This window comes from Micromonospora arborensis, from assembly GCF_003205615.1.
GTDB classification, from domain to species: domain Bacteria; phylum Actinomycetota; class Actinomycetes; order Mycobacteriales; family Micromonosporaceae; genus Micromonospora; species Micromonospora arborensis.
The window spans coordinates 186,903-244,573 of record NZ_PYBV01000003.1; the positions used below are offsets into that span (position 1 = coordinate 186,903).

General features: G+C 71.5%; 47 protein-coding genes and 1 pseudogene (2 of these 48 cut by a window edge). 21 read left to right on the forward strand and 27 right to left on the reverse strand.

Annotated elements, in window-relative coordinates; all coding sequences use genetic code 11:
* Positions 1-764 carry the 3' portion of a glycosyltransferase family 4 protein gene (locus C7C45_RS02545; RefSeq protein ID WP_110561991.1) on the forward strand. 337 nt of this gene lie to the left of the window's left edge, so 764 of the gene's 1,101 nt are visible here — the last part of the coding sequence; its start codon lies off the left edge, out of view; the stop codon is at positions 762-764.
* Positions 765-845: 81 nt separating this feature from the next.
* Positions 846-1,886 (forward strand): NAD-dependent epimerase/dehydratase family protein, encoded by a 1,041-nt coding sequence (locus C7C45_RS02550; RefSeq protein ID WP_244200205.1) that lies wholly within the window; start codon positions 846-848, stop codon positions 1,884-1,886.
* A gap of 22 nt (positions 1,887-1,908) precedes the next feature.
* Here the strand turns inward: C7C45_RS02550 and C7C45_RS02555 are convergent, their stop codons facing one another.
* Entirely contained in the window at positions 1,909-3,123 is a 1,215-nt protein-coding gene (locus C7C45_RS02555; protein ID WP_110561992.1) for an O-antigen ligase family protein, read from the reverse strand.
* Positions 3,124-3,509: 386 nt separating this feature from the next.
* Here C7C45_RS02555 and C7C45_RS02560 point away from each other — a divergent pair, with 386 nt between their 5' ends.
* The 4 genes from C7C45_RS02560 (at position 3,510) to wecB (ending at position 8,251) form a co-directional block, all read left to right on the forward strand.
* Entirely contained in the window at positions 3,510-4,808 is a 1,299-nt protein-coding gene (locus tag C7C45_RS02560; protein ID WP_110561993.1) for a glycosyltransferase, read from the forward strand.
* A gap of 138 nt (positions 4,809-4,946) precedes the next feature.
* Positions 4,947-5,978, forward strand: a complete 1,032-nt coding sequence (locus C7C45_RS02565; RefSeq protein WP_280101364.1) for a polysaccharide biosynthesis protein — start codon at positions 4,947-4,949, stop codon at positions 5,976-5,978.
* Complete coding sequence (locus C7C45_RS02570) at positions 5,972-7,096, forward strand: polysaccharide biosynthesis C-terminal domain-containing protein (protein WP_110561995.1); 1,125 nt, start codon at positions 5,972-5,974, stop codon at positions 7,094-7,096. Before C7C45_RS02565 ends, C7C45_RS02570 begins: the two co-directional genes overlap by 7 nt.
* A gap of 30 nt (positions 7,097-7,126) precedes the next feature.
* Positions 7,127-8,251 carry a non-hydrolyzing UDP-N-acetylglucosamine 2-epimerase gene (wecB, locus tag C7C45_RS02575; RefSeq protein ID WP_110561996.1) on the forward strand — a complete coding sequence of 375 codons (1,125 nt, stop codon included), beginning with the start codon at positions 7,127-7,129 and terminating at the stop codon, positions 8,249-8,251.
* Between the two features lie 69 nt (positions 8,252-8,320).
* Here wecB and C7C45_RS02580 read toward each other — a convergent pair whose 3' ends face one another.
* From C7C45_RS02580 to C7C45_RS02605, 6 genes are all read right to left on the reverse strand, one after another.
* A complete protein-coding gene (locus C7C45_RS02580; RefSeq protein ID WP_110561997.1) occupies positions 8,321-9,700 on the reverse strand; it encodes a hypothetical protein in 1,380 nt (459 codons plus the stop codon).
* Between the two features lie 16 nt (positions 9,701-9,716).
* Positions 9,717-11,000: a glycosyltransferase family 4 protein gene (locus C7C45_RS02585; protein WP_167454614.1), complete on the reverse strand. Its 1,284-nt coding sequence runs from the start codon at positions 10,998-11,000 to the stop codon at positions 9,717-9,719.
* 234 nt (positions 11,001-11,234) lie between these two features.
* Positions 11,235-12,374, reverse strand: coding sequence for a DegT/DnrJ/EryC1/StrS family aminotransferase (locus C7C45_RS02590; protein WP_341866465.1), 1,140 nt, complete (start codon positions 12,372-12,374; stop codon positions 11,235-11,237).
* A 38-nt stretch (positions 12,375-12,412) separates the two neighbouring features.
* A complete protein-coding gene (locus C7C45_RS02595; RefSeq protein WP_110562000.1) occupies positions 12,413-13,276 on the reverse strand; it encodes a GNAT family N-acetyltransferase in 864 nt (287 codons plus the stop codon).
* Complete coding sequence (locus tag C7C45_RS02600) at positions 13,261-13,890, reverse strand: sugar transferase (protein WP_110562001.1); 630 nt, start codon at positions 13,888-13,890, stop codon at positions 13,261-13,263. Before C7C45_RS02600 ends, C7C45_RS02595 begins: the two co-directional genes overlap by 16 nt.
* A 55-nt stretch (positions 13,891-13,945) precedes the next feature.
* Positions 13,946-14,974, reverse strand: coding sequence for a lipid II:glycine glycyltransferase FemX (locus tag C7C45_RS02605; protein WP_167454615.1), 1,029 nt, complete (start codon positions 14,972-14,974; stop codon positions 13,946-13,948).
* 217 nt (positions 14,975-15,191) lie between these two features.
* On the opposite strand from C7C45_RS02605, the gene C7C45_RS02610 reads away from it, so the two are divergent.
* Positions 15,192-16,139, forward strand: a complete 948-nt coding sequence (locus C7C45_RS02610; RefSeq protein WP_110562003.1) for a DUF389 domain-containing protein — start codon at positions 15,192-15,194, stop codon at positions 16,137-16,139.
* Here C7C45_RS02610 and C7C45_RS02615 read toward each other — a convergent pair.
* From C7C45_RS02615 to C7C45_RS02625, 3 genes are all read right to left on the reverse strand, one after another.
* Positions 16,069-16,536 carry a hypothetical protein gene (locus C7C45_RS02615; protein WP_110562004.1) on the reverse strand — a complete coding sequence of 156 codons (468 nt, stop codon included), beginning with the start codon at positions 16,534-16,536 and terminating at the stop codon, positions 16,069-16,071. The genes C7C45_RS02610 and C7C45_RS02615 overlap by 71 nt on opposite strands.
* Positions 16,537-16,560: 24 nt before the next feature.
* Positions 16,561-17,445 carry an aminoglycoside phosphotransferase family protein gene (locus C7C45_RS02620; protein WP_110562066.1) on the reverse strand — a complete coding sequence of 295 codons (885 nt, stop codon included), beginning with the start codon at positions 17,443-17,445 and terminating at the stop codon, positions 16,561-16,563.
* 521 nt (positions 17,446-17,966) lie between these two features.
* The gene (locus C7C45_RS02625) at positions 17,967-20,480 is read right to left on the reverse strand and encodes a Tex family protein (RefSeq protein WP_244200207.1); all 2,514 of its coding nucleotides are present in this window, start codon (positions 20,478-20,480) and stop codon (positions 17,967-17,969) included.
* Between the two features lie 188 nt (positions 20,481-20,668).
* Here C7C45_RS02625 and C7C45_RS02630 point away from each other — a divergent pair, with 188 nt between their 5' ends.
* On the forward strand, positions 20,669-22,180 hold the full coding sequence (locus C7C45_RS02630; RefSeq protein WP_110562067.1) for a deoxyguanosinetriphosphate triphosphohydrolase family protein: 1,512 nt from the start codon (positions 20,669-20,671) through the stop codon (positions 22,178-22,180).
* A gap of 43 nt (positions 22,181-22,223) precedes the next feature.
* On the opposite strand, the gene C7C45_RS02635 is transcribed toward C7C45_RS02630, so the two are convergent.
* The 6 genes from C7C45_RS02635 to C7C45_RS02660 form a co-directional block, all read right to left on the reverse strand.
* On the reverse strand, positions 22,224-23,318 hold the full coding sequence (locus tag C7C45_RS02635; protein ID WP_110562068.1) for an MBL fold metallo-hydrolase: 1,095 nt from the start codon (positions 23,316-23,318) through the stop codon (positions 22,224-22,226).
* Between the two features lie 162 nt (positions 23,319-23,480).
* The gene (locus tag C7C45_RS02640) at positions 23,481-24,485 is read right to left on the reverse strand and encodes a serine hydrolase (RefSeq protein ID WP_110562006.1); all 1,005 of its coding nucleotides are present in this window, start codon (positions 24,483-24,485) and stop codon (positions 23,481-23,483) included.
* Positions 24,486-24,656: 171 nt separating this feature from the next.
* The gene (locus C7C45_RS02645) at positions 24,657-25,841 is read right to left on the reverse strand and encodes a zinc-dependent alcohol dehydrogenase (RefSeq protein WP_110562007.1); all 1,185 of its coding nucleotides are present in this window, start codon (positions 25,839-25,841) and stop codon (positions 24,657-24,659) included.
* 1,456 nt (positions 25,842-27,297) lie between these two features.
* Positions 27,298-28,062: a succinate dehydrogenase/fumarate reductase iron-sulfur subunit gene (locus tag C7C45_RS02650; protein ID WP_110562008.1), complete on the reverse strand. Its 765-nt coding sequence runs from the start codon at positions 28,060-28,062 to the stop codon at positions 27,298-27,300.
* A complete protein-coding gene (locus C7C45_RS02655) occupies positions 28,059-29,996 on the reverse strand; it encodes a fumarate reductase/succinate dehydrogenase flavoprotein subunit (RefSeq protein WP_110562009.1) in 1,938 nt (645 codons plus the stop codon). The genes C7C45_RS02650 and C7C45_RS02655 overlap by 4 nt, the downstream gene beginning before the upstream one ends.
* A 1-nt stretch (position 29,997) precedes the next feature.
* Positions 29,998-30,681, reverse strand: coding sequence for a succinate dehydrogenase cytochrome b subunit (locus tag C7C45_RS02660; protein ID WP_110562069.1), 684 nt, complete (start codon positions 30,679-30,681; stop codon positions 29,998-30,000).
* An 83-nt stretch (positions 30,682-30,764) separates the two neighbouring features.
* On the opposite strand from C7C45_RS02660, the gene C7C45_RS02665 reads away from it, so the two are divergent.
* On the forward strand, positions 30,765-31,694 hold the full coding sequence (locus C7C45_RS02665; protein ID WP_110562010.1) for a LysR family transcriptional regulator: 930 nt from the start codon (positions 30,765-30,767) through the stop codon (positions 31,692-31,694).
* Between the two features lie 165 nt (positions 31,695-31,859).
* Entirely contained in the window at positions 31,860-32,900 is a 1,041-nt protein-coding gene (gene rfbB, locus C7C45_RS02670) for a dTDP-glucose 4,6-dehydratase (RefSeq protein ID WP_110562011.1), read from the forward strand.
* Between the two features lie 61 nt (positions 32,901-32,961).
* On the opposite strand, the gene hrpA is transcribed toward rfbB, so the two are convergent.
* The gene (hrpA, locus tag C7C45_RS02675; protein ID WP_110562012.1) at positions 32,962-37,038 is read right to left on the reverse strand and encodes an ATP-dependent RNA helicase HrpA; all 4,077 of its coding nucleotides are present in this window, start codon (positions 37,036-37,038) and stop codon (positions 32,962-32,964) included.
* 148 nt (positions 37,039-37,186) lie between these two features.
* On the opposite strand from hrpA, the gene C7C45_RS02680 reads away from it, so the two are divergent.
* A complete protein-coding gene (locus tag C7C45_RS02680; protein ID WP_110562013.1) occupies positions 37,187-37,555 on the forward strand; it encodes a cytidine/deoxycytidylate deaminase family protein in 369 nt (122 codons plus the stop codon).
* 2 nt (positions 37,556-37,557) lie between these two features.
* Here the strand turns inward: C7C45_RS02680 and C7C45_RS02685 are convergent, their stop codons facing one another.
* The gene (locus C7C45_RS02685) at positions 37,558-37,917 is read right to left on the reverse strand and encodes a YciI family protein (protein ID WP_110562070.1); all 360 of its coding nucleotides are present in this window, start codon (positions 37,915-37,917) and stop codon (positions 37,558-37,560) included.
* Between the two features lie 120 nt (positions 37,918-38,037).
* Here C7C45_RS02685 and C7C45_RS02690 point away from each other — a divergent pair, with 120 nt between their 5' ends.
* From C7C45_RS02690 to C7C45_RS02710, 5 genes and pseudogenes are all read left to right on the forward strand, one after another.
* Positions 38,038-39,972, forward strand: coding sequence for a multicopper oxidase family protein (locus C7C45_RS02690; protein WP_110562014.1), 1,935 nt, complete (start codon positions 38,038-38,040; stop codon positions 39,970-39,972).
* 60 nt (positions 39,973-40,032) lie between these two features.
* Positions 40,033-41,073, forward strand: a complete 1,041-nt coding sequence (locus tag C7C45_RS02695) for a FecCD family ABC transporter permease (protein ID WP_110562015.1) — start codon at positions 40,033-40,035, stop codon at positions 41,071-41,073.
* Positions 41,070-42,323, forward strand: coding sequence for a FecCD family ABC transporter permease (locus C7C45_RS02700; protein ID WP_244200208.1), 1,254 nt, complete (start codon positions 41,070-41,072; stop codon positions 42,321-42,323). Before C7C45_RS02695 ends, C7C45_RS02700 begins: the two co-directional genes overlap by 4 nt.
* 20 nt (positions 42,324-42,343) lie before the next feature.
* A pseudogene (locus C7C45_RS02705) lies at positions 42,344-43,138 on the forward strand (ABC transporter ATP-binding protein); the annotation flags it as partial.
* A 200-nt stretch (positions 43,139-43,338) separates the two neighbouring features.
* Complete coding sequence (locus C7C45_RS02710) at positions 43,339-44,286, forward strand: ABC transporter substrate-binding protein (protein WP_110562016.1); 948 nt, start codon at positions 43,339-43,341, stop codon at positions 44,284-44,286.
* A gap of 163 nt (positions 44,287-44,449) precedes the next feature.
* Here C7C45_RS02710 and C7C45_RS02715 read toward each other — a convergent pair whose 3' ends face one another.
* The 4 genes from C7C45_RS02715 to trmB all read right to left on the reverse strand — a co-directional run bounded on the left by C7C45_RS02715 (position 44,450) and on the right by trmB (position 49,811).
* The gene (locus tag C7C45_RS02715; RefSeq protein WP_110562017.1) at positions 44,450-45,352 is read right to left on the reverse strand and encodes an endonuclease domain-containing protein; all 903 of its coding nucleotides are present in this window, start codon (positions 45,350-45,352) and stop codon (positions 44,450-44,452) included.
* A 309-nt stretch (positions 45,353-45,661) separates the two neighbouring features.
* A complete protein-coding gene (locus tag C7C45_RS02720; protein WP_110562018.1) occupies positions 45,662-46,306 on the reverse strand; it encodes a hypothetical protein in 645 nt (214 codons plus the stop codon).
* A gap of 141 nt (positions 46,307-46,447) precedes the next feature.
* A complete protein-coding gene (locus tag C7C45_RS02725; RefSeq protein WP_110562019.1) occupies positions 46,448-48,961 on the reverse strand; it encodes a DEAD/DEAH box helicase in 2,514 nt (837 codons plus the stop codon).
* Between the two features lie 220 nt (positions 48,962-49,181).
* Positions 49,182-49,811: a tRNA (guanosine(46)-N7)-methyltransferase TrmB gene (trmB, locus tag C7C45_RS02730; RefSeq protein WP_244200214.1), complete on the reverse strand. Its 630-nt coding sequence runs from the start codon at positions 49,809-49,811 to the stop codon at positions 49,182-49,184.
* 208 nt (positions 49,812-50,019) lie between these two features.
* Between trmB and C7C45_RS02735 the strand changes: the two genes are divergently transcribed.
* Positions 50,020-50,691: a hypothetical protein gene (locus C7C45_RS02735; RefSeq protein ID WP_110562021.1), complete on the forward strand. Its 672-nt coding sequence runs from the start codon at positions 50,020-50,022 to the stop codon at positions 50,689-50,691.
* 487 nt (positions 50,692-51,178) lie between these two features.
* A complete protein-coding gene (locus tag C7C45_RS34735; protein WP_244200215.1) occupies positions 51,179-51,820 on the forward strand; it encodes a class F sortase in 642 nt (213 codons plus the stop codon).
* Positions 51,821-51,956: 136 nt separating this feature from the next.
* Here the strand turns inward: C7C45_RS34735 and C7C45_RS02745 are convergent, their stop codons facing one another.
* The 4 genes from C7C45_RS02745 to C7C45_RS02760 all read right to left on the reverse strand — a co-directional run bounded on the left by C7C45_RS02745 (position 51,957) and on the right by C7C45_RS02760 (position 55,288).
* Positions 51,957-52,832 (reverse strand): alpha/beta fold hydrolase, encoded by an 876-nt coding sequence (locus tag C7C45_RS02745; RefSeq protein WP_110562022.1) that lies wholly within the window; start codon positions 52,830-52,832, stop codon positions 51,957-51,959.
* Positions 52,833-53,147: 315 nt separating this feature from the next.
* Positions 53,148-53,465 carry an antibiotic biosynthesis monooxygenase family protein gene (locus C7C45_RS02750; protein WP_110562023.1) on the reverse strand — a complete coding sequence of 106 codons (318 nt, stop codon included), beginning with the start codon at positions 53,463-53,465 and terminating at the stop codon, positions 53,148-53,150.
* Positions 53,466-53,532: 67 nt separating this feature from the next.
* Positions 53,533-54,330, reverse strand: a complete 798-nt coding sequence (locus C7C45_RS02755; protein WP_110562024.1) for an exodeoxyribonuclease III — start codon at positions 54,328-54,330, stop codon at positions 53,533-53,535.
* Between the two features lie 37 nt (positions 54,331-54,367).
* Positions 54,368-55,288, reverse strand: coding sequence for a proteasome assembly chaperone family protein (locus C7C45_RS02760; protein WP_110562025.1), 921 nt, complete (start codon positions 55,286-55,288; stop codon positions 54,368-54,370).
* Between the two features lie 420 nt (positions 55,289-55,708).
* Here C7C45_RS02760 and C7C45_RS02765 point away from each other — a divergent pair, with 420 nt between their 5' ends.
* The 3 genes from C7C45_RS02765 to C7C45_RS02770 all read left to right on the forward strand — a co-directional run bounded on the left by C7C45_RS02765 (position 55,709) and on the right by C7C45_RS02770 (position 57,630).
* Positions 55,709-56,572, forward strand: a complete 864-nt coding sequence (locus C7C45_RS02765) for a peptidase M23 (RefSeq protein WP_110562026.1) — start codon at positions 55,709-55,711, stop codon at positions 56,570-56,572.
* 106 nt (positions 56,573-56,678) lie between these two features.
* Positions 56,679-56,825 carry a hypothetical protein gene (locus tag C7C45_RS33865; protein WP_167454616.1) on the forward strand — a complete coding sequence of 49 codons (147 nt, stop codon included), beginning with the start codon at positions 56,679-56,681 and terminating at the stop codon, positions 56,823-56,825.
* 49 nt (positions 56,826-56,874) lie between these two features.
* Positions 56,875-57,630: an EcsC family protein gene (locus C7C45_RS02770; RefSeq protein WP_110562027.1), complete on the forward strand. Its 756-nt coding sequence runs from the start codon at positions 56,875-56,877 to the stop codon at positions 57,628-57,630.
* Between the two features lie 18 nt (positions 57,631-57,648).
* Here the strand turns inward: C7C45_RS02770 and C7C45_RS02775 are convergent, their stop codons facing one another.
* A protein-coding gene (locus C7C45_RS02775) for a GDSL-type esterase/lipase family protein (RefSeq protein ID WP_110562028.1) crosses the window boundary here: on the reverse strand, positions 57,649-57,671 show its 3' portion. Its footprint extends 829 nt past the window's final position; the window shows 23 of its 852 coding nt (coding positions 830-852); its start codon lies beyond the right edge, outside the window — the gene reads right to left on this strand; its stop codon occupies positions 57,649-57,651.

A 57,671-nucleotide genomic window follows, 5' to 3' on the forward strand; every position in this document is an offset into this window, starting at 1 on the left:
GTCGGCTGCTGGTGCACGGCGCGGAGCCCGCGACGTTGCGGCTGGCCAGCCACGTCGGCACCGTCTGCGAGTACGCCGCCGGCCGGGACTTCCTCGGCGGCCTGGGTGGGAAGTTCGTCGGGGTGATCCCCAACGGGGTGCCGCTGCCGACGCACCCCCGTGCGCCCCGGGATCGGGTCCGTGCCGAACTGGACCTGCGCCCCGACGACGTGGCGATGATCGCGGTGTCCCGGCTGACCTGGGAGAAAGGGTACGCCGTCCTCGCCGACGCGCTGCGCCGACTGCCACCGTCCACCGACCGCCGGCAGCACCGCTCCGCCGCCCGCCGGGTGCTGCTGGTCGCCGGCGACGGACCCGACCGGGACACGATTGCCGCCCTCCTGGCCGGGGTCGACGGGGTCGAGGTGCGGCTGCTCGGCAACCGGCTCGACGTGCCCGACCTGCTCGCCGCGGCGGACGTCTTCGTCTTCCCGACCCTGCACGAGAACCTCTCCAACGCGCTGCTGGAGGCGATGGCGCACGGGCTGCCGGTCGTCGCGTCGGCGGTCGGCGGCAACATCGAGGTGCTGCGCTCGGGCGGCGGACGGCTGGTGCCGGCGGGTGATCCGGACGCCCTGGCCGGGGCGCTGTCGCCGCTGCTCGACGACCCCGCCGAGCGGCGTCACGTGGGCGAGCTGGGCCGCAAGGTGGTAGCCGAGAGCTACAGCCTCGACGTCATGCTCGGCGCCCTCGACCGGGTCTACCAGCGGATCATCCAGGAGTGAGGGCGGCGCGGCCACGCGGTCCACGGCTCGTCCGGGCGCGGGCGTACGAGCGGCACGTGACCTGAGGGAGCGGCGCTCGTTGTGTCACTGGCGGCCGCCGCGGTCGCTGCCGCCGTGCCGTCGGGTGGGCTCCACGCCGCCCGCCCGCTCGGCGGCCGAACCGAGCAGGGAGACGCGTTGAAGGTAGTGGTGACCGGGGGTGCCGGATTCATCGGCGCCAACCTGGTGCGGGCGCTGGACCAGACCCCACAGGTGAGCGAGGTCGTGGTCGTCGACGACCTGTCCACGGGCCTGCTGGACAACCTGCACGGCCAGCCGGCCCGGCTGCACCAGGGCACCGTGCTCGACCCGGACCTGCTGGACGAGGCGTTCGTCGGTGCGACAAGCGTGGTGCACCTGGGTGCCCTCGGCTCGGTGCCGCGCTCCATCGACCGGCCACTGCCCACCCACCACGCCAACGCCACCGGGACGCTGATGGTGCTGGAGGCGGCCCGCCGACACGGCGTACAGCAGGTGATTCTGTCGTCGTCCTCGTCGGTCTACGGTGCCAACCCGGTGCTGCCCCGACAGGAGGGGTTGCGCCCCATGCCGGTGTCCCCGTACGCGGTCTCCAAGCTGGCCGCCGAGGCGTACGCGGTCGCCTACGCCTCCTGCTACGACATGGGCGTGTTGCCGTTCCGCTTCTTCAACGTCTTCGGCCCACGGCAGGCGGCGCACCACGCGTACGCCGCGGTGTTGCCCCGGTTCATCACCGCCGCGCTCGCGGGTGAGCCGCTGCGGGTGCACGGCGACGGCCGACAGACCCGCGACTTCACCTTCGTCGGCAGCGTCACCTCGGTGATCGTCGACGCCATCGTCCGCCGGGTGTCCACCACCGACGTGGTCAACCTGGCCTTCGGCGCGCGGATCTCGCTGCTCGATCTGATCGCCGAGATGGAACGCATCCTGGGTCGCTCGTTGCCGGTGCGGCACGACCCGCCACGCGCCGGCGACGTACGGGACTCGCAGGCCGACTGCACCCGGCTGCGGGAGTTGTTTCCCTCGGTGCGGCCGGTGCCGCTGCGCACCGGTCTCGAGCAGACCGTGGCCTGGATGTCCGGTCGCGTGCTCGCGGGTCAGTAGGTCGCCGAGCGTCGCACCCCGCTCAGGGACGCCCGACCGGGTGTGGCCAGGCGCCGACCCGTCCCACCGTCCGGGCGGCGTGCGGCGGCGCTGTCTTCGGGTCGTTCTCGGCCACCGGAGAGCGCAACGCCAGTGGTGTGACGGACACGAGCGCGAGGGCCACGAAACACACCGGCGAGACCTCCCAGTGGCCGGTCAACCAGATCGGCGTCTGGCTGACCAGGAAGACGCCCGCCACGCGGAAGCAGGTGGGAGTGGGATGCCGGAAGGGACCGACCAGCGCGAACGTGAGCACCCCGGCGTAGAGGAGTACCCCGATCAACCCCAGGTCGTTGCCCACGCTCAACAGGAGGTTGTGCGCTCCCACCTGCAGGTCGCCGGTGGCGGTCAACATGCCGGGGCCGATGCCGAGCAGTGGTGACTCGCCCCAGGACGACAACGCGTACGGCCAGATGTACAGCCGTCCGGACAGGTCCCCGGTGGCCCGGCCCGCGAAGTAGCCGTCGAGCCAGAGCATCTCGGAGCCGAGCAGCCGGTAGAGACCGAGCGGCACCCCGATGAGGACGATGGGCACCACGACGACAGCCAACGCCCGGGCCAGCCGCGCCGCCACCGTACTCAACAGCAGGTAGCCGAGACCGACCACGATCGCGATCAGCGCGCCTCTCGTCCCGGTGAGGATCACTCCCCAGAACAGGACGGCCGCCGCCGCGGCGATGCCGAGCATCTCGATCTTCGTCGAGGGACGTAGCAGCAGCAGTATGCCGGCGAGTGCGACGCCGGCCGCGAGACTGTACGCGGTGTAGTTGTAGTTGACTCCCTCGATGCCGTACCGGATCGAGAAGTCCAGCACCGAGTCGCGGGCCTTCAGCGAGTTGGGGATGGGATTGTCGATCAGCTTGACGGTGGTGGCGACGCAGCCGGCCAGGAAGGCGTAGCCGACCGCGAAGAGCGCCAGACGGGTGCGGACGACGTGGCGGACGGCGATGAAGATGACGCAGGCCGTCCCGTACAGATAGCCCATGCGGGTCGCGGCGTCGAAGTCCGCCGCCCAGAACAGCGTGACGCAGACCCACAGCCCGGTGGCGGCGGCCAGCAGGTCGGGTGGGAGGAGCCGAGGAGTCCGACCACTCACCAGGATGGCCAGCACGGCCGCGGCGGCGCCGTAGCGGTTCGTGGCGCTGGTGGCCCACTGGCTGGCGAAGGCGATCGCGCAGACGACCACGAGCCCGGGCATGTGCCGCGCCGTCAGGGATTGGTCCCCGGGCGCGGGCGTTGCCCCGACCGGGTGGCGTCCGGCGGCCCGGCTGGTCGCGGCGCGGGCCCCGGCCAGGGAGGGCGTGAGGGCGTGGCGTCCTTCGCGAACGGGCAGGACCGCTGTCACCTCAGCCGTCCCGGGATCGTCGCGAGCGTCGCCACGGTCGTCGTCCTGTCCAACATTCGTCGCCTTCCTCAAGCCCGCCGTCAAACCACCATAAGGCCATGCAACCCATCAAAATGGAAAAGGCGCACATTCCTGATTGGTCTGACGGCTCCGCCTGCATAACCATCGGCCGTCGCCAAGGGTTATTGCTCCGAGGCGGTCGTGCAGGACGCACCGCTCTGCCCCGGGGGAGTGTCGCCATGTCCGACGATCGGATCCTGCGGGTCGCACTGCTCGGGTTCACCCTGCCCGACGACGTGCTGAGGCGGGTGATGGCCGGTGACGCCACGCACGCCACCCAGACCCACACCTTCGCCTGGGCCGTGGTCAACGGCCTGCGCGACGCCGGATGCGCGGTACGTCTGCTCTCCGCCGCGCCGGTGTCGAACTACCCGCGCAACCGTCGGCTCCGGTTTCGCGCCAGCCGGTTCCACCACGACGGCGTCGACGGCCAGCAACTCGGCTTCCTGAACGTCCTGGGGATCAAGCACCTCAGCCGGTTCTTCTCCGCCTGGTGGCACGGCGGTCGGTCGACCAGACGGGAGCCGGTCGACGTCCTCCTGGTCCACGGCGTGCACACGCCGTTCCTCTGGTGTGGGCTGGCGCTGGCCCGCCTGCGCGGCATTGCGGTGGTGCCGATCCTCACCGACCCCCCGGGAGTGGGGCAGCCGGGGGAGGGGCGTGCGGTGCGGCTGCTGCGCGGGCTCGACGTGGCGCTGGTCCGGGCGGCCCTGAAGCGCTGCTCGGGGGTGATCGCCCTGACGCTTCCGCTCGCCGAGGACTTCGCCCCGGGGCGCCCCCGGCTCATCATGGAGGGCATCTGCACCCCGCCACCGGTGGGCGGCCCTCGACCGCAGGCCGACAGCGGAACCCGCGAGATCATCTATGCCGGCGGACTGAGCCACGCGTACGGGGTGGACCGCCTGGTGGAAGCGTTTCGTGGGCTGCCCGACCCCGACCTGCGGCTGTCCGTCTTCGGTCGCGGCGAACTCGAACCGTGGCTCCGCGAGCAGGTGTCCGCCGACCCGCGGATCGCCCCACCGCAACTGCTCGACCGTGCCCGGCTCGGGCAACGCCTGGCCGGCGCGGCGGTGCTGGTCAACCCCCGCCCCGTCGACCAGTACTTCGTCCCGTACTCGTTCCCCTCGAAGATCATCGAATATCTCGCGAACGGCGTGCCGGTGGTGTCGACGATCCTGCCGGGCATCCCCGACGACTACCGGCCGTACCTGGTCTACGCCGCGACGGACACGGCCGCGGGGCTGCGCGCGGCGATCGAGCGGGTTCTCGGCATGCCGGCGGTCGAGGCCGCGGCCCTCGGAGCGGCGGGACGCGACTTCGTCGTGCAGACCCGCAACCGTGCCGTGCAGGGTCAACGGATGCGTGGCTTCCTGGCCGGGCTCGTCGACGGGTCCGCCCCGCACGCGATGACGGCGCAGCGGTCCGGCACCGGCCGGGACACCGAGTCTCGCGCTGTCGCCGGCCGATCCGACCGCTGACCAGTGGACCGTTTGCCTGGAATGCAATTTTTGCCACGACCCGGGGTTCGATAGCTCGTTGACCCGAGCGAGTGCGTCCGGCCATCCCAGCGCCGGACTTTTTCTTGATCATGAACGAACGGAGTGGTTGTGAGCGCTGTGCCTGCCGGTTGCCGGGTCTTGATCACCGGCGGTACCGGATCCTTTGGACGGACGATGACCCGTCGCCTGCTCGACGGCGATGTCGGCGAGGTCCGGGTGTTGAGCCGGGACGAGGCCAAGCAGGACGCCATGCGGCGACAACTCGGGGACGACCGGGTGCGCTACCTGGTCGGCGACACCCGGGACGCCGACTCGGTGCTTCGCGCCACCCGCGACGTCGACTACGTCTTCCACGCCGCCGCGCTCAAGCAGGTGCCCTCCTGTGAGTTCTTTCCGCTGGAGGCAGTGCGTACCAACATCCTGGGCAGCGGCAACGTCATCGAGGCCGCGGAGCGCAACGGGGTCGGCTCGGTCGTGGTGCTCAGCACGGACAAGGCCGTGCACCCGATCAACGCGATGGGGATGAGCAAGGCGCTGATGGAGAAGGTGGCCCAGGCGTACGCCCGTAACAACCCGCGCAGTCGGACCGTCGTCTCCTGCGTCCGGTACGGCAACGTCATGTACTCCCGCGGCTCGGTGATCCCCCTCTTCGTGGAGCAGATCAAGGCCGGCCGCGCCCCGACGGTCACCGACCCGACGATGACCCGGTTCCTCATGTCCCTGGCCGACTCCGTCGACCTGGTCGAGCACGCGTTCCAGCACGCCCGGCCCGGGGACATCTTCATCCGCAAGGCCGCGGCGAGCACCGTCGGCGACCTCGCCGAGGCGGTGTGCGAACTCTTCGACGCGCCGTCGAAGATCGAGTCCATCGGCGTGCGGCACGGCGAGAAGCACCACGAGACCCTCGCCAGCCGCGAGGAGCTGGCGCAGGCGGAGGACTTCGGCGAGTTCTACCGGGTGCCGGTCGACGCGCGGGATCTCAACTACGCGCTCTACGTCTCCGAGGGGGGCCTGGGCGAGACGCCTGCTGAGGAGTTCAACTCCGCGAACGCGCGGCGGCTGGACGTACCGCAGATCGTGCAGCTGCTGCAGACGCTGCCCGAGATCCGGGCCGAGCTGGCGCTGCGCGACCCGGTGCTGTCGTGCTGAGGCTCGCGGTCACCGGCGCCGGGGGTTTCCTCGGCTGGCACGTGCGTGTCCTGGCCCGGGCGCTCGGGTGGCCCGAGCCGGTGGTGATCAGCCGTGGGGACCTGTTCGACGAGGCGGCGCTCGCCGCCCGGCTGGACGGCGTCGACCGCGTGTTGCACCTGGCCGGCGTCAACCGGGGCGACCCGGTCGAGGTGGCCACCGCCAACGTCGACCTCGCCGCCGCGTTGGCCCGTGGGCTGCGCCGGTGCGGCACACCGCCGGGCGCGGTCGTCTTCGCCAACTCGGTGCAGGCCGGCAACTGCACGCCGTACGGCGATGCGAAGGCCGTCGCCGCGGCCACCCTCGCGGCGGCGCGACCCGACCTGATCGACGTACTGCTGCCGAACCTGTACGGCGAACACGGCCGGCCGCACTACAACTCGGTGGTGGCCACGTTCTGCCGACTGCTCGCCGAGGGTCGTACGCCGCAGGTGCACGAGGACCGGCAGATGGAGCTGGTGCACGTCACCGACGCCGCAGCCCGGCTGCTCGGGGTCCCGGCGGACGGCTCCTGGGACCCGTCGATGCCGATGTTGCGGATCGGCGTACGCGAACTCGCCAACCGGTTGGCCGCCTTCGCCGACATCTACCGCAACGGGGAGATCCCGCGCCTGGTCGACCGACACGACGTGCGGCTGTTCAACACCTACCGGTCGCAGTGCTTTCCGGAGCACTACCCGCTCCCGCTGCCCCGGCACACCGATGCACGCGGTGAGCTGGTCGAGGCGGTGCGGGCGCACGGGACGGCCGGGCAGACGTTCTGTTCCACCACCCGTCCCGGCATCGCCCGGGGTGAGCACTTCCACCTGGCGAAGGTGGAGCGGTTCGTGGTGCTGCGCGGCAGCGCCGAGATCAGCCTGCGGCGGGTCAGCGAGGACACGGTGGTCCGGTTCCAGGTCAGCGGGGATGAACCCGTGGTGGTGGACATGCCGACCATGTGGGCACACAAGATCGTCAACACTGGGTCGGACGAACTCTTCACCCTCTTCTGGGTCAACGAGCTGTTCGACCCGGCCCGCCCCGACACCTATCCGGAGCGGGTGGAGGCGGTCGAGCCGGTCCCGGCGGTACTGGCATGACGGAGGGGTTGGCGTGACGGAGGGAGTGGTATGACCAGGGTAATGACGGTGGTCGGCACCCGGCCGGAGATCATCCGGCTGGCCCGGGTCCTGGACCGGCTCGACCGGACCGTGGACCACGTCCTCGTCCACACCGGCCAGAACTGGGACCGGTCCCTCTCGGACGTCTTCTTCACCGAGCTGCGGCTGCGCCAACCGGACCGGTTCCTCCGGGTGGACACGTCCTCGCTCGGTCGGGTGCTCGGCGGGGTGCTGATCGGGATGGAGCAGGCGATCGAGGAGGTGCGCCCCGACGCCCTGCTGGTGCTCGGCGACACCAACAGCTGCATCGCCGCGCTGATGGCCCGCCGCATGCGGGTGCCGGTCTACCACATGGAGGCGGGCAACCGCTGCTTCGACCTCAACGTGCCGGAGGAGACCAACCGGCGGATGGTCGACCACGTCGCCGACTTCAACCTCGTCTACACCGAGCACGCCCGACGCAATCTGCTGGCCGAAGGGTTGCACCCCCGTCGGATCCTGCACACCGGCTCCCCGATGCGGGAGGTCCTGGAGCACTACCGGGAAGGCGTCGAACGGTCCACGATCCTCGACCAGCTCGGGCTCACCGCCGGCGACTACTTCGTGGTGAGCGCCCACCGGGAGGAGACCGTCGACCGACCGGACCGGCTGCGTCGACTGCTGGACTGCCTGCGGGCGGTCCGGGACACCTGGGGGCTGCCGGTGCTGGTGTCGACCCACCCCCGTACCCGCAAACGGCTGGAGGCGCTGACCGAGGACGCGCTCGCCCTCGACGGCATCGCCTTCCACGAGCCGTTCGGGCTGCTCGACTACGTGCGGCTGCAGAGCCGGGCCCGGTGCACCCTCTCCGACAGCGGCACCATCAGCGAGGAATCGGCAATTCTCGGGTTCCCGGCGGTGACACTGCGAGAGTCGATCGAACGCCCGGAGGCGCTGGACGCCGGCGGCATCGTGATGACCGGGCTGGACCCGGACGGCGTGCTGGAGGCGATCCGGGTGGTGGTCGACCAGGTCGCCGCCGATGGCGTTCCCTGCCCGGCCGACTACCAGGTCCCCGACACCTCACGACGAGTGGTCGACTTCATCCTCTCCACCGTCCGCCGGCACCACGACTGGGCCGGCATCCGGCGCTGATCCGCCCGTACGTCACCGTGCCGGGTTCGGTCGCCACGACCGAACCCGGCCGTTGTCGCGGCTGCGGGGTCAGCCGCGGGTCTCGCCCGGCGCCGACGCGCCGATCATCTGCGGAACCGCGGGCAGACCAGTCGCCGACCCGTCGGCCGGCCCGAAGAACCACGTCGACAGCCGGCCCTGCCGGCGCAGGAGGGCCAGGCCCAGCACCGCGCCGGTGAGCACCTCGGCGGCGAGGGTGGCGGTGGCCGCTCCGGTCGGACCCGCCAGCGGCACCGCCGCGAGAGCCAGCGGGGTGATCAGAGCGGCGTTCAGCAACATGATCCGGGTCGCCTGCCGGTACCTCGCGTCGCCGATCTGATTCAGCGTCACCGCCCGGACGAGCGTCAGGAAGGGAAGTGCGACGGCCAGGAGTACCAGCCACAACGCCGGACCGTGCGGGGGGAGTCGGAGCAGATCGCCGACGATCCACGGGGCGGCGACGGCGCTCACCACCGCGATCACCAGGGCGCCGAGCAGGGCGAACCGTTCCCCCTGTCGACCCTCGTTGACGTTCCCGAGGCCCTGCCGGCGTCGTACCCGCCCGACCAACGACACCCGCAGCGCGGCGGTCAGCACACCGGTCTGCGCCTGGTACACGCTGAACACCGCACCGAACGCCCCCATCACCTGCGGTGTGACCAGCAGCGACAGCAGGACCGTCGTCATCCGCCCACCCCAGTACTCGGCAATGCTGTACGTGAACAGGTGACGGTTCATCCGGAACGCGGAGAAAGCTCGCCGCGGTGACAACTCGGCCAGGAAGCGGGGGCGCAGCCAGGATCGTCTCCCGAGGAACGCTTCGGCGGCCAGGAACTGGATGAGCGCCGCGGTCAGCAGCGCGCTGCTGAGGTGCCCCCCGAGGGCGATCAGCACCAGAGCCGGGATCTTGCACCCGCAGACGACCACCGCGGTGCTGACGAACCGCAGTTCGCGGGCCAGATCCCCGAGCTGGAAGTTGGCGTGGTGGTTGCCGATGGCCACCAGGGCGATCGACAGCATGGTCGGCCACTCGTAGCCGGAACGGCTGTACAACGATCCGATGGCGACGGTGCCGAGCAGCAGGCACGGCAGTGTCACGAACACCCACTGGCTGCGCACCGCCCGGCGCTGCTCGGCATCCCCGCTGATGTAGAGCAGGGGAGAGCCGCCGGCCACGACGATGGCCACCAGGGACAGGGCCGCCGTGACCGCGACGTACGCCGCGATCTCGTCGGTCTGGCCGTGGCGTGCGCTCCACGCGAGCAGGGCGGCGTTCAGCAGCCCGTTCAGCAGGTTCGTGGAGGAGGCGACCAGCGAGTGCCGGGTCGACGATGTGATCTGGCGCGGGCGACGGCGCCTCGGCGGCGGTGCCTCGCCGAACGGTGGTGACCACCGGAACGAGCCGGGCTGCGTGTCGCCCGCACCTCTCACCGCTCGCCCCGGACCATCACCGTCTCCTGTTCCCACGCGCGATCCTGCCCCGCCGGGCCGCAGTGGCGAGCAGGTCGGCGAGGACCGGGGCGTTGCTCGCCTCACTCATGTGGTTCAGGTAGTACTGGCGTCCCGCCTCGCCCATGGCCCGCAGTCGGTGCCGTGGCGTGGCCCGGGCCGACCGGATCACCGCGGCCAGGGCCTCGGCGTCTCCCGGCGGCGCGGCGAAGCCGGCCTGGGCGTCTCGCGCGATGCGCCCCACGTCACCGGGCGCGCAGGCGAGCATGGGCTGACCACAGGCGAGGATGGACTGGGTCTTGCTGGGCAGGGTGATCCGGAACAGCGGCTCGTCCGCGAGGGAGATCAGATTGAGGTCGGCGACCGCCATGCGGGCAGCCATGCGATCCGGCGGGACCGGATCGAGGAAGTGGACGCTGCCCAGCCGATCGCGCGTCGCCTGGGCGACCAGCCTGTCCTTCTCCACACCGTCGCCGACCAGGACGAGGTGCACGTCCGGTGTGTCGCGCAGCCGTGCCATGGCGTCGACCACGACGTCGAGTCGCTGTGCCGCGCCGAGGTTGCCCCCGTACATCAGCAGGAAGTCGTCGTCGGTCAGACCCAGGCGTTGCCGCAGACCGGGTTCGGGTTCGGTCGGCTGCATGATCTTCTCGTCGGCCCAGATGTAGACCAGCGAAACCTTCTCGGCCGGTACGCCCCGCTCGATGACGATGTCCCGTAGCCCCGGCGTAGGAACTGTCACGTGGTCGGCCCACCGGTAGGTCCGGTCGGTGAAGCGGGTCAGCACCGCCTCGGCGATGCGCCGGGTCGGCCCCTCGGTGAGGAAACCGGTCGCGAACACGTTGTCCGGCCACAGGTCGATCACCATGGTCACGTACGGCGTCCGCCACCGCAGTTTCGCCATCATGGCCGCCGCGGTGGCGGTCACCGGCGACGAATACACCAGAGCCACGTCCGTGTCCCGCAACACGCTGGCGCCGAGCAGCGAGGAGGAAGCCGCCCAACTCGCGTAGTTCGCGACCCGGCCGAGCGCCGACCGGTCGTGGCTCGGATAGAGCGGCGTGCGGAGAACCCGCATCCCGTCCTGCACCTCAAGGCTGCGGCGCCGCGCCGAGTAGCCCTCGTACACGATGCCCCTCGGGTAGTTCGGCACGCCGGTGAGCACATCGGTGTCGAAGCCCTGGTGGCGCAGCGACGAGGTGAAACGTTCGGCGAGGGCGGCGGGCTCCGGAGGGAACCACTGGCTCACCAGGGTGACCCGGTCGCGCCGGTCGCTCTTCACGTCCGGACCCTTCGACGGTCGAGCGGGGCCAGACGCCGAACCTGTTGGCACCTGATCGCCTTGATCGAGGTCACCCATGACGTTCCCTCTTCTCTTCGCGTGGGTCCGCTGCCGGACGCGACGTCAGCGCGGACCAGGTCGGGATTCAAGGGCAGGCGGAGTCGCCGGGCCTGCCGGGTGCGCGCCGTCGACGAGGTCGTCGAGGAGGCCGACCGGTGGCGCGGTCCGTCGTGGCTACGAGTGCTGGTGCAGGAAGCCCTGCACCTCGGCGGTGATCCGGTCGATCTGCAGATCGTCGAGCGACGAGCCGCTGGGCAGGGTCAGCCCCTGGGCGAAGAGCCGATCCGCCGCACCGGTGAGCCGTGCCTCGGCAGCGGCGAACAGGGGCTGCCGGTGCATCGGCTTCCAGGCCGGCCGGGTCTCGATGGCGGCCTGCGCGAGATGCTGGGCCAGGTCCGCGGCGTGCCAGCCGCTGAGCTTCGGGTCCACCACGATGACGGTGAGCCAGCAGTTGGTGCCCGGGTCGCCCTCGGACAGCACCTCGACGCCGTCGACCGAGGCGAACAGCTTCGAGTAGTGCTCCCGCAGTCGGCGCCGGCGGGCGGTCATCTCGTCGAGCCGGGCCAGTTGGGCCCGGCCCATCGCGGCCAGGACATTGCTCAGCCGGTAGTTGAAGCCCACCTCGTCGTGCTCGTGGTGCTGGGCCGGGATGCGCGCCTGGTTGGCGCGGTGGCGAGCCTGGGCGATCAGTTGCTCGTCGTGGGAGAGCAGCATCCCGCCGCCCGACGTGGTGATCATCTTGTTGTGGCTGAAGGAGAACACCCCGGCGTCTCCGAAGGAGCCGGCGCAGCGCCCCCGGTACGTCGAACCCAGTGCCTCCGCCGAGTCCTCGACGATGCGCAGCTCCGCCTCCCGGCAGAGATCCAGCAGCGGGTCGTAGTCGACGCAGGAACCGAACATGTCGACCGGCATCACCGCGCCGATCCGTCGTCCCGCCCTGCGCAGGTCGGCGACGACCTCACTCAGCAGACCGACGTCCAGATTGCCGGTGGCCAGGTCGCAGTCGACGAAGACCGGAGTGGCACCGGTGTAGAGCACGGCGTTGGCGGTCGCCACGAAGGTCACGGTGGGCACCAGCACGATCTGTCCCGGCCCCACGCCGCAGGAGAGCAGGCCGAGGTGCAGCGCGGCAGTGCCCGAATTGAGTGCCAGGGCGTACGGCACCCCTACCCGCTGGGCGACCTCCTGCTCGAAGGCGTCCACCTCCGGACCGAACGGCGTCGCCCAACCGCTGCGCAGCGCGCGTAGGACCGCGGCTTCCTCGGCCGGTCCCACGTCGGGAGGGGACAGGTAGATGGGCGCACGCATGGGCATGAAGAACTCCTCGCAGCAGGTCGGTCGCCTACCAGCAGTCAACGAGCCGATCTGCGGAGAGTTTCGTCATCTTTGCCAATAAGGGGGGTTTGTGTCGACATTACGCCGACTTCCGGCGTGTCGGTCGACGCCAGCTCGCAGCGCATTCTGACGAACCGCGCCAGCTCCGGGCCGGCGTCCGCCGGGTGTCCATCCGCGCGGGTCGCTGCCGAGAAGCAGCGGTCGATCCCGACCAGCGGGCCGATGGCGGCGGCGAGGGCAGCCGTGTCGGGCGCGGCCGGGACGCGGATGGCCGTGCCGACCACCCTCAGGTCGATCTCCGCACCCAGCGCGGTCCGGACGGTGAGGTCACCGAAGCCGTACGCGGTGTGGTGCGCGGCGAAGGCCGGCCAGTTCACCAACCGGACGGGGGCCGGCGTCGAAGCCCGCACGCCGACGACCTCGCGCCAACTGGAGTGGGTCAGCTCCGTGAAGCCGTGGCGCCGGTACAGCCCATGGGCGACGGGGTTGTCGAGGGACACGTCGAGCAGCAGCGCCCGGCAACCCAGCCGTACGGCAAGGTCGTGTCCGTCGTTGAGTAGGCGGGTGCCCAGGCCGCGGCCGCGTTCGTCCTCCCGCACCGCGATCCCGTTGAGGAGCAGGTGTCCCGGCAGCAGCCGCCAGTCGGCCACGGCTCGCAGGCCGTCTGGCCCGCGCACGGCGCGCAGGATCAACGTACGAGCATCCGCCGGAGGCGTCAGCGCCGCGGCCAGGAACGACCCGTAGCCGCTCGCGTGGTACGCGACCAGCCCGAGGCAGGTCTCGGGCACGGAGGACGCCAGCAGGTCCGTCGCCTCGAGGAGGCTCGGATCGTCGGGATCGTCGAGCGTGTCGACCTCGATGGCCGTCAGGTCGAGACGCACTTCACTCCTCGTTCCTTGTCCAGATCGAGCATTTCGGCACTCGGGTCGACCGCCACGCCCCTTCCGGAGAGGACCATGGTGACGGTCGCGGCGAGAATGCGCAGGTCCAGCCAGAGGCTCCACTCGTCGACGTACTGCACGTCGAGTGCCAGGCGCCTGTCCCAGACGACGCTGTTACGGCCGTGGATCTGGGCGAGCCCCGTGATTCCGGGACGCATGTCGAAGCGTCGCCGCTCCCGTTCCGTGTACCAGGCGTCGTAGCGAGGGAGCAGCGGTCGCGGGCCGATCAGGCTGAGGTCTCCCCTGATGACGTTGACCAACTGGGGCAACTCGTCGATGCTCAGGCGACGCAGCACGCGACCGAGCGGGCCACACCGGAGCCCGTCCGGCAGCAGATTGCCAGCGGCGTCACGTTCGTCGGACATCGTACGGATCTTGAAGATTCGGACGGGGAGTTGCCACCGGCCGGTGCGTTCCTGAACGAACAGAGTTGGCGCACCCAGTTGCATCCGGACCAGCAGCAGAGCGGCCAGGAGGACTGGTAGTGCCAGGATCAGGATCAGCAGGGCAAGCACTATGTCCAGCAACCGCTTCACCCGACGTTGCATAATCATCGACCTGTCCTCGTGTTAACCGTCGTCGTTGCTTTCGTACGTGTGCTGTCGGGGTTCAGGTCGAGCGATAGGCGGGAAACCAACCGGAGTCGCGCAGTGTCGAGGCCGGCCGCCCGCTACGTGCTGCTGCCGCTTCCACGAGCAGGCCGTACGCGTCCTCGTTGATCACGAGGGAGGCGGTCCAGAATGGTGCCCGGTTGCCGCCGAACGAGCGCTTGAACATCAGCAGGCTGTCGTCGTCGCGGGCGCTGATGCCCCCGCCGAGGTGCACCCGCCGGCAATCGTTCTCGGCGGCCCAGCGGAGGATCGACCAGACCAGGAGATTGTTCGCGCCGTGCCGGCCAGCCTCGGCAGCGGACCCGGCGAGGTGGTAATGCGCCAGCCCCAGGTGTCGCATGACCAACGCCGACGCGATCGGCACGCCGAGTTCGTCTCGTACCTCGGCGACCAGCAAATTCTTGTCGAGGCCGGCAAGGAGCGCCTGGTAGTAGGCATTGGTGAAGAAGTATCGTGGGGCGCTGCCAATTCGCGTCATGGTCTGCTCGTACAGCCGACGGAAGTGGCTGCCGGGGCTCAGGTCGGCCGGGTCGACATAGCGGACCTCGGCGGTCAGGCCAACGCGCTCGGCCTTCCGAATCGCCGTTCGAGCCCGCCCGTCGAGCTGCTTCCACACCGCATCGGGGCCCTGGTCGACCGGCACCACGACGTTTTCACCCTGCCACGCGAAGGTCAATCCTGGCAGCGTGCTGGCGAACTCCGCCGAACGAGTGTCGAGCGGTGAGAATCGAAGAAAGAGTGATACGAGGCCGGCCGCACGCCAACAGTCGAGAAGCTGCGGCCAGATCTTCTCCAGGTCCCCTCGGCCGCGCGACGGCCCGACATGGATGCCGGCATAACCGTATGGACTGATCCCGTCGGACCACTGCTCGTCGATGCGTCGCTGGAGGAAGGGGGCGAGGACGTCGTCGTCGCACTGGGTCATGCGCCAGGTGGCACCCTCTGCCGTGGCGGCCGCGGAGCCGTAGCCTCGCGTGAAGTAGACGTCCGGGCAGTGGTCATCGGGTGGCGAGTGGGCGTCGGTCAAGCTTGAGATCCTCGCTCGACTGCTCATTGCCCTCCCGTCGCCGGTCTCCGGGAGGCTCAACGAACAAGAGTGACGACGGGTTCGCCTTTGTCGGGACTTAAGCCCCCTTTTCCGTGCTTCGACCACTCGCTCCACAGGCTGTGCCGTAGCCTCGCGCCACCAGCGGGCTAGAGTGCAGCCGGCCGTATCCGCCTGCCGCCGACCACGGGGAGAACGAGTGCTGCACCTGAGGGTGATCGCGCCGGTGGACCGGTCGGCGGAGGTGGTCGACCTGCTGACCGCTGAGCCGGGGGTGACCCACCTGGCCGTGCTGACCGGTGCGGCGCGGCAACCGCAGGGCGACCTGATCCTCTGCGACGTGGTCCGCGAGAGCGCCGACGGCGTTCTGCGGAGCCTGCAGCAGCTCGGGGTGGAGGCGCGCGGCGGTATCGCCGCCGAGGACGTCGAGCTGACCATCTCCGCGTCGGCCGACCGGGCTGCGGAGGAGGCCCCCGGCAGTGGCGCCGACGCGGTGGTCTGGGACGAGATCGCGGCGAAGACCGGCGAACAGACCGAACTGTCCGGCACCTACCTGGTGTTGCTCGTGGTGGCCACCATGATCGCCGGCATCGGTGTGCTGTTGGACCAGCCGATCCTCATCGTCGGGGCGATGGTGGTCGGACCGGAGTTCGGCCCGCTCGCCGCGCTCTGCGTGGCGCTGTGGCGCCGCAGGCTCGACGTGATCGGCAAGTCCGTGCAGGCACTCACCGTCGGCTTCCTGGCGGCCATGGTGGCGACCGTGCTGAGCACCTGGGCGCTGACCGCCGCCGGCCTGGTGAACGAGGAGATGCTGCTCGCCGCTCGGCCGCTCACCGACTTCATCTGGCGGCCGGACGCGCTGTCCTGGGTGGTGGGCCTGCTCGCCGGCGTCGCCGGCATGCTCTCCCTGACGTCGAAGAAGTCGGGCAGCCTGGTCGGGGTGCTCATCTCGGTGACCACGGTGCCGGCCGCGGCCAACGTGGCCGTGGCCGCCGCCTACGGAGTGTGGGACGAGGCGGGCGGCTCGGCACTCCAGCTCGTGATCAACCTGTCGGCGATCGTCCTCGCCGGGCTGCTCACGCTCCTGGTGCAGCAGGCCTGGTGGTGGAACCTGGCTCGCCGGACCCGGCGTCCAGCAGCCGGGTGAGCAGGGTGCGCAACGGGATGGACTCGCCGTCGCGGCCACCCGCCCCGATGACCAGCGGTGCCGGACTGGCCTGCGGGTCGACGCCGAACAGTCGGGCCCGCACGCCGCCCGGCACGGTCAGCAGGTGGAACCGGCCGTCCACGTCCACTGCCCGCGTCTCGGCCCGGTCGACGTACCAGCCGTTCAGTCGGGTGCGGTAGCGCCCGCGCCCGTCGTAGCCCCGCGCGACCAACCGGGTTGTGCGCAGCCCGCGCCGGGTCGCCTCGGCCACGAACCAGGCCACCAGCTCCGCCGCCTGCGCCTGCTCGGCAGCCCGCTGCCGGGCGGCCGCGTCGGCGTGTGCCCGCACCGCCTGCCGCTGCTGATCCCGCCACTCCCGGCCGTCCCGCGCACTCACGACTTCGACGGTACGCGAGCCGAATCAGTCGAGTACGGCCCGGAGGGTGTGCTGGGCGATGCCGGCCATCACCGGGTTCGTCTCGATGTAGTACGGCAGCGCATTGATCGCCTGCATCAGGGCCCAGCCGCGCCCCCGCTCCCACGTCGCGTCGTCCACGCCCAGCGCCTGCCGGTACGTCTCCCGCGCCCCGGCGTCCAGCAGGTTCCACGCCGGCATCAGGTCCACCGCCGGATCGCCCACGTTGACAGTTTCCAGGTCGATGACCGCGGCCAGCCGGCCGTCGCGGACCAGCAGGTTGCCCGGCATCAGGTCGGCATGGACCCACACGGCGGCGGCATCGTGCCCCGGGGTGTCCCGGCAGCGGTCCCACACCTCGGCCAGCCGGGCGGTGTCGGTCAACCCGCCACTGAGGGCGAGTGCCGACCGGACTCCGGCGTCCTGGGCGGCCAGCGGGCCACCCCGGCCGGACCCCGGCCAGGCCCGACCGCCGGTGTCGATGCCGCGCAGGGCGGTCACGACGCTGGCAAGATCGCGGGCGAAGGTGTCCAGGTCGCCGACCCGGTCGAGCTGGGCGGTCTCCCCGGGGATGAATCGGTACGCCGTCCACGGCCCCGCGTACCCCGCCCCCGGCTCACCGAGGCCGAGCGGCTCGGGCACCGCGACCGGCAGGTGCGCGGCGAGCAGCCCGGCGTACTCCTGCTCCTGTCGCAGCTCGGCGCGCAGTTCGGGATCGGTGGAGGGCTGCAGCGGAAACCGCAGCACGATCTCCGTGCCGAGCCGGAACAGGGCGTTCACCGTGCCGGCCGAGGCGAGTGGGCGGACCGGCAACGCCCGCCACCGCGGAAACTGCTCGGCCACCAACGCGGCGACCACGTCCGCGCTCACGTCCACCTGGTCGACATGCATCCGCACCACGAGATCATTACCTAGAGTCCCACCGGCACGCGAGCCGATTCGCCCGCCCGCCGCCGACGTCCCGCCACAGCCCGACACGGTCACGGAAGGGGCCGTGCGCCCGGTGGCACTCGGCCAGAACGCCCCCTGTCGAGCTGCCCCAGATATGGGCCAGGCCCACCGTGAACGGCTGACGACTCCAGATCTTGGACAGTTTCCGTCCGCGCGAGACGGAAACTGTCCAAGATCTACACCGTGCTCGACCGTCTCGCTGCCGCCTGCCCGGGTCGCCTGCCCGGGTCGCCTGCCCGGGTCGCCTGCCCGGGCTGCCTGCCCGGGCCGTTAAGTGGGGTGGCTGGCTGGGGTGCGGTGGCTGAGGGTGTTTCGGTCGGCCTTGCCCCACTCGTGGGGCAGCTCGACAGCGGCCGCTGAAGAGCCCGACGAGTCGGTCATCGCCCCCGGGGCCCGGGAGGCGCCGAGGATGACCGCCCTTCAGGGGGCATCCCGGGCGCCTCCTCACGCCACCTGACGGATCAGGCCAATCCGGCGCGGCGCAGGGCCTCCGCCATCGCGTCGTTGGCCGGCGCCGGAGCGCCCTGCCGCTGCTGCCCGCCCCGTCCGCCCTGACCACCGCGACCGCCGGACCCACCCTGGCTGCCGCCGCGACCGCCAGACCCACCTTGGCCTCCGGACCTGCCCTGGCCGCCGGACCCGCTCTGGCCGGCGCCGCGACCGCCGGACCCGCCGCGACCGTCCTGCCCGCCGCGACCGCCGGACCCGCCGCGACCGTCCTGCGGTCCGCGCTGCGCCGGGCCGCCGCGCCCCTCCTGGCTCGTCCGACCACCACCACCGGTGGCGGCCGGCTCGTCCTCCAGGCGCAGGGTCAGCGAGATGCGCTTACGCGGTACGTCCACGTCGAGCACCCTGACCTTGACCACGTCACCGGACTTGACCACCTCGCGGGGGTCCTTCACGAAGGTGCGCGACATCGCCGAGACGTGCACCAGACCGTCCTGGTGCACCCCGACATCGACGAACGCGCCGAACGCGGCCACGTTGGTGACGACACCCTCGAGCACCATGCCCGGAACCAGGTCACTGATCTTCTCCACCCCCTCGACGAAGGTGGCGGTGCGGAACTCCGGGCGAGGATCACGGCCCGGCTTCTCCAACTCGGCGAGGATGTCGGTGACGGTGGGCAGGCCGAACCGGTCGTCGACGAAGTCGGTGGCTCGCAACCCGCGCAGGATCCCACTCTTACCGATCACCGAACGCAGGTCCTGCCCGGTGCTGGTGAGGATCCGGCGCACCACCGGGTACGCCTCGGGGTGCACGCTGGAGGAGTCCAACGGGTCGTCGCCGTCGGGGATGCGCAGGAAGCCGGCGCACTGCTCGAAGGCCTTCGGTCCGAGCCGCGCCACCTTCTTCAACTCGGTACGCGACCGGAACGGCCCGTTGGCGTCCCGGTGCAGCACGATGTTCTCGGCCAGCCCGGCGCCGATCCCGGAGACCCGGGTCAGCAGCGGCGCGGAAGCGGTGTTGACGTCGACCCCGACCGCGTTGACGCAGTCCTCCACGACCGCGTCCAGCGACCGGGACAGCTTCACCTCGGACAGGTCGTGCTGGTACTGCCCGACCCCGATCGACCGGGGGTCGATCTTGACCAGCTCGGCGAGCGGGTCCTGGAGCCGCCGGGCGATGGAGACCGCGCCGCGCAGCGACACGTCCATCCCGGGCAGCTCCTGCGAGGCGTACGCGGAGGCGGAGTAGACCGACGCCCCGGCCTCGGAGACCATCACCTTGGTCAGGTTGAGCTGCGGGTGTCGCGCGATCAGGTCACCGGCCAGCTTGTCGGTCTCCCGCGAGGCGGTGCCGTTGCCGATCGCGATCAGCTCCACCCCGTGGGCCCCGGCCAGCCGGGCCAGGGTCTCGACCGACGCGTCCCACTGCCGACGCGGCTCGTGCGGGTAGATGGTGTCGGTGGCGAGCACCTTGCCGGTGGCGTCCACCACGGCCACCTTCACGCCGGTCCGCAGGCCCGGGTCCAGCCCCATCGTCGCCCGGGTGCCGGCCGGCGCGGCCAGCAGCAGGTCACGCAGGTTGGTGGCGAAGACGCGTACCGCCTCCTCCTCGGCGGCCTGCCACAACCGCATCCGCAGGTCCGCGCCGAGGTGGATGAGAATCCGGGTACGCCACGCCCAGCGGACCGTGTCGGCCAGCCAACGGTCGGCCGGGCGGCCCGCGTCGGACACCCCGAAGCGGCCGGCGATGGCCGCCTCGTACCGGGTGGGACCGGTCGGAACGGCGTCGGCCTCGCCAGCCTCCTCCGGCTCCATGGTCAGGTCGAGCACGCCCTCCTTCTCGCCCCGGAACATGGCCAGGATCCGGTGCGAGGGCAGCTTCGGGTACGGCTCGGAGAAGTCGAAGTAGTCGGCGAACTTGGCGCCGGCGGTCTCCTGACCGTCGCGTACCCGGGAAACCAGACGCCCCCGCGACCACATCTGCTCGCGCAGCGTGCCGATCAGGTCGGCGTCCTCCGCGAACGTCTCGATCAGGATCGCCCGCGCGCCTTCCAGCGCCGCCGCGGCGTCGGCGACGCCCTTCTCGGCGTCCACGAACCCGGCGGCGGTGGCCCGCGGGTCCTGGCTGGGGTCGGCCAGCAGCGTCTCGGCCAACGGCGCCAACCCGGCCTCCCGGGCGATCTGCGCACGCGTCCGCCGCTTCGGCTTGTACGGCAGGTAGATGTCCTCCAGCCGGGACTTCGAGTCGGCGGCCATGATCTGCGCTTCCAGAGCCTCGTCCAGCTTGCCCTGGCCGCGGATCGACTCCAGCACCGCGGCTCGCCGCTCGTCCAGCTCGCGTAGGTAGCGCAGCCGCTCCTCCAGCGTGCGTAGCTGGGTGTCGTCGAGCAGGCCGGTGGCCTCCTTGCGGTAACGGGCGATGAACGGCACGGTGGCGCCGCCGTCGAGCAGCTCCACGGCCGCCCGCACCTGACGCTCGGCCACGCCGAGCTCGTCGGCGATCCGCTGATGAACAGACTGGGTCACGATCTCGATCCGCCTTCGACTCGATCCGCCTTCACAGAGCGGGTACCGCCCTGCATTGTGCCGGGCGGCCCGGTGCGCTGTCGCCGCGCCCGGCCGAGTTGATCCGTCCCGCCCGACGGGGCTGAACCGCCGTGCCCGGCCGGGCGACCCCGAGGCGGCCCCGGCGAGCCTGCGCTAGCGTGGCGATCATGGAAACACCTGCGGAGCCGCGCGCCCGCCGGCTCTTCGGCGGCAGCGCCCGCGCCCTCGGCGACCTCGCCGCCAACCCGTTCCGCGCCGACCGGGACCGGATCGTGGGCTCGCCGTTCTTCGCCCGCCTCGGCGGTGTCACCCAGGTGATCAGCCCGGTCGGTTCCGGCCTGCTGGTGCACAACCGGCTCACCCACAGCCTGAAGGTCGCCCAGGTCGGCCGGTCGGTCGCCGAGCGGCTGACGGCCGACGAACGAACGCGCGACCTGCTGGACAAGCTTGGCGGCTGCGACCCCGACGTGGTGGAGGCCGCCGCACTCGCCCATGACCTCGGCCACCCACCCTTCGGGCACCTGGGGGAGCGGGTGCTGGACCGGCTGGCCCGCCAACGCCTCGGCCTCACCGACGGTTTCGAGGGCAACGCCCAGTCGTACCGGATCGTCACCAGCACCGAGATCCGGGGCGCCGCCACCACCGGGTTGGACCTGACCGCGGCGGTCCGCGCGGCGATGCTGAAGTACCCGTGGACCCGGCTGGACCACCCCGACCCGCACCCGCGCACCATGGACCCGCCGCCGCGCGGAGCCACCCCGCCGCCGGACGACCCGGAGAGCGGCTCGTCGAAGTTCGGCGCGTACCGCACCGAGCTGGACGACCTGCGGCAGGCGCGGGAGCCGTTCGCGGGTCGCATCCCGGACTGGCAGCAGACCGTGGAGGCGTCCGTGATGGACACCGCCGACGACATCGCGTACGCCATCCACGACGTGGAGGACTTCTACCGGGTCGGTGTGCTCCAACAGGGGTCGGTCTCCGCCGAGCTGATGGCCTGGCAGCGGGAGAGCGGGCAACTCCGGGCGATCACCGACGCGGCGCTGGCCACCGCGGCCCGCCGACCCGGGGCGGCGATCGAGCGGCTGCGTCGTCAACTGCACCGCAAGGACGCCTGGATCGCCGACGACGACGCCTTCGCCGCCGCCGTCGAGCACGTCCGCGAGGAACTGGTCGACGGGCTGCTGGCGATGCCGTTCGACGGATCGATCGAGGCCGAGCAGTACGTGGCACGGTTCTCCGCCCGCTGGTCCACCCGGTTCGTCGAGGCGATCACGGTGACCGACCAGCCCTCGGTGCGCTCCGGGTACGTACTGCTGGGCTGCGCGCAGTGGCACGAGGTCCAGGTGTTGAAGTTCGTCCACCACCGGTTCGTGCTGGCCCGGCCGGATCTCGCCCTGCACCAGCGTGGTCAGGCCCGGCTGCTGGGCACCCTGGTCGAGGCGCTCTGGGAGTGGCTGCTCGACCCGGAGGAGGAGTCGCGGCTACCCCGCCGACTGCACGACCTGGTCGAGTTGGCCGAGGCGGAGCTGCACCCGCGTACCCCGGACCGGATCGGTCGAGCCCGGGGGCGGGCCATCGTGGATTTCGTCGCGCAGCTCACCGACGGTCAGGCGGTGGCCATGCTGGACGCGCTCTCCGGCCGGTCCGGTGCCCTCTGGACCGACGCCTTCGTGCTCTGAGCCGAATCAGGCGAGCCCGCTCTGGCCCAGGCGACGGTCAGGATCAGGCGACGGCCTGCCACCAGCCGTCGACGGCGGGTGGCTCGTCGACCACCACCCGCTCGCCGGGACGGGGCACGGCGAGGCGTACGTCGCGGGCCTTCGCCTCGGCCCACAGCCGGTCGACCGGCTCGGACCAGTCGTGCAGGGCCAGGTTGAACGTCGCCCAGTGAACCGGGACGAACAGCCCGCCCCGCAGGTCGAGGTGGGCGCTGACCGCCTCCTCGGGGAACATGTGGATCGTCGGCCAGGCCCGGTCGTACGCGCCGATCTGCATCAGCGTCACGTCGAACGGCCCGTGCTCGGCGCCGATCGCCGCGTACCCGTCGAAGTAGCCGGAGTCGCCGGTGTAGAAGACCTTGCGGCGGGCCCCGGCCACCACCCAGGAGCTCCAGAGCGTGCCGTCGCGACGCAGCCCCCGGCCGGAGAAGTGCTGGGCGGCGGTGGCGGTGATCTCCAGGCCGGCGACCTGGTGCGACTCGGACCAGTCCAGCTCGATGATCCGGTCGGCGGGTACGCCCCAACGGTCCAGGTGCGCGCCCACACCGAGCGGCACCAGGAACGGCGCGGACTGCCCGGCGAGCAGCGCCCGCACGGTCGGCATGTCCAGGTGGTCGTAGTGGTCGTGTGAGATCAGGATGGCGTCCAGCGGGGGCAGTTCGTCCAGGCGTACCGGCGGCTCGTGCAGCCGGCGGGGGCCGACCAGATTCGAGGGGGAGCACCGCTCGCTCCACACCGGGTCGAGCAGCACCCGCCGGCCCTCGATCTCGATGAGCGTCGAGGCGTGGCCGTACCAGACGATGTTGAGCTCGTCGGCGGTGTCGGCGGGCCGCGGTGTGCTGGGGCGCAGCAGCGGCACGGGTGCGGTCGGACGCCGCTTCTGCTTGCCGAAGATCAGCTCGCGGAGCAGGTTGCGGCCCGGCTCGGCGACCATCGTGCGGGTGCCGGCCTGGTTGTGGAAGGTGCCCTCGCGAAACTGGGGCGAGCGGGCCGCCCGTTCGGCTCGGGCCCCGCTGAGCCGGCCACCGAGCGCCGCCGGGACATCTCGGGCGACCCACGCCAGGCCGGCCAACGCGGCCAGCCCGGCCGCGCCCCGCATCCGCCGCCCGAGCGACCGTTCGACGTCCGTGCTCTGCGCTCGCGCCATTGCCGTCCCTCCGCCGTGTCCGCCCTACACGGTAGTCACCCGAGCCAACCCGTGCTTGGGCGGTTCGCCACGCCGGGTCGGTCGCACCAACGGCGACCGACCCGGGGACAGGCCCTAGCCGCCGTTGCTGGGGCGCGGCGCGTTGATCCGGAACGTCTTGCCCGCGCCCGCGATCCGGTCCACCGCGGCCAGGAACTTGGGGCCCATGGCGGCCCGGGCCTGCACCGCCGGGTGGGTGGCGCCGAAGTCCTCCGGGTTGGCCTGCCCGTCGGCGAAGAGCGCGTAGGTGAGCACCGCCGCGCCGGACCGGTCGAAGATCACACCAGCCTCGTGCCGGGCGTCGCCGTACCAACCGGCCTTCGTGGCGATCCGCGCCCGCTCGTCGGAGGACATGGTGCGCCGAATGCCGTCGGTGAACGCGATCGGGGAGCGCAGCAGACCCAGCAGGTACGTCGTCGAGGCGGGGGAGAGCAGGGTGCCGCCGACCAGGGCCCGCAGCAGGTCGTGCGTCTCCCGGGGAGTGCTGGTGCCGAGGAAGTACCGGTTCGGGTTGGCCACCAACTGGACCTGGGTGTTCGGGAAACCCTTGGCGACCAGGATGGAGTTGATCTCGGCGGCCGGGCAGACCAGCCCGCACAGCCGCACCGACGTGTCGTCGGAGACCGTCAGGAAGGTGGCCAGCACATGCCCGAGGGTCACACTGCTCGGGTACGCGCCGTCCAGGCTGAAGATGCCGTCCCCGCCGGGCACGACGATCTCCGCGGTCACCTCGACCCGCTGGTCCAGGGTGAGCAGCCCCCGGTCGACCTTGTCGAGCACCGCCGTGGCGACCGCGATCTTGTTGACGCTGTACGCCTCGATCCGCCGGTCCGCGTCGGCCTCCACCGAGACCACCGGCGTGCCGGACGGGTCGGCCACGCTGACGTACGCCTGCCAGTTGCCGCCGGCCTCGGCGCTGTGCTTGCTGAAGACGGTGGCGACCCGACGGGCGGCCCGGGCGGGAGTCGTCGGCGCGGCCTCGGTGGCCTCGGCGGCGCTCGCCGGGGCCGCAGCGCCCAACACCGTGCCGGCGGTGGCCATCGTGCCCAACCCGAGCGCCGTTCTGCGGTTCAGTCGCATGATGAATCGTCTCCCCATCGTGGTGCTGCCAGAGCGCTTGCTGGCCCACCACCCTAGGCGAGTTGATCGATGCACGATGGCCCCCGAACCGTTCCGAACAGTCCCGAACAGGTCAGCCGAACCGTCGGCGCAGTGCGGCACCCACCGCACCGACGATCACGACCACCCGACTCACGGTTCGAGCACGACCTTGATGCAGCCGTCCTCCTTCTTCTGGAACATCTCGTACGCCTGCGGCGCCCGCGCCAACGGCAACCGGTGGGTACGCAGGTCCTCCACACCCAGCGGGTCGTCGTCGCCGGCGAGCAGCGGCAGGATCTCGTCAGTCCACCGGCGCACGTGACACTGCCCCATCCGCAACTGGATGCCCCGGTCGAACATCTCCATCAGCGGCATCGGATCGGCCTCGCCGCCGTACACGCCGGAGACCGACACGGTGCCACCGCGGCGAACCGCCTTGACCGCGGCGTGCAGAACGGAGAGACGGTCCACGCCCACCCGGTCGGTCATCGTCTGGGCCAGTTTGTCCGGCAGTAGCCCCACGGCGGTGTGGGCCAGCTTGCCCACCGGCGAACCGTGCGCCTCCATCCCGACCGCGTCGATCACCGCGTCCGGGCCGCGCCCGTCCACCAGGTCGATCAGCGCGCCCGGCACATCGGACAGTTCGCGGACGTCGAGCACCTCGATGCCGTGCCGGCGGGCCAGCTCCAGACGCTCCGGCACCAGGTCCAGCCCGATCACCCGGCCGGCACCGAGATGGCGGCCGATCCGGGCGCAGAACTGGCCCACCGGGCCCAGCCCGAACACGGCCAGAGTGCCGCCGGGCGGAGTGTCCGCGTACGCCACCGCCTGCCAGGCGGTCGGCAGGATGTCGGAAAGGTAGAGGTAACGCTCGTCAGCGCCGGTCTGCGGAATCTTGATCGGCCCGAAGTGGGCCTGCGGGACGCGCAGGTACTCAGCCTGCCCGCCGGGCACCGAACCATAGAGTGCGGTGTAGCCGAACAGGGCCGCGCCCTTGCCCGCACCGGTGACCTGGGTCGTCTCGCACTGCGCGTACAGCTGACGCCGGCACATCCAGCAGCTGCCGCAGGCGATGTTGAACGGCACCACCACCCGATCGCCCGGCTTGAGCCCGGTCACCTCCGACCCGACCTCCTCGACGATGCCCATCGGTTCGTGGCCCAGCACGTCACCGGGCTTCAGGTACGGCCCGAGCACCTCGTACAGGTGCAGGTCCGAGCCACAGATCGCCGTCGACGTGATCTTCACGATCGCGTCGGTCGGCTCCTCGATCCGAGGATCCGGCACCTCCTCGACCCGTACGTCCCGCTTGCCCTGCCAGGTCAGCGCCTTCATGTCCCTCGTCCCCTCTCGCCCTCTCGCGGCCGTCTCGGGAGACTGCTACCCGGGCTCAGACGCTTGAACCGGGTCGCGTTGCGGGGTCCTTCTGGTCTCATCTCTCGGGTTCGTCGGTGGTTGCGGTTGGGGCTGGGGGCGACCGTCCCCGGCTCCGGGCGGTCAGGCTTGATCCCTGCGCCGGGAACGGTCGCCCCCAGCCCGGGATGGCCGCCGCCCGCCCGTCCGCCGCCCGCCCGTCCGGCGCGAGCGCGACCGCAGGACTCGCGCCCTATGCCCCTTTTGTCGAGGCAGCCGCCCGGAGGTCGTCACCCCGTGGCGAGGGTGGCGGTCATGATCGACTCCAGGTCGCCGACATGGCGCTATCCAGGCGGCCGGACACCGCCACATCGGCGATCTGGAGTCGCCCGCCCGCCCGTCCGCGCGCCGCCCGCCCGCTCGCCGGCCGCCCACTCGTCCCGTGGGAGCTCGGCTGCAGGACTCGCGCCCTATGCCCCTTTTGTCGAGGCAGCCGCTCGGAGGCCAGCACCCCTGCCGAAGGCGGCGGCCATGATCCACTCCGGGTCGCCGACATGGCGCTATCCAGGCGGCCGGACACCGCCATGTCGGCGATCTGGAGTGGATCATGTGCCCGCTCGCCGCCCATGCGCCCGCTCGCTCGCTCGTCTGGACATCTGGCTGCTGCCCGTGGGTCCAGCGAATTCGGCTGAGGGACTCGCGCCCTATGCCACTTTTGTCGAGGCAGTCGCCCGGAGGTCGTCACCCCGTGGCGAGGGTGGCGGTCATGATCGACTCCAGGTCGCCGACATGGCGCTATCCAAGCGGCCAGACACCGCCACATCGGCGATCTGGAGTCGATCGCCCGCTCGCCGCCCGCTCGCCGCCCGCTCGCCGCCCGCTCGCCGCCCGCTCGCCGCCCGCTCGCCGCCCGCTCGCCGCCCGCTCGCCGCCCGCTCGCTGGCCGCCCGCCCGCCCGCTCGCCCGTCCGGGCTGAGCCGGGCTGAGCCGGACTGGGTCGGGCTGGGCCGTGTCGGCTTGGGTGGGCACGGGTCGGGCTGGCTTGGTTGGGCACGGGTCGGGTCGGGCTGTGTCGGCTGGGGCCGGGGCTGTGTCGGCTGGGACTGGGCGGGCTGGATCGTGCTCGGATGGGTCGCCCTGCTCGGGCTCGCGCCTCGGCCAGACTCCACCAGCAACTCGACGATCGGAAGCTACCGCCGTACCGCAAAAGGGACCGCAACGAGCGGACGAGCCGGGACCAAGGTCAGGGCTGGGGCGACCGTCCCCGGCGGAGGGATCAAGCCTGACCGCCCGGAGCCGGGGACGGTCGCCCCAGCCCCACCGCAACCACTCGCCGACGCCGCCGAAAGCCGAAAGCCGAAATCGCACGACGCCCAACGCCAGACCGCCGTACCCCCGAGAGGTGCGGGGTACGGCGGTCTGGATGGCGCGGCGGATCTCAGGAGCCGGGGGTGTTGCCGGCTCCCTTGGCGGTGGCCGCGAGGTAGTCGCGGTTGAGGCGGCCGATGGTGTTCAGCGGGATGCCCTTCGGGCAGGCCGGGGTGCATTCGCCGGCGTTGGTGCAGCCGCCGAAGCCGGCCTCGTCGTGCGCGTCGACCATGCCGATCACCCGGGTGTACCGCTCCGGCTGGCCCTGGGGCAGGAGCGAGAGCTGGGTGAGTTTGGCGGCGGTGAAGAGCATGCCGGAGCCGTTCGGGCAGGCTGCTACGCAGGCGCCGCAGCCGATGCAGGCCGCCGCCTCGAAAGCGGCGTCCGCGTTGGCCTTGGCCACCGGGGTGGAGTGCGCCTCGGGCGCGCTGCCGGTCGGCGCGGTGACGTAGCCACCGGCGGCGATGATCTTGTCGAAGGCGTTCCGGTTGACGACCAGGTCCTTGACGACCGGGAAGGCGCTGGCCCGCCACGGTTCGATGTCGATCGTCTCGCCGTCCTTGAACTGCCGCATGTGCAACTGGCACGCCGTGGTGCCGCGCTGCGGCCCGTGCGCGTCCCCGTTGATCATCAGGCCGCACATGCCGCAGATGCCTTCGCGGCAGTCGTGGTCGAACGCCACCGGGTCCTCGCCGGCGAGGATCAGCCGCTCGTTGAGTACGTCGAGCATCTCCAGGAACGACATGTCCGGGGACACGTCGTCGACCGGGTAGGTCACCATCCGACCCTTGTCCTCAGGGCCCTTCTGGCGCCAGATGCGCAGGGTCAGGTTCACTTGTAGCTCCGCTGCGTGGGGTGGACGTATTCGAACTTCAGGTCTTCCTTGTGCAGCACCGAGGGCTCACCGCTGGCGGTGAACTCCCAGGCCGCCACGTACGCGAACCGGTCGTCGTCGCGCTGCGCCTCACCGTCGGGGGTCTGGTGCTCGGCCCGGAAGTGGCCGCCGCAGGACTCCTCGCGGTGCAGGGCGTCGATGCACATCAGCTCGGCCAGTTCGAAGAAGTCGGCGACCCGGCCGGCCTTCTCCAGTGACTGGTTGAGTTCCTCGCCGGTGCCGGACACCTTGACCCGCTCCCAGAACGACTCGCGCAGGGCGCGGATCTCGTCGATCGCCTTGCGCAGCCCGGCCTCGCTGCGTTCCATGCCGCAGTGTTCCCACATGATCTGGCCCAGCTCGCGGTGGAACGAGTCCACGGTCCGGTCGCCGTTGATCGCGAGTAGCCGCTGGATGCGGTCCTCGACGTCGGTGCGGGCCTCGACGGCCGCCGGGTGGCTGGCGTCGACCTTCTCCAACGGGCCCGAGGCCAGGTAGTTGGCGATGGTGGTGGGGAGCACGAAGTAGCCGTCGGCGAGGCCCTGCATCAGCGCCGAGGCGCCGAGGCGGTTCGCGCCGTGGTCGGAGAAGTTCGCCTCGCCGATCACGAACAGGCCGGGGATGCTCGACTGGAGGTCGTAGTCGACCCACAGGCCGCCCATCGTGTAGTGCACGGCGGGGTAGATGCGCATCGGCACCTCGTACGGGTCCTCGCCGGTGATCCGCTCGTACATCTCGAAGAGGTTGCCGTACTTGGCCTCGATGGCCTTGCGGCCCAGCCGGTCGATGGCGTCGGCGAAGTCGAGGTAGACGCCGAGCTTCGTCGGCCCGACGCCCCGGCCCTCGTCGCAGACGTTCTTCGCGGCGCGGGACGCGATGTCGCGGGGGACCAGGTTGCCGAAGGAGGGGTAGATCCGCTCCAGGTAGTAGTCCCGCTCGTCTTCGCCGATGTCCTTCGGGCTGCGGTCGTCGCCCTTGGTCTTCGGCACCCAGACCCGGCCGTCGTTGCGCAGCGACTCGCTCATCAGGGTCAGCTTCGACTGGTGGTCGCCGGAGACTGGGATGCAGGTCGGGTGGATCTGCGTGTAGCAGGGGTTGGCGAAGTACGCGCCCTTGCGGTGGGCCCGCCAGGTGGCGGTGACGTTGCAGCCCTTGGCGTTGGTGGAGAGGTAGAAGACGTTGCCGTAGCCGCCGGAGGCGAGCACCACGGCGTCGGCCATCTCGGTGCTGATCTCGCCGGTGACCAGGTCCCGGACGACGATGCCGCGGGCCTTGCCGTCGACGATGACCAGCTCCAGCATCTCGTGCCGGGCGTTCATCTCGACGTTGCCGAGGCCGATCTGCCGTTCGAGGGCCTGGTACGCGCCGAGCAGCAGTTGCTGGCCCGTCTGGCCCCGGGCGTAGAAGGTGCGCTGCACCTGGGCGCCGCCGAAGGAGCGGGTGTCGAGCAGGCCGCCGTACTCGCGGGCGAACGGCACACCCTGGGCGACGCACTGGTCGATGATGTTGACGGAGACCTCGGCGAGCCGGTGCACGTTCGACTCCCGGGAGCGGAAGTCGCCGCCCTTGACGGTGTCGTAGAACAGCCGGTGCACGGAGTCGCCGTCGTTGCGGTAGTTCTTCGCCGCGTTGATGCCGCCCTGCGCCGCGATGGAGTGCGCCCGGCGCGGGCTGTCCTGGTAGCAGTAGGACTTGACGTGGTAGCCCTGCTCGGCCAGGGTCGCGGCGGCCGAACCGCCGGCCAGGCCGGTGCCCACCACGATCACCGTCATCTTGCGACGGTTGGCGGGGTTGACCAGCTTGGCCTCGAAGCGTCGGGTGTCCCAGCGCTTCTCGATCGGGCCGGCGGGAGCCTTGGTGTCGGCGATCGGGTCGCCCTCGGTGAAGAGTTCCATGTCAGGACACCAATCCGGTGAGTACGGCGAACGGGACCACCAGGTATCCGGCGCAGAGCGCCACGGCGAGGACGAGCGCGCCGGCGCGCGCCCGGCGCTCGCCCCGTGGCGTCTGCTGGCCGAGGCTGCGGAACGCGCTGTACGCGCCGTGGCGCAGGTGGAAGCCGACCGTGACGATCGCCAGGGTGTAGAAGAGCGTGACGTACCAGCGCTCCGGCGCGAAGTCGGCGACGACGTTGCCGTACGGGTTGCTGGCGTCGCCCTGCGGGTTCAGGTGACCGGTGGTCAGGTCCAGGATGTGGTAGATCACGAAGAGCAGGATGATCACGCCACCCCAGCGCATCGTGCGGGCCGCGTAGCTGCCCCGGACCTTCTTGCGGTGGGCGTACTTCACCGGGCGGGCGGCGCGTGCGCGCCGGGCCAGCACGGTGGCGGCGACGATGTGGGCCACCACGGCGACGGTGAGCACGGTGCGCTGGATCCACAGGTACCAGGTGTGGGGCAGTAGTGGCGTGCCGATGTCGCGCAGCCAGTGCGCGTAGTGGTCGAACGAGGTCTCCCCCGTGAAGATCTTCAGGTTCCCCAGCATGTGTACGACGAGGAACAGCACCAGCAGGATGCCCGTCACCGCCATGACGGCCTTGAGGCCGACGTTCGAGCGGATGGGCGACCGAGTTTTCGTGATTACCACAGGACCGACGCTAGGAGCACTTCGATCAGTCGTCCAATGCATCAAAGTCGTAGTGTTGATAGCCGTAAGCTATTTAGATGCAGCTCCATCAGCTCAGGTACTTCGTTGCGGTGGCCGAAGTACGACATTTCACCCAAGCCGCCGATCTGGTCGGCATAACTCAGCCGTCTCTCAGTAAGCAAATTCACGCTCTGGAGGCCGACCTCGGGGCCCCGTTGTTCGAGCGGCTAAGGGGCAACATCGCCCTCACCGCGGCGGGCGAGGTGCTGCTGCCGTTGGCCACCCGGATCCTCGCCGACGTGGAGACCGCGACCCGCGAGGTGCAGGAGTTGGTCGGGCTGCGCCGGGGGCGGGTCCGCCTCGGGGCCACCCCGAGCCTGGCCACCTCGCTCGCCCCGCCGGTGCTGCGCCGGTTCCGCGACGCGCACCCCACCGTCGACCTCCGCGTCGAGGAGAGCGGTTCCCAGGATCTGGTGCGCGACCTGCTCCGCGGCGACCTCGACCTGGCTCTGATCATCATGCCGGCCCAGGGCGCCGACCCCGGCCTGCGCGTCGATCCGATCCTGCGGGAGAGCCTGGTGGTGGCCTCGGTGGGGAAGGTTCCGACCGCGTCGACGGCCGGGGAGTTGCACATCACCGACCTGCGCGGCCAGCCGATGGTCATGTTCCGCGAGGGGTACGACCTGCGCGACGCCACCATCCAGGCGTGTCGCGAGGCGGGCTTCGAGCCGACCTTCGCGGTGGACGGCGGCGAGATGGACGCGGTGCTCAGCTTCGTCGAGGCGGGGCTCGGTATCGCGCTCGTGCCGGGCATCGTGCTGGCCCGCCGGCCGGGCGTGCGGATCACCCCCCTCGCCCCGCCCGGGGTGCGGCGGACCATCGCGGTGGCCCGTCGGCGCGACATCGTGCCGACGCACGCCGGTCGGGAGCTCCGGCGGATCCTGCTCGACTACATACAGTCGGCGATCGACCGTGACGACCTACCGCCGGGTGTGGATCCGCTCTGATCGGTCAGGTTTTCAACCCGCTGGGTTAATTCGTCCTTAAGCCGCCAGTATCACCGTCGGTGTCGATGATGGTCACCTATGGTGGGTTCTTGCATGGGCAAAAGCCCCATTCATCTCAGGAGAGCTCACCGGTGGACGTTCCCCCCGCCGGCAGGGAGGCTATACATGAGAATCCTGGTTACCGGTGGCGCTGGCTTCATCGGGTCGCATTTCGCGCGGAGTCTGCTCGCCGGGCGCTACGTCGGCTTCGAGCACTGCGACGTGACGGTGATCGACAAGCTGACCTACGCCAGTGATCGGGCCAACCTGCCGGCCGCGCACCCCCGCTTGACGTTCGTCCGCGGGGACATCTGCGACCGACAGCTGCTCGCCGACGTGGTGCCGGGGCATGACGCCGTGGTGCACTTCGCCGCCGAGTCCCACGTCGACCGGTCCATCGACGACCCGGCACCGTTCTTCGAAACCAACGTGATGGGCTCGCACCACCTGCTGGCGGCGTGCGCCCGCGGTGGGGTCGGCCGGGTGGTGCACGTCTCCACCGACGAGGTGTACGGCACGATCAGCGAGGGCTCCTGGAACGAGAGCTGCGTGCTGGAGCCCAACTCTCCGTACGCGGCGTCCAAGGCCGCCAGCGACCACGTGGTCCGCTCCTACTGGCGCACGTACGACGTGGACGTGTCGATCACCCGCTGCGCCAACAACTACGGCCCGTACCAGCACGTGGAGAAGGTCATTCCGCGTTTCGTCACCAGCCTGCTCACCGGCCAGGACATCACCCTGCACGGCGACGGCAGCGCGGTCCGCGAGTGGCTGCACGTGGACGACCACTGTCTGGCCATCGCGCTGGTGCTGGCCAAGGGCCGTGCCGGCGAGGTCTACAACATCGGCGGCGACATCGAGCTCACCAACCACGCACTGGCCGAGCGGATCCTCCGGCTGGCCGGTGCCGACTGGGACCGGGTCCGGCATGTGGCGGACCGCAAGGTGCAGGACCAGCGTTACTCGCTGGACTACCGCAAGATCTCCGAAGAGCTCGGCTTCGAGCCGCAGATCCGGTTCGACGACGGGCTGGCCGAGGTCTTCCGCTGGTACCGGGAGAACTGGACCTGGTGGGCGCCGGCCGCCGCGGAGGCCCGCGGCACGGCCCGGACCAACGCCGTTCGCAGCGTCCCGGCCGCCAGGGCGCTTTCCGTCCACTCGCACTGACGGCCTCGGCTCGACCGCCCTTGTGAAACAGGCCCTCGGCCGCTGACCGGGCCCAGCCCGGTCAGCGGCCCTCGGCGTCGTCCATCGCGCGGTAGATCCGCTGCTCAGAGACGGGGTACGGGGTGCCGAGCGCCTGGGCGAAGACGTTCACCCGCAACTCCTCGATCATCCAGCGGATCTGCCGGACGGCCGTCTCCTGCCGGCGTGCCGGCGCCAGGTTGGCGAGCAGGTCGGCGTACTCCTTCTGCACCACCGCGACCCGGTCCTGCTGCTGGCGGTCGCGCTGCGGGTTGCCGCCGAGGCGGTCCAGCCGGCGCTCGATGGCGGTGAGGTAGCGCAGCAGGTCGGGCAGCCGGGCGTACCCGGTCTCGGTGATGAAACCCGCGTGCACCAGCCCGGCGAGCTGGTTGCGGATGTCGGCCAGCGCGGCCACCACGGCGAGGTTGCGGGTGGCGCCGAGCCGCTGCTCCACGGTGTACGCGGCGGCGAGGACCTTGCGAACCCGGTCCATCACCTCGACCACGGTGTCGACCAGGTCGGCGCGGACCTTGTCGCGCAGAGCCGCGAACCCGTCGGCGTCCCAGGCCGGCCCGCCGGCGGCACCGATCAGCCGGTCGATGGCCGCGCCCGCCGCGTCCTCGATCAACTCCTGCACGCCGCCGTGCGGGTTGCGGCTCAGCGCCAGCTTCGCCTCGTTGCTCAGCCGCCCCTGCAAAAACCGCGCCGGGGACGGCACGGTGAGCCGCAGCAGCCGGCGGGTGCCGGCCCAGTGCGACGCCTCCGCCTCGGCGGGGGAGTCGAACACCTTCACCCCCACGGTGGCGCCCTCGTCGACCAGCGCCGGGTACGCGGTCACCGCGTATCCGGCGCGGACCTGCTCGATGGTCCGCGGCAGGGTGCCGATGCTCCACTCGCGCAGCCCGGTACGGGCCACCTCCGGCGCGGCGGCCGCCACCACCTGGCGTACCTCCTGGCGGAGTTGACGTTGCAGGGCCGGCAGGTCCTTGCCCTCGGCGACCGGCTTCTCGTCGTCGCCCAGCACCCGGAACGTGACCCGGAGGTGCGCGGGGAGCTTGCCCGGCTCCCAGGCGTCGCGCGGCACGGTCACACCTGTCATCCGGCGCAGCTCCCGGGTGAGCGCGTCCAGCAGCGACTCCTCCCCGGGCTTGATCGCCGCGAGCGCGGCCCGGGCGTAGTCCGGCACCGGTACGAAGTTGCGGCGTACCGCCTTGGGCAGCGAGCGGATCAGCGCGATCACCGTCTCCTCGCGCAGCCCCGGCACCTGCCAGTCGAAGCTCTCCGCCGGCACCTGGTTGAGCAGCGGCAGCGGGATGTCCACGGTGACGCCGTCGGTCGGTGTGCCCGGCTCGAAGCGGTAGGTGAGCGGCAGGCTCACCCCGTCGGCCTGCCACTCGTCCGGGTAGTCGCTCTCGTCGACCCCCGGCCGGCCGTCGTTGACCAGCACGTCCCGGGTGAAGGTGAGCAGGTCGGGCCGTTCCCGGCGGGTCGTCTTCCACCAGCTGTCGAAGTGCCGGCCGGAGGACACGTCGGCCGGGATCCGCTGGTCGTAGAAGCCGAAGATGGTTTCGTCGTCGACCAGGATGTCCCGGCGTCGGGCCCGGCTCTCCAACTCCTCGATCTCGGCGAGCAGCCGCTTGTTGTCCGACCAGAACTGGTGATGGGTCTGCCAGTCGCCCTCGACGAGGGCGTGCCGGATGAACAGCTCCCGGCTCAGCGTCGGATCGATCCGCCCGAAGTTGACCTTGCGGGAGGTGACCAGCGGGACGCCGTACAGGGTGACCTTCTCGTAGGCCATCACCGCGGCCTGCTTCTTCTCCCAGTGCGGCTCGCTGTAGCTGCGCTTGACCAGGTGCTGCGCCAGCGGCTCGACCCACTCCGGTTCGACCCGGCCGGCGATCCGGCCCCAGAGCCGGGAGGTCTCCACCAACTCGGCGGCCATCACCCAGCGCGGCGGCTTCTTGAACAGCGCCGAGCCGGGGAAGACGGCGAACTTCGCGCCCCGCGCGCCCAGGTACTCGTGTTTCTGCGCGTCCTTCAGACCGATGTGGGACAGCAGGCCGGGCAGCAGCGACTGGTGCACCTTCGGGGTGTCGATCTCCTCCGGCAGGTCCGCGCCGCCCCGGCGGCTCTCGCCCCGGCCGGCGTCCGCGTCGCCCGAGGTGTCGCGCGCCGACCGCCCACCGCGCCGGTCGCCGTCGGCCGGGGTACGCAGCACCTGGCGCAGTTGACTGACGATGTCCTGCCATTCGCGGATCCGCAGGTAGTTCAGGTACTCCGCCTTGCACATCCGGCGGAACGCGCTGGAGGACAACGCCCGCTGCTGCTCCCGCAGGTAACGCCAGAGGTTGAGGAAGGCGACGAAGTCCGATTCCTTGTCGGCGAACCGGGCGTGCGCCTGGTCGGCCTGGGCCTGCTTCTCGGCCGGCCGCTCCCGCGGGTCCTGGATGGAGAGCGCGGCGGCGATCACCAACACCTCGGTGGCGCAGCCGTTGCGCTCGCCCTCGACCACCATCCGGGCCAGCCGCGGGTCGACCGGCAACTGGGCCAGGCGCCGGCCCAGCGTGGTGAGCCGCTTCGCCGGGTCGGCCTCGGTCGGGTCCAACGCGCCCAGCTCGTGCAGCAGGTTGACGCCGTCGGTGATGTTGCGCCGGTCCGGTGGGTCGATGAACGGGAACGCGGCGAGGTCGCCCAGCCCGATCGCGGTCATCTGCAGGATGACCGACGCCAGGTTGGTGCGCAGGATCTCCGGGTCGGTGAACTCGGGCCGGGATCCGAAGTCCTGCTCGTCGTAGAGGCGGATGCAGATGCCGTCCGAGGTGCGGCCGCAGCGGCCCTTGCGCTGGTTGGCCGACGCCTGGGAGATCGGCTCGATCGGCAGCCGCTGCACCTTGAGGCGGCTGGAGTAGCGGGAGATGCGGGCGGTGCCCGGGTCGACCACGTACTTGATGCCGGGCACGGTCAGCGAGGTCTCCGCGACGTTGGTGGCGAGCACCACCCGGCGCGAGTTGTGCGCGGCGAAGACCCGGTGCTGCTCGGCGCTGGAGAGTCGCGCGTACAGCGGCAGGATCTCGGTGCCGAGCAGCGAGCGTTTCGTCTGCACCAGTTTGCCGAGCGCGTCCGCGGTGTCCCGAATCTCCCGTTCACCGCTGAGGAAGACCAGGATGTCGCCGGGACCCTCGGCGGCCAACTCCTCGACGGCGTCGCCGATCGCCTGGATCTGGTCGCGGACGGTCTCCTCGTCGCCCTCGCCGTCGCCGTCCTCCTCGCCCTCGGCGAGTTCGAGCAGCGGCCGGTAGCGGACCTCCACCGGGTAGGTCCGCCCGGAGACCTCGACCACCGGCGCCGGTACGCCCTCCGGCTCGTCGGCGGTGGGTGGGCCGGCGAAGTGGCGGGCGAACCGGTCGGTCTCGATGGTCGCCGAGGTGATGATCACCTTGAGGTCGGGTCGCCGGGGGAGCAGCTCCCGCAGGTACCCGAGGATGAAGTCGATGTTGAGGCTGCGCTCGTGCGCCTCGTCAATGATCAACGTGTCGTACTGGCGGAGCATCCGGTCGGTCTGCAGCTCGGCCAGCAGGATGCCGTCGGTCATCAACTTGACCAGGCTGCGTTCGCTGACCTGATCGGTGAAGCGCACCTTGTAGCCGACCACGTCACCCAACTCGGTGCCCAGCTCGTCGGCGATCCGGTCGGCCACCGTCCGGGCCGCCAACCGCCGAGGCTGGGTGTGCCCGATCAGGCCGTGCACCCCCCGCCCCAACTCCAGGCAGATCTTGGGCAGCTGGGTCGTCTTGCCGGAACCGGTCTCGCCCGCCACGATCACCACCTGGTGATCACGGATGGCGGCGGCGATGTCGTCCTTGCGCTCACTGACCGGCAAGCCCGCCGGGTACGTGATCACGGGCACCGCCGCCCGCCGGGCGGCCAGGCGCTGTTCGGCTCGTTCGACCTCGGCGGTGATCTCGGTCAACGCCGACTCCCGGCGCTGCGGGTCACGCAGCTTCCGGGCACCGTCCAGCCGCCGCTGGAGCCGACGCTGGTCGCGGAACATCAGAGCGGAGAGACGGCGGTGCAACTCGCGAACCGGGTCGGTCGCGGCGGAGGCGGTTGGATTCTGCATGTCGTGCCCAAGGATAGGCAGCCCGGCGGCGCACCGCCTGCGGGTTATCGCCCGGCCGGCCCTCCCGGGTTGTCGCCCGGCCGGCCCTTCGACGGCCGGGCCGGGGACCTAGAGTTGGCGGCCGACGTTCGAGTGCTGGGGGGCCGGGATGACGATGCGGGACACCGACCGGGCGTTGGTGCAGGCCGCCACGGCGGTTTCCAAACTGCGTTGCCGCAGCCAGAGGCACACCGTCGCGTCGGCCGTCCGGACCGCCGACGGGCGGGTCTTCACGGGTGTGAACGTCCACCACACCGCCGGCGGGTCCTGCGCCGAGCTGGTCGTGATCGGCACCGCCGCGACGCAGGGCGTGACGGAGCTGGAGACGATCGTCACGGTGGCCGATCGGGGCCGTGAGGTCGCCGCGCCGTGTGCGGGGTGCCGGCAGGTGCTGCGGGACCACTTCCCGTCCCTGCGGGTGATCGTCGGCGAGCTGGACGCCCTGCGGGTGGTCGAGATCGGCGAGCTGCCCGGCTGACGTCAGTCGCCGGTCGCCGCCTCCAGCATCGACCGGGGCAGCGGGACGCCCTCGAACCGCACGTTGCCCTCCGGCACCATCCAGCTCATCACCTGGACGGCCAGCCGTCCGGCACGCACCGCCGGGTCGTTGGCGTAGAGAGCGCGCGCATCGTCCGGGGCGATGGAGAGCACGACGAAACCCCGCAGCCGGTCGTCGTCGGGGTGCAGGAACGGCCCGGTCGCCAGCACCAGCCCCTGCTCCACGAGCCCCGCCTGGTGGGCCAGGTGCGCGTCCTGCAACCGGTCGATCGCGTCCTGCGGCAGCTCCGGCGGGTCCGCTGGTCGGGCCAGGAGGACGACCGTGTGCTGGTCGAATCGCATGTCCACACCCTATGACGCTAATGTCCCTCTTCTGGGTGTCATTGGCCCTTCTGTCGCACCTGTTCCCGTCCGCGAAACTCATTCTCTTATCGAGGATCGGACGCGAAGGGGAGATGTGACATGGTCACCAGACGAGGGCTGCTCGCCGCCGGTGCCGCCGGTGGCGCCGGGCTGCTGGTCCCGGCGGGTTCCACGGCCGCGGGCCGCACGCTGGCCGGGACGGCGACGCTGCACGCCGCCGACATCCCGAAGTACGTCGCGCCGCTGCGGATCCCACCCGCCATGCCAGCGGTGTCGTCCGGTCCGGAGCGGGACACGTACGTGATCGCGGTGCGACAGTTCCGCCAGCAGATCCTGCCGCCGTCCTGGCCGCGTACGACGGTGTGGGGTTACGGCTCCACGGGCCATCCCGGCAGCTTCGGCTACCCGGCGCCCAGCATCGTGGCGCGGGTGAACCACCCGGTCCGCGTGACCTGGGTCAACCAGCTCGTCGACGGTCGGGGTGACTTCCTGCCGCACCTGCTGCCGGTCGACCCCACGCTGCACTGGGCCAACCCGGCCGGCGGAAACACGGATCGGGACCAGCACGGCCACCGTGACGGCGACCCGCGGGGATACCGCGGGCCGGTGCCCCAGGTGGTGCATCTGCACGGTGGGCACAGCGCGCAGGAGAGCGACGGGCACTCCGAGGCGTGGTTCCTGCCGGTGGCGCGCGACCTGCCGTCCGACTTCGCCGTCTGCGGCAGCGCGTACGACGAGTTCCGGTCCCGCTTCGGCGAGCGTTCGAGCCTGCGCTGGGCGCCGGGCTCGGCCACCTTCGAGTACGCCAACGACCAGGCGCCCGCCACCCTCTGGTACCACGACCACACGTTGGGGGTCACCGCCCAGAACGTCTACGCCGGGCCGGCCGGGTTCTACCTCCTCGGCGGCGCCGGCGACCTGCCGGACGGGGTGCTGCCCGGCCCGGGGCCGGCACACGACGACCCGCCGGACGCCCGCTACCACGACATTCCGCTGATGATCCAGGACCGGAGCTTCACCGCCGGCGGTGACCTGCTCTACCCCGGCGGGCACTCGTCGCCCGGCACCGGCTCCACCATCGTGGTCAACGGCCGCACCTGGCCCAGCCTGACGGTGCAGCGGCGGCGCTACCGGTTCCGCCTGCTCAACGGCTGCAACAACCGCTTCCTGCTGCTGAGCGTGGCCGCCCATGCCACGGCGCGACCGGCCCGCCCGGTGCTGCCGATCTGGCAGATCGGCAGTGACGGCGGGTTCCTGCCCGAGCCGGTGTCACACGAACGCGTGACCCTCGGCCCCGCCCAGCGGGCCGACGTCATCGTCGACTTCACCGACGTGCCCGCTGGCACCGAGCTTTACCTCGTCAACGAGGGGCCCGACTGGGCGTACCGCGGTGGCCGGCCCGGGGTGGACTTCCCGCCGGCCGACCCGCGGACCACCGGGCAGGTGCTGCGCTTCGTGGTCACCGAGGCGACCGGCCCGGATCCGAGTGTGCCGCCGGAGCAGTTGCGGCTGCCGGCACCTCCCCAGCTGCCGGCGGCCGACCGGGTACGGCGGTTGTCGCTCAACGAGCGGATGTCCGGCCCGTCGGGGTCGATGGTGATGTTGCTCGGCACCCTCGACGAACGTGGCCGGGGTCGGCCGATGCGCTGGAGCGACCCGGTGACCGAGCAACCCACCCTGGGCGCCACCGAGGTGTGGGAGGTGCGCAACTTCACCCGGCTCGCCCATCCGATCCACCTGCACCAGGCCCAGTTCGAGGTGCTCGGCCGCGGGCATTCGGGCCGGGTGCAGCCGGCTGCGGGGGAGCGGGGGCGGATGGACACGGTGCTCGCGTACCCGTGGGAGGTGACCCGGATCAAGGCGCAGTTCGACCTGCCGGGTCGCTACGCCTGGCACTGTCACCTGTTGGAACACGAGGACAACGAGATGATGCGGCCGCTGAACGTGCTGCCGCGCGGTGGTGCGGAGGCCGGGGGCGGTGGCTCGCTGGGCACGCCCCCGGAAGCCGGAACGGCATCGACAGACGTCGGTTAGGCCACTTTCCGCAGGTCGGCTAAGGTTAGGCGAACCTAAGCTCGAACGTGCAGGAGATTCGTGACCGCCCTCGCCAGTCGGCCGACCCGGAGTCGGGCCAGCACTCGCACCGGTCGCCGGGTGGCCGTCACCGTCGGTGCCGCGCTGGTGCTGCTGCTCGCCGTGCTGGCCAGCTTCGCGCTCGGCAGCCGACAACTCGGCGTCGACCAGGTCTGGCACGCGCTCGTCGCCCCGGACGGCGGCGACGCCAGCACCATCGTCCGTGAGCTGCGGATGCCGCGTACCGCGCTCGGTCTCGCGGTCGGCCTCGCCCTCGCCGTGGCTGGCGTGTTGTTCCAGGCGCTCACCCGCAACCCGCTCGCCGAGCCCCGCATCCTCGGCATCAGCGCGGGCGCGTCGTTCGGTGTGGTGCTCGCCATCTCCGTGTTCGGCATCGGCACGCTCGCCGGGTACGTCTGGTTCGGCATCGCCGGCGCACTGATCGCCGGGCTGCTGGTCTTCGCCATCGCCACCCGAGCCCGCGAGGGCGCCAGCCCGGTCACCCTCGCGCTGGTCGGCGCGGCGCTCGACGCCAGCCTGGCCTCCGGGGTGTACGCGCTGCTCAGCATCGATGCCCGCACCTTCGAGGAGTACCGGTTCTGGGTGGTCGGCGGGCTGGCCGGCCGCGACCTGTCGGTCACCGCGCAGGTGTTGCCCTTCGTCGTCGCCGGGCTCGTGCTGGCCGCCCTGGTGGCCCGGGGCCTGGATGCGCTGGCGCTCGGCGACGACGTGGCCCGCGGCCTCGGCCACCGGATCGGCCTGGTCCGCCTCGGGGGTGGCCTCGCCGCCGTGCTGCTGACCGGTGCGGCGGTGGCGGCGGCCGGGCCGGTCGCCTTCGTCGGGCTGGCCGTGCCACACCTGGCGCGTGCGCTGGTCGGCGCGGACCACCGCTGGACCCTCGCCGTCTCCGCCCTGCTCGGACCGGCGCTCCTGCTCGGCGCCGACGTCGTCGGCCGGCTCGTCGCCCCGCCCGGCGAGATACCGGCCGGAATCGTCACCGCCCTGATCGGTGCGCCGCTGCTGGCCGTCCTCGTCCGCCGCGCCCGGGTGGTGACCGCGTGACCACCGCACACCGTCCCTCCGACCCGGTCGGTCCCACCGACCCGGCTGGCTCGTCCGGCGTGGCTGGCCTGTCCGACCCGCTCGGTCCCACCGACCCGGCTGGCTCGTCCGGCGTGGCTGGCCTGTCCGACCCGGTCGGTCCCACCGACCCGGCTGGCTCGTCCGGCGTGGCTGGTCCGTCGGCCTCGGCGCCTACCGCCTCGGCTGGTGCTGGCCGGGCCCCGCTGCCTGGCCGGTCGCTGCTGCGCGTCGGCCCGGTCAGCCTGCTGATCCGTCGCCGCGCGCTGCTGGTGGCCGCCGCGCTGACCGTGCTGCTCGTCCTGGCCGTCGTGCTCAGCCTCTCGCTGGGCACCCCGTACGTCGCCCCGGCCGACGTGGTGCGCGCGCTCTCCGGTGCCGGCACCCCGTACGACCTGGTTGTCTTTGATCTTCGGTTGCCGCGGGTCGTGCTGGCGGCGGTGGCCGGTGCGGCCTTCGGCGTGGCCGGCACTCTGATCCAGAGCGTGGCCCGCAACCCGCTCGCCAGCCCGGACGTCATCGGCATCACCCAGGGTGCCAGCCTTGCCGCCACCGTGGCCCTGACCAGTGGGATGGCCGCCGTACTGGTGGCACCCACCGCCTTGGTGGGCGGGCTGCTCGCGGCGGTGCTGCTGTTCGCCCTCGGCGCCCGGCACGGGCTGGCCGCCCAGCGGTTCGTGCTCGCCGGCGTGGCGGTCGCCTTCGCCTTCCGGGCGCTCACCGAGGTCGTCATGCTCACCGCCGACCCGATCGACGGGCTGCGCGCGCAGATCTGGCTGATCGGCACCCTGGCCGGCAAGGGCTGGACCGAGGCCGCCTGGATCGCCGGCACCCTGCTCGTGCTGCTGCCGGTGCTGGCCTGGGCCGGTTGGGCGCTGAACAGCACCGCCCTGGACGACGACACCGCCCGAGGCGTCGGGCTGCGGCCGGTGGCCCGCCGAATCGGCCTGGCCGGCACCGGCGTACTCGTCGCCGCGATGGTCACCGCCCAGGTCGGCGCCGTCGACTTCGTGGCGCTGGTCGCCCCGCAGGTGGCCCGTCGGCTGGTACGCACCGAACGGCCACCGCTGGTCTGCTCGGCGCTGCTCGGCGCTCTGCTGCTGGTGCTCGCCGACCTGGCCGGCCGACGACTGCTGGCACCGACCCAACTGCCCGCCGGTGTGCTGACCGCCGCGATCGGCGGCCCGTACCTGATCTTCCTGCTGCTGCGCGGCCGGCGGCGGTCGTCGTGACGCCTTCAAGGAGTTCTGTGGTGCTCTCCACCCGCGACCTGGTCGCCGGCTACGACGAGCGGACCGTGCTCGACGGGCTCAACCTGGACCTGCCGACCGACGCGTTCACCGTGATCGTCGGACCGAACGCGTGCGGCAAGTCCACCCTGTTGCGCACGATGGCCCGGCTGCTCACCCCACGCCGGGGCACGGTGCTGCTGGACGGCACCGCCATCCGCGACCTGCCGACCCGGGAGGTCGCCCGCCGGCTCGGCGTCCTGCCGCAGAGCCCGCTGGTGCCCGAGGGCGTCACCGTGGCAGACCTGGTCGGCCGCGGCCGGCAGCCCTACCAGCGGTGGTGGCGGCAGTGGTCGTCGGAGGACGGCACGGCGGTGGAGCAGGCGATGGCCCTGGCCGACGTGACCGACCTGGCCGACCGGCCGGTGGACAGCCTCTCCGGCGGTCAGCGGCAGCGGGTGTGGATCGCCATGACGCTCGCCCAGGACACCGACGCGCTGCTGCTGGACGAGCCGACCACCTTCCTCGACCTGGCCCACCAGGTGGAGGTGCTGGACCTCCTGCACCGGCTGCGCGTCGAGCGGGGCCGCACCGTCGTCGCCGTGCTGCACGACCTGAACCAGGCCGCCCGTTACGCCGACCACCTGGTCGCGATGCGCGACGGTGCCGTGGTGGCCGCCGGACCACCCCGGGAGATCCTCACCGCCGACCTGGTCCGCGACGTCTTCGGGCTGGCCTGCGTGGTCGTGCCCTGCCCGGTGACCGGAGCGCCGCTGGTGGTGCCCGCGTACACGGGGGGCAACTCCGCCCCGGTCACCCCGACCACCGACGCTGCCGCTGCTGGCGCTCCGACCGTCGGTGCGGGCGGCCCGGCTGTCGTTGCGGGCGGTGCGGGTGGCCCGGCTGCCGCCGCCGCGGGTGACTCCGACTCGTCGACGGCTTCCGTGCCGGACGCCCGACCCGCCACCGGTGCCGCGGCCACCCCGCTCACCGGCTCGTACCCCTCGAAAGGACACTGATGCGTCGTCTCGTCGCCGCTCTCGCCGCGGCCGTCGCCCTCGGCGTCGGACTCACCGCCTGCGGTGAGAGCGACCCGGTCGCCGGCTCCACCACCGGGGAGACCCGGGAGATCACCCACGCCATGGGCACCACCAAGGTTCCGGCCGAGCCCAAGCGCGTCGTCGTGCTCGACACCGACAAGATCGACACCGCGCTCTCGCTGGGCATCACGCCCGTCGGCGCCGCCACCGCCGGCGAGGCCAAGAGCTGGCCGACCTACTTCGGCGCGGACAAGCTCGCCGGCATCAAGGAGGTCGGGGTGCTCGCCGAACCCGACCTGGAGGCGATCAACGCGCTGAAGCCGGACCTCATCCTCGGCAGCAAGTTCCGCCAGGAGAAGTTCTACGACGAACTGGCCGCCATCGCGCCGACCGTGTTCACCGACAAGGTGGGCATCACCTGGAAGGACAACTTCCTCCTCGACGGCAAGGCGCTCGGCCGCGAGCAGCAGGCCAAGGACCTGCTCGGCGCGTACGAGAAGCGGGCCAAGGACTTCGGCACCACCCTCGGCGACGCCGCCGCGCGCAAGGTGTCGATCGTGCGGTTCCTGCCCGGCAACATCCGGGTGTACGGCCCGGACTCGTTCTCCGGCATCGTCCTCGGCGACACCGGGCTGGGTCGCCCCGAGCGGCAGCTCCTCGCCAACAAGGAGGACAAGCGCTTCGACCTGGTCAGCCCCGAGCGGATCAACGAGGTCGACGGTGACGTCATCTTCGTGACCACGTACGGCGCCAAGACCGCCGCGGAGCAGGCCAAGGTGACGAGTGGCAGCCTGTGGAAGGGCCTGGGCGCCGTCAAGGCCGGCAAGGCGTACCCGGTCGCCGACGAGGTCTGGATGACCGGCATCGGCGTCGGTGCCGCCAACAAGATCCTCGACGACCTCGCCAAGTACCTCCCGGCCGCCTAACGAGCCCTCCGCCGCGCCTGCCCGCCGCGCCTGCCCGCGCGGTGCGCCCCGGGCCATGATCGCGCTCGATCCATGAAGTAGTGGCTTCCCCCGGCGGGGAGGCCACTACTTCCATGTTTGAGCGCGATCATGGCTTGGGGGCCGTTGATCGTTTGGCGGGTGATCATTGGCCCGAGCGCGATCGGGCTCGTAAGGCGGCCCTGACCTCGGCGAGGAAGCCGTCGAAGTCATCACGGAGGCGCTTGGCGGTCACGTGCAGGACGAGCCACTCACCACCGAGCAGTTGGTTGAGCCGTCGGCGGTCCCGATGGAGTTGCTCGGGGTTGTTGTGCCAGAGCCCGTCATATTCCACCGCGACCTTGAGCTCCGGCCAGGCCAGGTCAAGCCGGGCCACGAACCGGCCCTGGTCGGCTACGACCCACTGCGTCTGAGGCCTGGGCAGGCCGGCGAGCACCAGCCGCACGCGTGTGCGGGACTCCTGGGGCGACTCGGCGCCAGCATCGGCCAGGTCGACCGCACGGAGCAGGGACCGCCAGCCCCGCCGACCGGCCCGGCTCAGCGCGTACTCGCGTAGGGCGGACACGTCGGTGAGCCGGCTGGACAGCATGGTGTCGATGACGACCACGGCTTCGACCACGTCGAGCCAACGGGCGAGATCCCAGCAGGTTCGCGCCGGGCTGGTCACCCTGAGCCCCGCCTTGTGCAGAGTGTCGCCGGGGTCGACCTCCCCGTGGTGGATCCGGAGGCCGGTGGCTGGCCCGATCCGGGTACCGCTGGGGACCAACACGTCGACCGGGTCGCTCGGAGCGGGTTTCGTGCAGCCGTAGAACGCCGCCGCGGAGCGCCCCGCGATGGCTGCTCCGGGTGGGATCAGCCAGCGCCCGACGGCCGCGCACCTGATTCTGTGGGTGACCCTGACGCGGGCATCGGCATAGACGTCCCGGAAGAGCGGCCGCCATGCGGAGCTGCGCAGGTCGTTGCGGGTCAACAGACCGCGCGAGATGGCGATCGAGCCACGGAAGATTCGACCGCGCAACTGTGGCGGCCGTCGGAGAGCTTTCGGCATGCGCTCCAGGCTGACCGATCGACCCCGCGCCGCGCCGCCCCTGTGGATAACCGCCGACGAGGCTGTGGCGCCGATGCACGCCCCTGTCCCCATGATCGCGCTCGAACATGGATGTAGTGGCCTCGCCTTCTTGGGAGGCCACTACATCCTGGATCGAGCGCGATCATGCCCGGCGGCCCGGCGGCCCGGCGGCCCGGCGGCCCGGCGGCCCGGCGGCCCGGCGGCCCGGCGGCCCGGCGGCCCGGCGGACGGGCGGACGGGCGGGGCAGGTGGGGTGGCGCGGGGGCGGTGGTGGGGGAGGTCGGGGGGCTAGGCGGCGGTGGACCAGATGGCGCGGAAGGCGGCGGCTTCGCCGGCCAGCCAGCGTTCGATCTGGTCGGGCTTGGCGTCGGTGGGCATGCGGTGGGCGTGGCCCCGGCGGACGTCGACCAGAACCGGCTCGGCGTGCGGGAGCACCGCGTCCATGTGTCGGGCCATCAGGTGCAGGGTGGCGAGCACCGACTCCTCGCTCGGCGGGGTCTCGTCGAAGTGCAGGCGGACCGCTTCGGCGCGGCCGTCGGCGTGGCGTACCCCGAAGTGGGGGTTGATCTTGACGGGAAGGTCGCCCAGCATGGCCAGGGCGTCACGGGTCTGGGCGAGGTCGATGGCGGCCGGCTCGCCGAGGGAGTGCAGCCAGGTCGTGGCACCGGGCACGAGCGCCTGGTAGAGCGGGCGCCAGCGGGGCTTGACCACGTCGACCACCCCGGCCAGGTGTGTGCCGCCGGTGTGGAAGGCGATGTCGGCCTTGAGCGCCTTGACGAACTGGCCGTGCGGGTTGAAGCCGGAGCGGCTGGCTCGCTGCTTGCGCAGGCCGCCCACGAAGGTGGCCTTGGTGGGGCCGGTGCGGTCGACGTAGCGGGTGAAACCGAGCAGGGTGGCGTAGGGGGTGAGGGGCGTGGAGGTGGGCGCGGTCACGGGCGTCCTCCCAGGTCAGGAACTCGATTAGTACATACATTCTAATCGACGGGTCTGACATCGCCCAGGGAAAACGGGGGCGTGGAAGACACGACAAAGGGGGCCGCCGGCGTACCGGCGACCCCCTGGTCGAGATGGTCGCTAGAGCTGGCCGACGTCGGTGATCCGCACAACCGCGGCGCCGACCTCGTCCGAGGCCGCCAGGTCGATCTCGGCGCTGATGCCCCAGTCGTGGTCACCGTCCGGGTCGTCGAAGATCTGCCGGACGGTCCACCGCTCCCGGCCCTGCTCGATCATGAGCAACGCCGGGCCCCGGGCGTCCGGCCCGACCCCGATCGAGTCGTACGCCTCGAAGTACGGCCCCAGGGCGTCGGCCCACGCGTCGTAGTCCCAACCGTCGCCGGCGTCCAACTCGGCGAGCAGGTCCCAACGGCGCAGTGCGGCCAACTCCACCCGGCGGAACAGCGCGTTGCGCACCAGCACCCGGAACGCCCGCGCGTTGCGGGTCACCGCCGGCGGCCGATCCGTCAGGGCGGCGTGTGCCTGGGCAACCTCGGCCACGTCGGACGGGTTGCGCAGCCGCTCCCACTCGTCGATGAGACTGGAGTCGACCTGGCGGACCAGCTCACCCAGCCACTCGATGAGGTCGATCAGCTCCTCGGTCTTGGCGTCCTCGGGCACGGTCTGCCGCAGCGTCTTGTACGCGTCGGCCAGGTAGCGCAGGACGAGGCCCTCCGAGCGGGTCAGCCCGTAGAACTGCACGTACTCGGTGAACGTCATGGCCCGCTCGAACATGTCACGGACGACGGCCTTGGGGGAGAGCTGGTGATCGGCGACCCAGGGGTGGCCCTGCCGGTACATCTCGTACGCGGCCTCCAGCAGCTCCGCGAGGGGCTTCGGGTGGGTCACCTCGTCGAGGAGTTCGAGGCGGGCCTCGTACTCGATGCCCTCTGCCTTCATCGCGGCGACCGCCTCGCCGCGCGCCTTGAACTGCTGCGCGGACAGGATCTGCCGGGGGTCGTCGAGGATCGACTCGATCACGCTCAGCACGTCGAGCGCGTACGACGGCGACTCGGCGTCGAGCAGCTCGATGGTGGCCAGGGCGAGCGGGGAGAGCGGCTGGTTGAGGGCGAAGTCGAGCTGCAGGTCGACGGTGAGCCGGATCCGTCGGCCGGTCTCGTCCGGCTCGGGCAGCTCCTCGACCACCCCACCGGCGCGCAGCGCCCGGTAGATGGCGATCGCCCGGCGGATGTGCCGGCGCTGGGCGGCGGGCTCCTCGTGGTTGTCGGTGAGCAGGTGCCGCATCGCGGTGAACGCGTCACCGGGCCGGCCGATGACGTTGAGCAGCATCGAGTGACTGACCTGGAAGCTGGAGGTCAGCGGCTCCGGCTCGGCGTCGACCAACCGGTCGAAGGTGGGCTGGCCCCAGCCGATCGAACCCTCCGGCGGCTTCTTGCGGACCACCTTGCGGCGCTTCTTCGGGTCGTCGCCGGCCTTGGCGAGGGCCTTCTCGTTGTCGATGACGTGCTCGGGGGCCTGCACCACGACCCGACCGATGGTGTCGTAACCGGCCCGCCCGGCCCGCCCGGCGATCTGGTGGAACTCCCGGTTCTTGAGCAGCCGGGTACGGACCCCGTCGTACTTGGACAGGCCGGTGAAGAGCACGGTCCGGATCGGCACGTTGATGCCGACGCCGAGGGTGTCGGTGCCGCAGATGACCTTCAGCAGGCCGGCCTGGGCGAGGGTCTCGACCAGGCGGCGGTACTTGGGCAGCATGCCGGCGTGGTGTACGCCGATGCCGTGCCGGACCAGCCGGGACAGCGTCTTGCCGAAGCCGGAGGTGAACCGGAAACCACCGATCGCCTCGGCGATCATGTCCTTCTCGGCGCGGCTGCAGACGTTGACGCTCATCAGCGCCTGGGCGCGTTCCAGCGCGGCGGCCTGGGTGAAGTGCACCACGTACACCGGGGCCTGCTTGGTCTCCAGCAGCTCTTCGAGGGTTTCGTGCATCGGCGTCATCGCGTACGAGAAGATCAGCGGAACCGGCCGCTCCGCCGAGCGCACGACGGCGGTCGGCCGCCCGGTACGCCGGGTCAGGTCGTCGACGAACCGGGTCGTGTCCCCCAGGGTGGCGGACATCAGGATGAACTGGGCCTGCGGCAGCTCGATGATCGGCACCTGCCAGGCCCAACCCCGGTCGGGCTCGGCGTAGAAGTGGAACTCGTCCATGATCACCTGGCCGACGTCGGCCTTCGTGCCCTCGCGCAGCGCCAGGTTGGCCAGGATCTCCGCGGTGCAGCAGATGATCGGGGCGTCGGCGTTGACGCTGGCGTCGCCGGTGAGCATGCCGACGTTCTCGGCGCCGAAGACCTCGCAGAGCGCGAAGAACTTCTCCGACACCAGTGCCTTGATCGGCGCGGTGTAGAAGGTCGTCCGGCTGTCCGCGAGGGCCGCGAAGTGCGCGGCGATGGCCACCAGGCTCTTACCCGAGCCGGTGGGAGTGTTCATGATCAGGTTGGCGCCGGAGACGATCTCGATGACCGCCTCCTCCTGATGGGGGTAGAGGTCGAGGCCGCGCTCCTTCGCCCAACTGGCGAACGCGTCGAAGAGGGTGTCGGGGTCGGCGCTTGTCGGCAGCGCGGCGGTGAGCGTCATAGCCTGTCCATGGTGCCTGGATCATGCCCCCGCGCGCCAACCCGGCCGCCGCCGGACTCCCGATCGGGCATCGCGGACGCCCCGCCGGACCGACGTCCGGCTGTACCGGACGCCCCGCCGGACCGACGTCCGGCTGTCCCGGTCGCCCCGCCGGACCGACGTCCGGCTGTCCCGGTCGCCCCGCCGGACCGCCGTCCGGGTGCCGTGGCCCGCCGGCTGGTCACCGTCGGCGGTAGAGCAGGTCGACGACCGGTCGGCCGGCCGTGATCGCCCGCCGCTCGAACTTCGTCACCGGGCGGTACGCCGGACGCGGCGCGAAACCGCCGTACGCATCCACCAGCCCCGGGTCCGCCTCCAGGGTCTGCCGCATCGCCTCGGCGTACTCGGCCCAGTCGGTCGCGCAGTGCAGCGTGCCGCCGGGCCGCAACCGGGACCGCAGCAGCGCCACGTGCGCCGGCTGGATGATCCGCCGCTTGTGGTGGCGGGCCTTCGGCCACGGGTCCGGGAAGAACACGTGCACAGCATCCAGCGCAGCTTCGGGTAAGCCGTTGACCAGGGACAACGCGTCGCCCCGGCCCACCCGCACGTTCCTCAGGCCGTGCCGGTCCACCAGGTCGAGCAGGTTGGCGATTCCCGGCGTGTGCACCTCGACCGCCAGATAATCTCGATCCGGGTCAGCGGCAGCCATCGCCGCGGTGCTGTCGCCCATGCCCGAGCCGATCTCCAACACCACCGGCGCCCGGCGACCGAACAGGTCGGCCAGGTCGACGGGCACGACCGGTCCGTCCGGCACATCCAGGCCGTACGCGGGCCAGAGCCGGCCCAGCGCGTCGTTCTGCCGGTCGCTCATTCGACCCCGACGGGGGTGGAACGTGCGGATCGTCCGGCTCGCGGGCGGGACGGCGGGGTCATGGTCGATGGCGGTCACAGCGACCCGAGCGTACGCGACGCCGCGAGCGAATCGGATGTGATGTGCGACCGGAAATGAGAGGATCCAACTGGTACGGCAGGTCGGTTGTTCCACTGCCCGACTCGGCCGCACGGCGTCGAGAGGGGGCATCGTGACAGTGACCCGCAGCGGCGTAGCCCTGTCGGTGGTGACCGTGCTCACCGGCCCCCTGCTAGCCGCCGCCCCTGCGTTCGCCGCGCCGTCAGCCTCCGCGTTCGCCGCGCCGGTAGTAGCGGTCCAACCGGTCGGCGTGGCGCGTTCGACGCCCGGCGCCCCGCAGCGCGTTGTTGCCGCGCCCGCGCCGCAGCCCGAAGGGCCGCCCGGTGGCGCGGCGCCCCAACCGGCACCGCCCGTGGACATCTTCGTCGAGGTGAGCCCCAGCACGGTCCAGCCCGGCTACCTGGTCGGGATCCGGGCCAGTTGTCGGGACAACTCGGTGGGTGCCACCGTCGTCTCCGACGCTTTCGGCGCGGTCGGGGTGCAGCCGCAGCGCGGGGTGCTCACCGCCGCGCCGATGGTGCGCGAGCGCACACGTCCCGGCAACTACCGGGTCAAGCTGGAGTGCCGTGACGGCGAGACCGCGTCGACCATGCTCCAGGTGGTCAAGAAGGTCCCGGTCCAGCCCAGTCGTGGTCCGGCCACCGGCTTCGGTGGGGGCGCCGGCGGGGTGACCGGCAAGCTGCTGCTGCCCGGCGGTGCGGCGCTGACCATCACCGGGCTGATTCTCGCCGTGGTGGCGTTGCGCCGGCCACGTCCCGTCCGTGGCGCTGCGCGGCACTGAGCCCGTCATGGAGATCTTCCACCCCCCGCCACCGCCCGGTTCCCGCCAGCCGGGCGCTTCCGGCCCGGCCGGTGCGCGCCCGTCCCCGGCCACCCGCTCGTCCTCCGGTGCCCGCCCGTCTCCGGGTGCGCGCCCGTCTCCGGGTGCGCGCCCGTCTCCGAGTGCGCGCCCGTCTCCGAGTGCGCGCCCGTCTCCGGGTGCGCGCCCATCTCCGGGTGGTCGCCCATCTCCGGGTACGCACCCGTCTCCCGGTGGTCGCCCGTCTCCCGGTGCGCGCTTCCCACGGGACGACCGCCGACCGGAGGACGACCGCGCCGCTCGGAATGATCCTTGGCCGGAGGACGACCGCGCCGCTCGGAATGATCCTTGGCCGGAGGACGACCGCGCCGCTCGGAATGATCCCTGGCCGGAGGACGACCGCCTACCGCGGGACGACCGCCCGCTGGTGGTCGATCGCCCGGCGGTGGCTGCTCGTCCGCCGACCGCCGTGACGCCTCGGCGTAGCCGTCCGCCCGGCCGTAGCCCCTGGTCGGTGCCGCTGGCCGTGGTGCTGGTGCTGGCCGGGGTCTTCGCGACCGGGGCGGGGCTGGGCCGCTCTGTCGGCCCGTTCGACCTGGCTCCGGTCGGCGGCGACCGGCCGGCCCGCAGCGAGACGGTCGGGTTGTCGGCGAGCCGGCCGGTGCGCCTCTCGGTCCCGGCGATCAAGGTGAGCGCACCGGTGGCACCCGTCGGGCAGGCACGGGACGGCTCGATCGCCGTACCGCCGTTGGAACGGCACAACGAGACCGGCTGGTACGACCGTGGGCCGACGCCGGGTGAGCCTGGCCCGGCGGTGATCGTCGGGCACGTGGACACCAAGACCGGCCCGTCGGTCTTCTACGACCTGGGCAAGCTGCACCCCGGCGATCTGGTCGAGGTGGCCCGGGCGGACAAGACGGTGGTGGTGTTCCGGGTCGACACCGTCGAGCACTTCCCGAAGGACCAGTTGCCCGCCGAGCGGATCTACGGCAACGACGGGCCGCCCGGGTTGCGCCTGATCACCTGCGGCGGGCAGTTCATCGGTGGCCGCACCGGCTACGCCGACAACGTCATCGCCTTCGCCACCCTGCAGTCCTCCCGCAAGCCCTGAGGCGAGAACGCCCGGCCGTCGACCCCGCGTGATCCACACGGTTTCGGCGATATCGCGGTATCCCGCCGCCTCGGACACCCCAATGTCGCCTATCTGGAGTGGATCAACCGGCGGAGTCCGCAGGTCTGGCCCGGCGTTAGCTCAGGAAGTCCAGGAGTTGCCGGAGGGTCTGCTCCGGGGCCTCCTCCGGAATGAAGTGCCCCACCGGGACCGGCTCCCCGCGTACGTCGTCGGCCCACTCCCGCCAGATCGCGAGCGGGTCGTCGTAGAGCTTCGCGACCTGACCGCGTTGACTCCAGAGAAACAGCACCGGACAGGCGATCTTCCGGTGACCTCGGTCCGCCTCGTCCTGCTGGTAGTCCAGCGTCGCGGCCGCGCGGAACTCCTCGCAGATGGCGTGGACCGTCGCGGGGTCGCTGAACTGCCGGACGTACGCGGCCCGCACCTCGGGCGGGAAGGCGTCCTTCACCTCGGGCCAGGTGTCGAGCATGAAGTCGACGAGCACCGCGGGCGCCGCGTCGATGAACCGCTCGGGCACCGACGCCGGCGCGGCCAGGAAGGACCACACCCAGTAGGAGAGGCTGAACGTCTTGTCGGCGCGGTTGTAGACGTCGCCGATGGGAACGACGTCCAGCACGGCGAGCCGAGTGACCGCGTCGGGTTCGTCCAGCGCGAGACGGTACGCGCAGCGGGCGCCTCGATCGTGGCCGACGAGCCGGAACTGCTCGTGGCCCAGACTCCGCATCACCTCGATCTGGTCGCGGGCGATGGCGCGCATGCTGTACGGCTCGTGATCCGCGGTGCTCGGCGGTTTACCGCTGTCGCCCCAGCCGCGCAGGTCGGTGGCGACGACCGTGAAGTTCTCGGCAAGCTGCGGCGCGATGCGATGCCACATGAGATGCGTCTCGGGAATGCCGTGCAGGAGCAGAACGGGAGGGCCACTCCCACCACGGCGTCCGTGGATCGTCGCGCCGGAGGTCTCGATGTCGAATTCGTCGAATCCGTCGAACATGGCCGGAAGTCCCCCGCAGCGTCCTGAGACCGCCCTGCGCGAACGGCAGGCAGGGCCACTGGTGGCCGGCTACCGCTCAGGCCGGTTCGACGCTATCAACGGAAACGTCGGTCCCGGCCCGCTTTGCCGGCGATGCGGGATCCTCGGCAGGATGCCCTAGCGGCCGGGGGACGTGCAGCGCACCTCGAGCGCGTTTGATCGACACGGTATCGGCGATGTCGGTGTATCCCACCCGCTCGGATACCCCGATATCGCCGAAGTGGAGTCGATCAACTCGCGTTGGCTTGTTCGTGTCTGCCAGCCGGCGGGGAGGTACTAGGGCTGGGGCACCTGCAGCGCCACCTCGAACTCCAGGAGGCTGGCGCCCCTGGAGACCGGTGGGCGTGGCTTCTCGCCGGGGGCGGTCGCGTGGGCGGCGCGCGACGGGCCGGCGGCCCAGGCCTGGTACGCCTCCTCGCTCTCCCACTTGGTGTACACGAAGTAGCGGGTCTCACCGGCCACCGGACGGAGCAGCTCGAAGCCGAGGAAGCCGGGGGAGTTTTCCACCGCGCCGGCTCGGGCGGCGAACCGCTTCTCCAACTCCGCGCCGTCGCCGGGTGGAACGTCGATTGCGTTGATCTTCACGACTGCCATCTGCCCACCCTAGCCACCACCCACGGCACCAGAACGACAGAGCGAGCTTCAGAACGACAGCGCGAGCTCAGAACGCCTCGACCACCGGTATCAACTCCGCGTCGACAACGATCGGCGCGTGGTCGGAGGGGCCTTTGCCCTTACGGGCCTCCCGGTCCACGTACGCCGACCTGACCGCCCGAGCGAACGGGGCGGACGCGTACACCAGGTCGATCCGCATGCCCTTGTTCTGGTGGAACATCCCGGCTCGGTAGTCCCAGTAGGTGAAGGGGTGTGGCCCCTTCATCGGGGTGGGCACGACGTCGCTGAGGCCCAGGTCGCGCAGCGCGGCGAGGGCCGCCCGCTCGGCGGGGGTGACATGCGTGGAGTGGATGAAGACCGCCGGGTCCCAGACGTCGGCGTCGGTCGGGGCGACGTTGAAGTCGCCGCAGACCGTCAGCGGGAGCCCGGCGGCCAGTTCCGCCTCCAACGCGTCGCGCAGCGCCGCGAACCAGGCCAACTTGTACGCGTAGTGCGGGTCTTCGGGTGTCCGCCCGTTGGGCACGTACACCGACCAGACCCGCACCCCGTCGCAGGTGGCGGAGATGGCACGGGCCTCCGGGTCGGGGAAGCCGGGCTCCCCGGCGAACCCGACCCGGACGTCGTCGAGCCCGACCCGGGACAGGATGGCGACCCCGTTCCACCGGCCGTCGCTGTGGCTGGCCACGGTGTAGCCCAGCTCGCCCACCTCGCCCACCGGGAAGGCGCCGTCCGGGCATTTCGTCTCCTGCAGACAGACGACGTCCGGCCCGGTGTCGGCCAGCCACTCCAGCAGCCGGGGTAGGCGGGCCTTCACCGAGTTGACGTTCCAGGTCGCCAGGCGCATGCCCCCAGCCTGCCGCATCCGTCGCCGGTACGCCGGGTCAGCTGCCCGGGGTGTCGCCGGGTCGGGTCTGTTCGGCCAGGAAGCGCTCCAGTTCCGCACCGAGTTCGTCGGCCGTGGGCAGCGGCCCGGCATCCGGGGCGAGCAGGCTCTTCTCGCCCCGACCTCGGGCGAACGCGTCGTACTGCTCTTCCAGGGCCTGGACCAGGGCGGCGGCGTCCTCGGTCTGGGCGACCTGGCGGTCGATCTCCACCCGGACCACCTCGGCGGCCGAGCGCAGCCCGTCGCCGGGCAGTAGCAGCCCGGTGCTGCGGGACACCGAGCTGAGCAGCACCTCGGCGGCGGCCGGGTACTCGGTCTGCGCCACGTAGTGCGGCACGTGGGCGGCGAAGCCCAGCGCGTCGCGGCCCTGCTCGCCGAGGCGGAACTCCAGCAGGTGACCGACGCTGCCGGGCACCTGGACGCGTTGCAGCCAGGGCTCGTACCCGCCGATCAGCTCGGGGCGGGTCGCGTGCGCGGTCACCCCGGTCGGCCGGGTGTGCGGCACGGCCATCGGGATCGAGTTGAGCCCCACGGTGAGCCGGACGTCCAGGCGGGCGGCCAGGCCGGCGACGGCGGCCACGAACCGCTCCCACTGCAGGTCCGGCTCGGGGCCGGTGAGCAGCAGGAACGGGGTTTCGTCGTCGTCGTGCAGCAGGTGCAGCTCCAGCTTGGGCGCGTCGACGCTCTCCCAGTGGTCCTCGACGAAGGTCATCACCGGTCGTCGGGACCGGTAGTCGAAGAGCTGGTCGACGTCGAAGGTGGCGATCGGCCGTCCCTCCAGCGAGGTGAGCAGCTGCTCGCGCGCCAGCCGGCTGGCGTTGCCGGCGTCCACGAACCCGGTGAGGGCCTGGATCAGGACCGGTTGCCCGAGGTCGGGCAGATCTTCGGTGAGCTGGTAGAGCTCGTGTGGGTCGAGCACCGGTGCGGACCTCCCTGAAATGTGCCTGCGGGGTGCCGACGCGACGGAGGGCACCCGTTCGGGCAACGTACCCGCCATCCTGGTGCATTCCTGCGTCGGGCGATCCGTCGGCCGGGGGGCGGGCGTGACCGGACTAATCATCTGATTATGCCGCCAGGTCGGTCCGGTCGGCCGATCGGTCGAGGGCTGGTTCGACCCAAAGGCCGAGTTTGTCGATCATGTCAGGGCTGGTGGACAAATGCCCTTGCTCAGCACCGGCCGTCCCGGTCTGCGTGCGATGCCAGCTTGTTCCGGTATACGAGGTACGTTCCTCGGGCGCGTCGCCCCGCCCCGGTCGTCCACCAACCCGGGCCCGATCTGTGGCGAGCGCCACGTGATCACTGTGCGTAATCAGGGTTTCCCCCTGCCTAGCCTCGGTTGATGCGTGACGACGGCACCCTCGACGACCCGTACGCCCCGAGCAGCCCCACCGCCGATATGGAGGATGGCACCTCAGCCGAACGGACACCCGCCGCGAGTCGGCTCCGGACGTACGTCCGGGACCTGACCGGTCGACGCCGGGCCCAGCTGGCGCTGGCCACCGGTGTGGTCTGCTGCCTCGGCCTGGCCGCCGTCGCGCAGGTCTGCGACGAGAAGCCCGGCGCGGCGAACCGCGGTGGCAAGCTCGCCAGCTCCGAGCTGGCGCAGCGCGCCGAGCAGCAGAGCGCCGCCTCCCGTGGTCTCGATCGTGCTGCTGCCCCGACCACGTCCGCGGCCGCCCCGTCCGCCCCGGCGACCCCCGGCGACCCGGACACCACGGCGCCGGCCCGTAAGGCCGCCCCGGCCCGCCCGACCCACCCGGCGCCCGTCGCCGGGCTGGACGAGGACCAGATGAAGAACGCCGAGGCGATCGTCCGGGCCGGCCGCAAGATGGGGGTGCCCCGCCGAGGTCTGGTGATCGCGGTGGCCACCGCCATGCAGGAGAGCAACCTCTACAACGTGGCCAGTGGCGTGCTGCCCGAGTCGCAGGACTACCCGCACCAGGGCGTCGGCTGGGACAACGACTCGGTCGGGCTGTTCCAGCAGCGTTCCAGCAGCGGCTGGGGCCCGGTGGGTCGGTTGATGGATCCCGAGTTCGCCACCCGGCAGTTCCTCACCGCGCTGGAGCAGGTGCCCGGCTGGGAGCAGATGCGACTCACCGACGCCGCCCAGGCCGTGCAGGTCTCCGCGTTCCCCGAGTACTACCAGCAGCACGAGTGGCGGGCCACCAGGGTCGTCGACGCCATCCTGCCGGCGGGGCGGTAACGTACCGCCCACTATGGACGGTCAGGGTTGAGGCTGTCGCATCCCGGGTACATGTGTTGCGGGTTCGGGGTACACATGACAGAGGGATCATCGACAGGAGGACGCCATGTCACTGATGCAGCGGATCACCACGTTCCTGAGATCACCCAAGGGGCAGCAGTTGGTCGAGCGAGGTCGTCGGGAGATGGCCAAGCCCGACAACCAGCAGAAGCTCAAGGGGTTGGCGGCCCGGCTGTCCAACCGCCGCCGCTGAGAAGCCTCATCGGCCGCCCTGTCCGCCGTTCCCACCCTGGGGAGACCCGGTGACCGACACCCCGCCCGTCGGCGGCCAGCCCGCCGCCCCCATTCCCCAACCGTCCGCCGACCTGCCGGCCGGGCCGGCGGACGCCCCCGAGGGTCCGCCGGCCCGTCTCTGGGACCGGATGCGCGACGACCCGCAGTACGCCCCGGAGCACCTCGCCCTGGAGGCGGTGCGCCGACTCGGGCCGGAAGCCGTGCAGTGGGCCAGCCGGGCCCGAGCTGAGCAGCCCGGGGTGTCGGCCGACGTCCTGGCCGACCAGGCGGCCCGCAAGTTCGTCAACCTGGCCCGTCTGTCCGGCGCGGTCTCCGGAGCGGCCGGGCTGCCCGGCGCCGTGATCGACGTGGGCGTGCTGGCCTGGACCCAGGCGCGGATGGTGCTGCACATCGCCGCCGCGTACGACGTCGACCCGCTGCACGGCGACCGGGCCACCGACCTGCTGGTGCTCCAGCGTGTGCACAAGGTCGCCGAGAGCGCCCGACTGGCGCTCGGCGTGGCCGCCGGCCGGGAACGCGCCGACGCGCTCTTCGGCCTGGGCGGCCAGCGTCCGCTCGGTCGGGTGATGCTGCAACTCGGTGTCCGGCTGGCCCAGATGGCCGGCGTGCGGGCCGCCAAGCGGATCGTCGCCAAGGTCGTCCCCGGCGCGGCCATCGTGCTCGGCACCTGGGCCAACTCGTCGGCCACGAAGGACCTGGCGCAGCGATCCCGGGCGCTCTACCGCTCCCGCGGCGCCGCCGTCCCGGAGCCCCGCCAACCCTGACGGTCTGCCGCGCGACGGTCAGTTGGCCAGGCCGGAGGCAC

Bases quoted from the DNA above. Each gene is read 5' to 3' on its own strand.
- C7C45_RS02555 (WP_110561992.1), bottom strand. From the start codon at position 3,123: ATGCCCGGGCTCGTGGTCGTCTGCGCGATCGCCTTCGCCAGCCAGTGG.
- C7C45_RS02560 (WP_110561993.1), top strand. From the start codon at position 3,510: ATGTCCGACGATCGGATCCTGCGGGTCGCACTGCTCGGGTTCACCCTG.
- wecB (WP_110561996.1), top strand. From the start codon at position 7,127: ATGACCAGGGTAATGACGGTGGTCGGCACCCGGCCGGAGATCATCCGG.
- C7C45_RS02590 (WP_341866465.1), bottom strand. From the start codon at position 12,374: ATGCCCATGCGTGCGCCCATCTACCTGTCCCCTCCCGACGTGGGACCG.
- C7C45_RS02600 (WP_110562001.1), bottom strand. From the start codon at position 13,890: ATGATTATGCAACGTCGGGTGAAGCGGTTGCTGGACATAGTGCTTGCC.
- C7C45_RS02620 (WP_110562066.1), bottom strand. From the start codon at position 17,445: ATGCATGTCGACCAGGTGGACGTGAGCGCGGACGTGGTCGCCGCGTTG.
- C7C45_RS02630 (WP_110562067.1), top strand. From the start codon at position 20,669: ATGGAAACACCTGCGGAGCCGCGCGCCCGCCGGCTCTTCGGCGGCAGC.
- C7C45_RS02635 (WP_110562068.1), bottom strand. From the start codon at position 23,318: ATGCGGGGCGCGGCCGGGCTGGCCGCGTTGGCCGGCCTGGCGTGGGTC.
- C7C45_RS02640 (WP_110562006.1), bottom strand. From the start codon at position 24,485: ATGCGACTGAACCGCAGAACGGCGCTCGGGTTGGGCACGATGGCCACC.
- C7C45_RS02645 (WP_110562007.1), bottom strand. From the start codon at position 25,841: ATGAAGGCGCTGACCTGGCAGGGCAAGCGGGACGTACGGGTCGAGGAG.
- C7C45_RS02655 (WP_110562009.1), bottom strand. From the start codon at position 29,996: ATGGAACTCTTCACCGAGGGCGACCCGATCGCCGACACCAAGGCTCCC.
- C7C45_RS02665 (WP_110562010.1), top strand. From the start codon at position 30,765: ATGCAGCTCCATCAGCTCAGGTACTTCGTTGCGGTGGCCGAAGTACGA.
- rfbB (WP_110562011.1), top strand. From the start codon at position 31,860: ATGAGAATCCTGGTTACCGGTGGCGCTGGCTTCATCGGGTCGCATTTC.
- hrpA (WP_110562012.1), bottom strand. From the start codon at position 37,038: ATGCAGAATCCAACCGCCTCCGCCGCGACCGACCCGGTTCGCGAGTTG.
- C7C45_RS02680 (WP_110562013.1), top strand. From the start codon at position 37,187: ATGACGATGCGGGACACCGACCGGGCGTTGGTGCAGGCCGCCACGGCG.
- C7C45_RS02685 (WP_110562070.1), bottom strand. From the start codon at position 37,917: ATGCGATTCGACCAGCACACGGTCGTCCTCCTGGCCCGACCAGCGGAC.
- C7C45_RS02690 (WP_110562014.1), top strand. From the start codon at position 38,038: ATGGTCACCAGACGAGGGCTGCTCGCCGCCGGTGCCGCCGGTGGCGCC.
- C7C45_RS02710 (WP_110562016.1), top strand. From the start codon at position 43,339: ATGCGTCGTCTCGTCGCCGCTCTCGCCGCGGCCGTCGCCCTCGGCGTC.
- C7C45_RS02715 (WP_110562017.1), bottom strand. From the start codon at position 45,352: ATGCCGAAAGCTCTCCGACGGCCGCCACAGTTGCGCGGTCGAATCTTC.
- C7C45_RS02725 (WP_110562019.1), bottom strand. From the start codon at position 48,961: ATGACGCTCACCGCCGCGCTGCCGACAAGCGCCGACCCCGACACCCTC.
- trmB (WP_244200214.1), bottom strand. From the start codon at position 49,811: ATGAGCGACCGGCAGAACGACGCGCTGGGCCGGCTCTGGCCCGCGTAC.
- C7C45_RS02745 (WP_110562022.1), bottom strand. From the start codon at position 52,832: ATGTTCGACGGATTCGACGAATTCGACATCGAGACCTCCGGCGCGACG.
- C7C45_RS02750 (WP_110562023.1), bottom strand. From the start codon at position 53,465: ATGGCAGTCGTGAAGATCAACGCAATCGACGTTCCACCCGGCGACGGC.
- C7C45_RS02755 (WP_110562024.1), bottom strand. From the start codon at position 54,330: ATGCGCCTGGCGACCTGGAACGTCAACTCGGTGAAGGCCCGCCTACCC.
- C7C45_RS02765 (WP_110562026.1), top strand. From the start codon at position 55,709: ATGCGTGACGACGGCACCCTCGACGACCCGTACGCCCCGAGCAGCCCC.
- C7C45_RS33865 (WP_167454616.1), top strand. From the start codon at position 56,679: ATGTCACTGATGCAGCGGATCACCACGTTCCTGAGATCACCCAAGGGG.